This window comes from Liquorilactobacillus mali (assembly GCF_001437155.1).
In the GTDB taxonomy this organism is placed as follows: domain Bacteria; phylum Bacillota; class Bacilli; order Lactobacillales; family Lactobacillaceae; genus Liquorilactobacillus; species Liquorilactobacillus mali_A.
The window spans coordinates 56,621-114,291 of sequence record NZ_JQAR01000004.1 but is presented as its reverse complement, the minus strand read 5'-3'; the positions used below and the strand labels follow the sequence as shown (position 1 = coordinate 114,291).

General features: G+C 36.3%; 61 protein-coding genes, 2 tRNA genes, 1 pseudogene and 1 other annotated feature (1 of these 65 cut by a window edge). Of the genes and pseudogenes, 5 read left to right on the top strand and 59 right to left on the bottom strand.

Annotation, left to right across the window (positions count from 1 at the left end; genetic code table 11):
• Positions 1–826: the 3' portion of a hypothetical protein gene (locus IV36_RS03255; protein ID WP_056990764.1), read on the top strand. Its footprint begins 98 nt before the window's first position; only the last 826 of its 924 coding nucleotides appear in the window; its start codon lies off the left edge, out of view; its stop codon occupies positions 824–826.
• Positions 827–867: 41 nt separating this feature from the next.
• Here the strand turns inward: IV36_RS03255 and IV36_RS03250 are convergent, their stop codons facing one another.
• From IV36_RS03250 to IV36_RS03205, 9 genes are all read right to left on the bottom strand, one after another.
• Positions 868–1,656, bottom strand: coding sequence for a hypothetical protein (locus IV36_RS03250; protein ID WP_056990763.1), 789 nt, complete (start codon positions 1,654–1,656; stop codon positions 868–870).
• Positions 1,657–2,050: 394 nt separating this feature from the next.
• Positions 2,051–2,938: a BRO family protein gene (locus tag IV36_RS03240; RefSeq protein WP_420864914.1), complete on the bottom strand. Its 888-nt coding sequence runs from the start codon at positions 2,936–2,938 to the stop codon at positions 2,051–2,053.
• Positions 2,939–3,467: 529 nt separating this feature from the next.
• Positions 3,468–4,115, bottom strand: a complete 648-nt coding sequence (locus IV36_RS03235; RefSeq protein WP_056990761.1) for a hypothetical protein — start codon at positions 4,113–4,115, stop codon at positions 3,468–3,470.
• 1 nt (position 4,116) lies between these two features.
• The gene (locus tag IV36_RS03230) at positions 4,117–5,376 is read right to left on the bottom strand and encodes a hypothetical protein (protein ID WP_056990760.1); all 1,260 of its coding nucleotides are present in this window, start codon (positions 5,374–5,376) and stop codon (positions 4,117–4,119) included.
• Between the two features lie 25 nt (positions 5,377–5,401).
• Positions 5,402–5,872 (bottom strand): hypothetical protein, encoded by a 471-nt coding sequence (locus IV36_RS03225; RefSeq protein ID WP_056990759.1) that lies wholly within the window; start codon positions 5,870–5,872, stop codon positions 5,402–5,404.
• A gap of 679 nt (positions 5,873–6,551) precedes the next feature.
• The gene (locus IV36_RS03220; RefSeq protein ID WP_056990758.1) at positions 6,552–7,187 is read right to left on the bottom strand and encodes a hypothetical protein; all 636 of its coding nucleotides are present in this window, start codon (positions 7,185–7,187) and stop codon (positions 6,552–6,554) included.
• Positions 7,188–7,226: 39 nt separating this feature from the next.
• Positions 7,227–7,487, bottom strand: a complete 261-nt coding sequence (locus IV36_RS03215; RefSeq protein ID WP_056990757.1) for a hypothetical protein — start codon at positions 7,485–7,487, stop codon at positions 7,227–7,229.
• Positions 7,488–7,510: 23 nt separating this feature from the next.
• Complete coding sequence (locus IV36_RS03210) at positions 7,511–8,026, bottom strand: hypothetical protein (protein ID WP_056990756.1); 516 nt, start codon at positions 8,024–8,026, stop codon at positions 7,511–7,513.
• 91 nt (positions 8,027–8,117) lie between these two features.
• On the bottom strand, positions 8,118–8,396 hold the full coding sequence (locus IV36_RS03205; protein WP_056990755.1) for a helix-turn-helix domain-containing protein: 279 nt from the start codon (positions 8,394–8,396) through the stop codon (positions 8,118–8,120).
• Positions 8,397–8,544: 148 nt separating this feature from the next.
• Here IV36_RS03205 and IV36_RS11845 point away from each other — a divergent pair, with 148 nt between their 5' ends.
• Together IV36_RS11845 and IV36_RS03195 are read left to right on the top strand one after the other, a co-directional pair.
• Positions 8,545–9,165 (top strand): helix-turn-helix domain-containing protein, encoded by a 621-nt coding sequence (locus IV36_RS11845; protein ID WP_082623697.1) that lies wholly within the window; start codon positions 8,545–8,547, stop codon positions 9,163–9,165.
• Between the two features lie 55 nt (positions 9,166–9,220).
• Positions 9,221–10,363 carry a site-specific integrase gene (locus IV36_RS03195; protein WP_056990754.1) on the top strand — a complete coding sequence of 381 codons (1,143 nt, stop codon included), beginning with the start codon at positions 9,221–9,223 and terminating at the stop codon, positions 10,361–10,363.
• 121 nt (positions 10,364–10,484) lie between these two features.
• Here IV36_RS03195 and IV36_RS03190 read toward each other — a convergent pair.
• The 4 genes from IV36_RS03190 to IV36_RS03175 form a co-directional block, all read right to left on the bottom strand.
• Positions 10,485–10,557: transfer RNA gene (locus IV36_RS03190), tRNA-Gln, on the bottom strand.
• 152 nt (positions 10,558–10,709) lie between these two features.
• A tRNA-Glu gene (locus IV36_RS03185) sits at positions 10,710–10,782 on the bottom strand.
• A gap of 237 nt (positions 10,783–11,019) precedes the next feature.
• Entirely contained in the window at positions 11,020–11,547 is a 528-nt protein-coding gene (locus tag IV36_RS03180) for a metallophosphoesterase (RefSeq protein ID WP_056990753.1), read from the bottom strand.
• Positions 11,547–12,146 carry an XTP/dITP diphosphatase gene (locus IV36_RS03175; RefSeq protein ID WP_056990752.1) on the bottom strand — a complete coding sequence of 200 codons (600 nt, stop codon included), beginning with the start codon at positions 12,144–12,146 and terminating at the stop codon, positions 11,547–11,549. Before IV36_RS03175 ends, IV36_RS03180 begins: the two co-directional genes overlap by 1 nt.
• Positions 12,147–12,310: 164 nt before the next feature.
• On the opposite strand from IV36_RS03175, the gene IV36_RS03170 reads away from it, so the two are divergent.
• Positions 12,311–12,799: a YslB family protein gene (locus IV36_RS03170; RefSeq protein ID WP_056990751.1), complete on the top strand. Its 489-nt coding sequence runs from the start codon at positions 12,311–12,313 to the stop codon at positions 12,797–12,799.
• Between the two features lie 133 nt (positions 12,800–12,932).
• Here IV36_RS03170 and dltD read toward each other — a convergent pair whose 3' ends face one another.
• From dltD to IV36_RS03075, 19 genes are all read right to left on the bottom strand, one after another.
• Complete coding sequence (gene dltD, locus IV36_RS03165) at positions 12,933–14,180, bottom strand: D-alanyl-lipoteichoic acid biosynthesis protein DltD (RefSeq protein WP_056990750.1); 1,248 nt, start codon at positions 14,178–14,180, stop codon at positions 12,933–12,935.
• Complete coding sequence (gene dltC / locus IV36_RS03160; protein WP_056990749.1) at positions 14,177–14,410, bottom strand: D-alanine--poly(phosphoribitol) ligase subunit DltC; 234 nt, start codon at positions 14,408–14,410, stop codon at positions 14,177–14,179. The genes dltD and dltC overlap by 4 nt, the downstream gene beginning before the upstream one ends.
• 17 nt (positions 14,411–14,427) lie before the next feature.
• Positions 14,428–15,636: a D-alanyl-lipoteichoic acid biosynthesis protein DltB gene (gene dltB, locus IV36_RS03155; RefSeq protein WP_056990748.1), complete on the bottom strand. Its 1,209-nt coding sequence runs from the start codon at positions 15,634–15,636 to the stop codon at positions 14,428–14,430.
• The gene (dltA, locus tag IV36_RS03150; protein ID WP_056990747.1) at positions 15,636–17,156 is read right to left on the bottom strand and encodes a D-alanine--poly(phosphoribitol) ligase subunit DltA; all 1,521 of its coding nucleotides are present in this window, start codon (positions 17,154–17,156) and stop codon (positions 15,636–15,638) included. The genes dltB and dltA overlap by 1 nt, the downstream gene beginning before the upstream one ends.
• An 18-nt stretch (positions 17,157–17,174) precedes the next feature.
• Positions 17,175–17,324: a teichoic acid D-Ala incorporation-associated protein DltX gene (locus IV36_RS03145; protein ID WP_003688204.1), complete on the bottom strand. Its 150-nt coding sequence runs from the start codon at positions 17,322–17,324 to the stop codon at positions 17,175–17,177.
• A gap of 323 nt (positions 17,325–17,647) precedes the next feature.
• Positions 17,648–17,893, bottom strand: coding sequence for a PspC domain-containing protein (locus tag IV36_RS03140; RefSeq protein WP_003688206.1), 246 nt, complete (start codon positions 17,891–17,893; stop codon positions 17,648–17,650).
• 14 nt (positions 17,894–17,907) lie between these two features.
• Entirely contained in the window at positions 17,908–18,849 is a 942-nt protein-coding gene (locus IV36_RS03135) for a DUF4097 family beta strand repeat-containing protein (RefSeq protein WP_056990746.1), read from the bottom strand.
• Between the two features lie 2 nt (positions 18,850–18,851).
• Entirely contained in the window at positions 18,852–19,451 is a 600-nt protein-coding gene (locus IV36_RS03130; RefSeq protein ID WP_056990745.1) for a DUF1700 domain-containing protein, read from the bottom strand.
• Positions 19,444–19,773: a PadR family transcriptional regulator gene (locus tag IV36_RS03125; protein ID WP_056990744.1), complete on the bottom strand. Its 330-nt coding sequence runs from the start codon at positions 19,771–19,773 to the stop codon at positions 19,444–19,446. Before IV36_RS03125 ends, IV36_RS03130 begins: the two co-directional genes overlap by 8 nt.
• Before the next feature lie 123 nt (positions 19,774–19,896).
• On the bottom strand, positions 19,897–20,208 hold the full coding sequence (gene trxA / locus IV36_RS03120) for a thioredoxin (RefSeq protein ID WP_003688214.1): 312 nt from the start codon (positions 20,206–20,208) through the stop codon (positions 19,897–19,899).
• A gap of 74 nt (positions 20,209–20,282) precedes the next feature.
• Positions 20,283–22,643 (bottom strand): endonuclease MutS2, encoded by a 2,361-nt coding sequence (locus IV36_RS03115; protein ID WP_056990743.1) that lies wholly within the window; start codon positions 22,641–22,643, stop codon positions 20,283–20,285.
• Between the two features lie 11 nt (positions 22,644–22,654).
• Complete coding sequence (locus tag IV36_RS03110) at positions 22,655–23,200, bottom strand: CvpA family protein (protein ID WP_010077690.1); 546 nt, start codon at positions 23,198–23,200, stop codon at positions 22,655–22,657.
• 8 nt (positions 23,201–23,208) lie between these two features.
• Positions 23,209–23,466: a cell division protein ZapA gene (zapA, locus tag IV36_RS03105; RefSeq protein ID WP_003688220.1), complete on the bottom strand. Its 258-nt coding sequence runs from the start codon at positions 23,464–23,466 to the stop codon at positions 23,209–23,211.
• Between the two features lie 293 nt (positions 23,467–23,759).
• Positions 23,760–24,047, bottom strand: a complete 288-nt coding sequence (locus IV36_RS03100) for a DUF1292 domain-containing protein (RefSeq protein ID WP_082623698.1) — start codon at positions 24,045–24,047, stop codon at positions 23,760–23,762.
• A gap of 29 nt (positions 24,048–24,076) precedes the next feature.
• Positions 24,077–24,514 (bottom strand): Holliday junction resolvase RuvX, encoded by a 438-nt coding sequence (ruvX, locus tag IV36_RS03095; protein WP_003688224.1) that lies wholly within the window; start codon positions 24,512–24,514, stop codon positions 24,077–24,079.
• Entirely contained in the window at positions 24,511–24,774 is a 264-nt protein-coding gene (locus tag IV36_RS03090) for an IreB family regulatory phosphoprotein (protein ID WP_003688226.1), read from the bottom strand. Before IV36_RS03090 ends, ruvX begins: the two co-directional genes overlap by 4 nt.
• A 285-nt stretch (positions 24,775–25,059) precedes the next feature.
• Positions 25,060–25,761, bottom strand: a complete 702-nt coding sequence (locus IV36_RS03085) for a methionine ABC transporter permease (RefSeq protein ID WP_056990741.1) — start codon at positions 25,759–25,761, stop codon at positions 25,060–25,062.
• Positions 25,754–26,833, bottom strand: a complete 1,080-nt coding sequence (locus IV36_RS03080) for a methionine ABC transporter ATP-binding protein (RefSeq protein ID WP_056990740.1) — start codon at positions 26,831–26,833, stop codon at positions 25,754–25,756. The genes IV36_RS03085 and IV36_RS03080 overlap by 8 nt, the downstream gene beginning before the upstream one ends.
• Before the next feature lie 34 nt (positions 26,834–26,867).
• Positions 26,868–27,710: a MetQ/NlpA family ABC transporter substrate-binding protein gene (locus IV36_RS03075; RefSeq protein ID WP_056990739.1), complete on the bottom strand. Its 843-nt coding sequence runs from the start codon at positions 27,708–27,710 to the stop codon at positions 26,868–26,870.
• 120 nt (positions 27,711–27,830) lie between these two features.
• Positions 27,831–28,081: a binding site (T-box leader), on the bottom strand.
• A gap of 678 nt (positions 28,082–28,759) precedes the next feature.
• Between IV36_RS03075 and IV36_RS03070 the strand changes: the two genes are divergently transcribed.
• A complete protein-coding gene (locus IV36_RS03070) occupies positions 28,760–29,884 on the top strand; it encodes an alpha-hydroxy-acid oxidizing protein (RefSeq protein ID WP_056990738.1) in 1,125 nt (374 codons plus the stop codon).
• A 243-nt stretch (positions 29,885–30,127) separates the two neighbouring features.
• Here the strand turns inward: IV36_RS03070 and pepT are convergent, their stop codons facing one another.
• From pepT to IV36_RS02935, 27 genes and pseudogenes are all read right to left on the bottom strand, one after another.
• Complete coding sequence (gene pepT, locus IV36_RS03065; RefSeq protein WP_056990737.1) at positions 30,128–31,381, bottom strand: peptidase T; 1,254 nt, start codon at positions 31,379–31,381, stop codon at positions 30,128–30,130.
• Positions 31,382–31,397: 16 nt separating this feature from the next.
• Positions 31,398–33,050, bottom strand: coding sequence for a peptide ABC transporter substrate-binding protein (locus IV36_RS03060; protein ID WP_056990736.1), 1,653 nt, complete (start codon positions 33,048–33,050; stop codon positions 31,398–31,400).
• Between the two features lie 371 nt (positions 33,051–33,421).
• Positions 33,422–36,064: an alanine--tRNA ligase gene (gene alaS, locus IV36_RS03055; RefSeq protein WP_056990735.1), complete on the bottom strand. Its 2,643-nt coding sequence runs from the start codon at positions 36,062–36,064 to the stop codon at positions 33,422–33,424.
• A gap of 277 nt (positions 36,065–36,341) precedes the next feature.
• Entirely contained in the window at positions 36,342–37,682 is a 1,341-nt protein-coding gene (locus IV36_RS03050; protein ID WP_056990734.1) for a DEAD/DEAH box helicase, read from the bottom strand.
• The gene (locus IV36_RS03045) at positions 37,682–38,632 is read right to left on the bottom strand and encodes a DHH family phosphoesterase (protein ID WP_056990733.1); all 951 of its coding nucleotides are present in this window, start codon (positions 38,630–38,632) and stop codon (positions 37,682–37,684) included. Before IV36_RS03045 ends, IV36_RS03050 begins: the two co-directional genes overlap by 1 nt.
• Positions 38,633–38,643: 11 nt before the next feature.
• Positions 38,644–39,327: a metal-dependent hydrolase gene (locus IV36_RS03040; protein ID WP_056990732.1), complete on the bottom strand. Its 684-nt coding sequence runs from the start codon at positions 39,325–39,327 to the stop codon at positions 38,644–38,646.
• Between the two features lie 74 nt (positions 39,328–39,401).
• Complete coding sequence (dinB, locus tag IV36_RS03035; protein WP_056990731.1) at positions 39,402–40,487, bottom strand: DNA polymerase IV; 1,086 nt, start codon at positions 40,485–40,487, stop codon at positions 39,402–39,404.
• Positions 40,488–40,810: 323 nt separating this feature from the next.
• Positions 40,811–42,265 carry a glucose-6-phosphate dehydrogenase gene (gene zwf / locus IV36_RS03030; RefSeq protein ID WP_056990730.1) on the bottom strand — a complete coding sequence of 485 codons (1,455 nt, stop codon included), beginning with the start codon at positions 42,263–42,265 and terminating at the stop codon, positions 40,811–40,813.
• A 101-nt stretch (positions 42,266–42,366) separates the two neighbouring features.
• Complete coding sequence (gene fabI / locus IV36_RS03025) at positions 42,367–43,125, bottom strand: enoyl-ACP reductase FabI (protein WP_082623696.1); 759 nt, start codon at positions 43,123–43,125, stop codon at positions 42,367–42,369.
• A gap of 22 nt (positions 43,126–43,147) precedes the next feature.
• Positions 43,148–43,936, bottom strand: a complete 789-nt coding sequence (accA, locus tag IV36_RS03020; RefSeq protein WP_056990729.1) for an acetyl-CoA carboxylase carboxyltransferase subunit alpha — start codon at positions 43,934–43,936, stop codon at positions 43,148–43,150.
• A complete protein-coding gene (gene accD, locus IV36_RS03015; protein ID WP_056990728.1) occupies positions 43,929–44,786 on the bottom strand; it encodes an acetyl-CoA carboxylase, carboxyltransferase subunit beta in 858 nt (285 codons plus the stop codon). The genes accA and accD overlap by 8 nt, the downstream gene beginning before the upstream one ends.
• 3 nt (positions 44,787–44,789) lie before the next feature.
• On the bottom strand, positions 44,790–46,154 hold the full coding sequence (accC, locus tag IV36_RS03010) for an acetyl-CoA carboxylase biotin carboxylase subunit (protein WP_056990727.1): 1,365 nt from the start codon (positions 46,152–46,154) through the stop codon (positions 44,790–44,792).
• 14 nt (positions 46,155–46,168) lie between these two features.
• Positions 46,169–46,594: a 3-hydroxyacyl-ACP dehydratase FabZ gene (gene fabZ, locus IV36_RS03005; protein ID WP_003688271.1), complete on the bottom strand. Its 426-nt coding sequence runs from the start codon at positions 46,592–46,594 to the stop codon at positions 46,169–46,171.
• A gap of 2 nt (positions 46,595–46,596) precedes the next feature.
• The gene (accB, locus tag IV36_RS03000) at positions 46,597–47,058 is read right to left on the bottom strand and encodes an acetyl-CoA carboxylase biotin carboxyl carrier protein (RefSeq protein WP_056990726.1); all 462 of its coding nucleotides are present in this window, start codon (positions 47,056–47,058) and stop codon (positions 46,597–46,599) included.
• Between the two features lie 2 nt (positions 47,059–47,060).
• Complete coding sequence (gene fabF, locus IV36_RS02995) at positions 47,061–48,296, bottom strand: beta-ketoacyl-ACP synthase II (protein WP_056990725.1); 1,236 nt, start codon at positions 48,294–48,296, stop codon at positions 47,061–47,063.
• An 11-nt stretch (positions 48,297–48,307) separates the two neighbouring features.
• Entirely contained in the window at positions 48,308–49,039 is a 732-nt protein-coding gene (fabG, locus tag IV36_RS02990; RefSeq protein ID WP_056990724.1) for a 3-oxoacyl-[acyl-carrier-protein] reductase, read from the bottom strand.
• Between the two features lie 12 nt (positions 49,040–49,051).
• Complete coding sequence (locus tag IV36_RS02985) at positions 49,052–49,990, bottom strand: ACP S-malonyltransferase (RefSeq protein ID WP_056990723.1); 939 nt, start codon at positions 49,988–49,990, stop codon at positions 49,052–49,054.
• Between the two features lie 15 nt (positions 49,991–50,005).
• Positions 50,006–50,248 (bottom strand): acyl carrier protein, encoded by a 243-nt coding sequence (locus IV36_RS02980; RefSeq protein ID WP_056990722.1) that lies wholly within the window; start codon positions 50,246–50,248, stop codon positions 50,006–50,008.
• Positions 50,249–50,267: 19 nt separating this feature from the next.
• Positions 50,268–51,242 carry a beta-ketoacyl-ACP synthase III gene (locus IV36_RS02975; RefSeq protein WP_056990721.1) on the bottom strand — a complete coding sequence of 325 codons (975 nt, stop codon included), beginning with the start codon at positions 51,240–51,242 and terminating at the stop codon, positions 50,268–50,270.
• Between the two features lie 21 nt (positions 51,243–51,263).
• Positions 51,264–51,704, bottom strand: coding sequence for a MarR family winged helix-turn-helix transcriptional regulator (locus IV36_RS02970; RefSeq protein WP_056990720.1), 441 nt, complete (start codon positions 51,702–51,704; stop codon positions 51,264–51,266).
• Between the two features lie 76 nt (positions 51,705–51,780).
• Entirely contained in the window at positions 51,781–52,227 is a 447-nt protein-coding gene (fabZ, locus tag IV36_RS02965; protein ID WP_056990719.1) for a 3-hydroxyacyl-ACP dehydratase FabZ, read from the bottom strand.
• Positions 52,228–52,769: 542 nt separating this feature from the next.
• Positions 52,770–53,135, bottom strand: a complete 366-nt coding sequence (yajC, locus tag IV36_RS02960) for a preprotein translocase subunit YajC (RefSeq protein ID WP_056990718.1) — start codon at positions 53,133–53,135, stop codon at positions 52,770–52,772.
• A gap of 81 nt (positions 53,136–53,216) precedes the next feature.
• Complete coding sequence (tgt, locus tag IV36_RS02955; protein ID WP_056990717.1) at positions 53,217–54,362, bottom strand: tRNA guanosine(34) transglycosylase Tgt; 1,146 nt, start codon at positions 54,360–54,362, stop codon at positions 53,217–53,219.
• Between the two features lie 29 nt (positions 54,363–54,391).
• Positions 54,392–55,435 (bottom strand): tRNA preQ1(34) S-adenosylmethionine ribosyltransferase-isomerase QueA, encoded by a 1,044-nt coding sequence (gene queA, locus IV36_RS02950; RefSeq protein ID WP_056990716.1) that lies wholly within the window; start codon positions 55,433–55,435, stop codon positions 54,392–54,394.
• 14 nt (positions 55,436–55,449) lie between these two features.
• Positions 55,450–56,463 (bottom strand): Holliday junction branch migration DNA helicase RuvB, encoded by a 1,014-nt coding sequence (gene ruvB, locus IV36_RS02945; RefSeq protein WP_056990715.1) that lies wholly within the window; start codon positions 56,461–56,463, stop codon positions 55,450–55,452.
• Positions 56,464–56,487: 24 nt separating this feature from the next.
• Positions 56,488–57,102 (bottom strand): Holliday junction branch migration protein RuvA, encoded by a 615-nt coding sequence (gene ruvA, locus IV36_RS02940; protein WP_056990714.1) that lies wholly within the window; start codon positions 57,100–57,102, stop codon positions 56,488–56,490.
• A gap of 16 nt (positions 57,103–57,118) precedes the next feature.
• Positions 57,119–57,671 (bottom strand): annotated as a pseudogene (locus tag IV36_RS02935) (DNA mismatch repair endonuclease MutL); the annotation flags it as partial.

The following is a 57,671-nucleotide window of genomic DNA, read 5'->3' as shown; positions in this document are numbered from 1 at the left end:
TACTAATTATTCAAGAGCCATAAATGCATTATTTAGGATAGAACCACTAGAAATAGTAAACACAAACATAGATAAATTGAAAGAAAAAGGATTGATATATTTAGGTGTTGATTCACCTAAAATGAACGTCAATGATGTAAATTTTCTTGTGAATCAAATTAATTTAGCAATCGCCAAATGTCAAGGTGCTGTGGGGATTATTGAAAAACAGATCCCGCAAGAAAAGAAAGAAACGTTAGCAATGAAGCTGCCTTCATCTGATTCCTATAAATTGTTTGTATATACAAACAAGCAATTTGACAAAGCATTGACATTATTAAAATGTATACCTGAACTTGAAAAGAAACCTCAAATATCTAATTTAGATGTAGGTAGTGGATGGATCGTTTTTTGTTTTTCAGTCTATTCAGGATTAGTGATTTTTAGTAAAGCAATAGATATAGTTAATAAATATAGAAATAGCAAAGTTTCTAAGAAACTTGCAGAAATAAGATTAGAAGAAGTAGAGGTAGACTTAGAAATAAAACAAAGCTTTGAAAAAAAGTTAAATGAAGAATATGTAAGAGACTTTGGGGAATTAGCAAGGGCGTTAGTAAGTTCCTCTAAGGAAAAGAATTTCTCTCCAGAAAAAATAACGAGTATTTCTAAAGCAATGCAAATTTTTGCTGAGATAATGGATTCAGGAGCTTCTTTCCATCAAAGCGTATTGACTGATAAAGAAGATGAAAAGATATTACCCACAGAAGAAGAGCAAAGTCTTTTACCAAAGGAATATCAAAAATTAGTTCAACAACAACTATTAGAAAATAAATTAGATGACAAGTAAAAAGCCTAATTAGCCGAGTTAATTCAATTGCAATAGTTGTTTTATACATTTTCTAAATATTCAAAACGCCTATACACATAATTAACTAACTTATATTTATCACGTAACCTAGCTACTTCCCAATTCTCGGCAAGTAGTATTGGACTGTAAATCCCACTAATGTTACCAATTAAATTGTCGAAATAGTCTGCATTACTTCTAATGTATTCCCCAATCAGAGCGTCATAATTATCATTTTCACTTTCAATTAATTCAATAAACTGATTCAAAATTACTAACTCTTTTGCATCTTTATCTTTGGCAAACAGCTTCTTAATACCTAATCGATTCTTGGCACATAACAGTTCAATATCTCTAATTTTTCTACCAAACTGCTTATCAGTTAATTTAAACTTTTGCTTAGTCTCTTCCTTACCATTTTTCAAAACTGATTCAACAAATTTCCTAGTATTTAAATTAATAAATATATCTCTCAATTTCGGTAACGCTTTTTCAATCAATTCATGCTTTTCTTCTTCTGACATCCCAACTACTAGCCAACCATTAGCCAATGCCGTAGCTCTATTTTCTTTCTCTCTCTCATCTTTCCATTTTTTAAAATAACTCTGCCTTACACTTCTGGCACTATACTCTAGTTCCTTGGTGTGTTTTTTGGCATATGCAACCAGCCTATTATGTGGTACTTTCTTAGCTCGACGCTCAATCCAATCGACATACAATAAATTTGCTGCTTCATTTCTTTCTACATTCATGCTAGTCATGATTATTTTTATGCCTTTTTTAGCACTCGGCATTGTTAAAATCTCTTTAATATTTGAATCTGTTATCACTCATTGATCACTCCACTTTCTCATCTTATTTATTTTCACTTTTTCGCTAATCCATATATGTATGCCTAATTAATAGGCGCTTATTACTTCCCAATTCTCGGCAATCTCAAATTCTTTTTATTCAACTTTTTCAAATTTACATTTAGTTTATTCAATTTCTGATTAAACTCTACAATCTCATCAATACTTTCTTGCTCTTTTTTCATCACTCTGAAATCGAGCAATATAAAAAATATTAACCACAAACTTATAACCAAAATAAATATAGCCATTTAATCACTCCTATTAAAAATTTTTAATGTACTATGTATAAGTTAGAGCGACGAGAGACAGGCTAAAATTGACGAGTTGATAGCATTTTTAATGTACTATGTATAAGTTAGAGGCTATGCCTCTATTTTAATATTGCCATGTTGTTGTCAAGTTCTTCGCTATCCATAATGGTATCTCCCATTATTTTTTTATAGTTCTCTTCACGAATCTCTTTCACTTTCACCCAATCAATTTTATTGTCCTCGTCAACAAAGCCTTTCTTAGTCAATAAATAAAACATTGCCTTCCTTCCTCTTTCCGTCCAACGTGTCGAATCAAATACACGCCCGTTTCTTTCTACTGTTTCCGATTGAGTTAATCCTGCAGATTGAAATTTTGAATACAATACCCACTGGCCATTAGACTTATAGATGAATTTCAATTCATGTAGAAGGTTATTTAATTTTGAAGCACTCGTGCCATATTCCTTGGCGATCTGAGTAGCTGTGTATGTTACTCCCTGCGTTTTAAGAATCTGATCATGATAGGCTACTTTTGGAGCTTGCTTCTTAATTCTCGTATTCAATGTGATTACTTTAGTTTCAGCAATCTGTCTAGCTTCTTGTTCATCTTTTAAAGCTGTTAAGATCTGAATCATATTCTCAGGCTTAGCTAATGTTTCTTGTAATGTTTCAGGTGTCATGTATACTCCGTGGTTGCGAATGCTTGGTAATACTTCACTCGTTACCCAATGTTTAAATTTCTTTGCGCTTGGCAGTTTGCTTGAAATAATTAATGAATACAGTCCGCTTTCATTAATTGCTGTTAATTTCTGCATTCCCCCAAGGGTGTCGCAATTTGCTACCCCCTTATCTTCGATATCTACATGTTTTAGCAAAGCATCGCGAGTGTTTGAATATCCCAAAATCTCGGCTACGTCTTTCCCTACGAAGTATGGTTCATTATTAATTTGTACTGTCCTAACCTTATTTCCTTCAAAACTAAAATTCATCTGTAATTCTTTTTTCATTTTCAACACTCCCTGTTTAATTTTTTTAAATCATAACTTAATACGATTTATGTATTATAAAAATGAAACTTTTATGTATTGACCACTTAAGGTCAATGATTAGCCAACGACATAACCATATTTTTGTTTAAAAATAGGAAGCTGATGAAATACCGCCTTTAACGTTTACTAACCTCGGTATGTAACTTCTAAAATTTAGCTTGTTACAAGGCCTAAATTATGTTATTATTTTATAATAGGTGTATTAGACTAAATTTTAGAAGTATATTAAAAAAATATATATGTGATGAAAAAATAACAATTAATGGAGTTGATTTAATGAGTGTTCCCATTGAAATCAACATCATGGTAGGTTTCCCTACCAAACAGGTGTAACGCAAAGTATTTTTTTGAATCGGTCAAGAATTAATAAACTTAGCTCGTGATTTTATATCTTTCTTACCTCTTCGTATATACTGGCATCTCGTTTTAAAAAACGAACTGTTTTCGACAAAATAATTGCAATTTTTTCAAGTTTTTTCTAATTAATTTAATAACTCAATTCAATATTACTATTTCTAACTCTTTCAGCAATCTTATTACATATATTTTTAAATTGTTTTTGTACATTTCTCACTCCTGTTTCTCTAATCTCTGCAATCTCATCTAACTTCAATCCTACCATTGCCTTCGTAAATACTTCTTGCTCTTTGTATGTGCCAAACTCGAAGCAGCTATCTAAAATATTTTTTAATACAGGTTTCATCTGCAATGGTATCTCCTTCAGGTGTTCGTGCATCGAAATCACCCATCTCATTACGTCTTTACCGCCCATATTAGCGACTAATTTCTCTATATACTCATCTGTCAATGTGCCTCTCTCAACACCGTCACATAGCCAATCTAGTGTGTTCTCTTCGCTTATAAGAGTGGCCTTTGATTGGTTATATTTGCCGTATTCTCTTTCATTTTTGAAAAAGGACTTCTCAATCCTCCTATTAGACTTCACGTCTTCGGATTCCAAAAAATAATCGGCTAAATTTTCCAAATGTTGACTTAATCCAGTGTCACTAAACCTTGTGTCATTTCCTATATATCCTCTAATTTTCTCGTTTAACGACACCTCATCAATATTTTCTCGAATATGACTACCTCTTAATTTACTAGTTTTTAACCCCTTATCAAAAATATCATTCATATTAATCACCTATCCCTTTCTTATTCCGTTCATATTCTTCAATTAATTTATTTAACTTGTCTTGATTATTCAAAATCTCATTCAACTTAATTTCATATTCCTCGCAGCGTTCCTCATAGTAGGCCATATCAATTTCTACATCGTTCATCTCTTCTAAAATCGTTGCTACCGACTTAGTTAACACTCGGTCTCTGATCAGTCGATATAACATTCCATCTTTCTCATTGTCAAACTTAAATAACGTCTCACCGCCCATATTCCATAGTGTTTTTGTCTCATTGTCCAAAGTAGAAATATAAAACCTTTTAGCAAACTCGTAGGGTATTTTATTAATTTTTACATCATTGCTAATTTCTTGATTTGTCATTGATTTAATCACCATTTTGCTAACTAAAAGATTTACTTCAGCTTGATTATCAATTTCAACTTTTGTATCTGTATCAGCTTCAACCAGCTCGTATTCAGTCCAAAGAGATATAATATTCAAATCTTCCCTAATATATTGTTTAAACTCTTTCGAGTTATATAATTCAACCAAAGTTTTATATTTGTCTCTGTTTTGCTTGATGAAATACTCAACTTTGCCAGTCGCCCATTCCGTTAATTTATTTGATTTATTAATTCCCCACTTTTTATTCCCGTCTGCAGTAATTTCCTCGTGTTCAAAGTTGCCAATATAAACCTTTTTAAATTTCAGCTTGCTATGTTTGACGACTGAATCAAAAAATCTACCATAAAAGCGATCAATCACATATACTATTTTTTTCTGAGCTAGTTCACTATTCAAAACTTCATGAATATCTGGTTTAGTATAGTTGTTAATATTCACGCCTGCCTCAAACTTAGTATCAATTTCAGAACCATAGTTTGAATGGTTGTTATATTTTTTAAAAAACTCATCCTTGCTAATGAATGGTAACCTTACTCCAAACTTTGTGAGCCACCTTTTAGCTGTAAAATGTTCCCCAATCATATCTTGTGTAATACTCAGATTGGCGTTGTAAGCCACTTTTAATACGGCTGTATCAGTAGTAGCAACTTGTCTCAAATCAACAACTGCACCTTCAATTGGCGCTCCTATAAAGAATATTAACTTCTTGCCTCTGCCCGATGTTGAAACATTTTTGAATGCTTTTTTTAACTTCTCAACTACTCTTTTTTTATGATCTAATGAGCCATTTTTCTTAAAATACTCAACTTCTCTTTGTGGAATATATTTATTATATTCATTTATTAATTCATTTAAATCTAACTCTTCCATATCTCACACCTCTTTTCCACATATATTATTTTTCAACTTTTAAATTTTCATTTTTGCTATTTGTGGAGTACTCAACTTCACCACGTTTGATATTATTTTCTGCTTCTTGTTTGTTCATTACTGCTAGATTTTGGCAACCCTTAACATTAGTCATGTGTTTGTTAAACCATGCAAACTGATTTTCTGGATCGGGTACTCTCGTACGCTGAAATTTTTCAACTGTTGCATAGAATGTAACATATTGACCAACCTTCAAAAATTTATTTCTGATACGTTTATCGGCCTCCAAAACCGAATAACTTCTTATAAATTTACCAGTTTTGACACTCCTTAAATCAACTAATTCAACCCAATATTGAGGGTGTTTGAAAAATTCATCTTTTTCATCATAAGTGATACGTCCTCGTTTAATTTTGGCTTGGCATTTTATACGTTTACGGAAAACACAATCGTAAAAATCTTCATATTTATATTCCTTCTTCTTTGTATCTGTCATATTTGAATCTCTCCCTTATTTTTTAATATTAATATGTATGTGTAATAATAGTTACTAGTTCGCTATGCTCACGGCGTAACATTAGGCTGACCGCCTCTTACTGCGCTACTCTTGTAATTCAGGGCTTGTTCGTTGCTGCGCAACTTCACAATAATATTACTTTCTCAAAAACTGTAAATGTTCCCTTAGTATAATATATAGTACTGTACCAACACTTACAGTTTTATTATTTTCTAGTTTCCGCCATTTGTTCGTCTATTATAAGAAATAATATATAATTATATAATAGACGAACTTTTGGCGGAAAATCATCACTCAATTAAAAACTGTAAGTGTTCTAGTTTTTTTATAATCCTTTATTTTGTATTTACAGTTTTCGCCTTTTATATTTTTTAAAATTTAAAACTTAAATTCCTATAATTGGCGGAAAACTGATATAAGGAAAACTAACTGTTAGTGTCCCGTTATGAGCTTGCGAATAACGTGTGACACAAATGTCTTGAACTTTCACTATGAATTAGCGCAGCTAATGAATAGGCTATTACCTTCACTTATGTATGAGGTTAATACCCCTTCACTTATTATGCAGTGTTACATAGGCAAAGTTCACCGTTTTTATCAATTAATTTAATCAATATAGTAAAAAACTCCTCAAATTAAGGAGTTTATTTTTTTTATTTTAATTGATTTTTACATCACGTCTCTCTGGAGTACTAATATCATCAATTGACCACCAATTATAAGTCCATAGTGTTTCAATGTCACATAGATAGGCTAAATTTTCATCAATCATGACGCAAAGGACATTATTTTTATCTCCAGCTCCATATTTTCTAACGAAGTCTTTATATTGATTATTTTTATATGGTAATCCTTTTGTTTCTTCATTTAACCATTTGATATCTGAATCTTGTTCTAAATATCTTATTAACTTGTTCCAGCCCGAATAGTTAGAAGTCATGAAAACACCATGTATTGGTATATTCTTATTAATATCTATTTGGGACATAGAAAACGTCTCTCTCTCGTCTTCTATGATTTTATCAATTTCTTTAACTATTTTAATCTCGAACCCATTATAATGATCACTTTGATAAGTTCCTTCATATTCTTCAATTTGCTTTTTTCCATATTTCTTAATTGAATTTTTGATCACTACTTCAAAAATATTTTCTTGCCAAGGCGAAGAGGTGAATTCTATACCGCCGCGATATGTCATAATAAAATTATAAATGTTTTTAGCAATATTTTTATATGGTGTCTTAGCCTCTTTCAACTGCTTCTCTAATTGTTCCTTTAATGGTGATTTCCTCATTTTAAATTTCCCCTTTTTATTTAATTTTGAATTAATTGATTAACCGACTAGAATCACATTGTCATCTGTAAATTTCAAGGTTGGATAAGCTAAGTTTTCAACTCGGCCATAGGTTAGTTTGCTATCTTTAATTGTAATAACAGTATCTTCTTCAAAATCATTCCAATTATTAATCTCTGTTGGACGATATTTTCCGCCCCAAGTAACATTTCGGTTTTCAAGATTCTCCATCAATAAATTCCATTGCTGTTGATTTTTGATTAAGATATTAAACGACGATGATTGATTTAAATTTGTCATAGTTAATTTCCCTCCCTATACTTTTAAATTAAGTCTTTAGCATCAATGCTTGGATAAGCTGAATTTTCAGTGTTTCCATAAGTTACTATAGTGTCATCAAGTACAATTACTGTATCTTTCCTATAGTCATTCCAGCGATTAATACTTGATGGGTTCTGAATACCGTCCCATGAAATATTGAATTTATCTAGTTGCTTCATGAGCATATCCCATTCATATTTACTCTTGACCAAAAAGTTGATATCGTCCAATTCAACTACAGATTTTTCTATTTTATCTAGTTCTTTTAAAAAGAAATACATCGGTGTTTCAGCGATTACAGACTCACGAATATTATTTCCGTGATAACTTTTTAAAAAGTTATTGTAATCAGAAAGATCGTTATTAAATCTTTTTAGTATTGTTGAAAAAATTGTCATAACTGTATTCGGTATTACATCTGTGACAAGTTGTTCTTTTCCTATTGAATTGAGGGATACTCTTAAATTTTTAACATCTTGTTTAATTAAGTCTAAAATCTTACTATATTCATTTTCCATATTTATTGTCTTCTTTCATATTTATTTTTCATCAATTCAATCATTTCTTGATTATTTCTTTATACACACACACCGCCAGCTGTGCTATTTTTTATTTTTGCTTTTCTACCATGAATTTATCAATCTCACTTCTTTTGAACCTGTACGATCCATTGATAAGTACAAATGGTATATCTTGCGTTTTAAGCCACTTATCAAAAGTACTGCGACTGATATTCAAATATTCTGCACACTGTTTTTTGTCCATATATTCTGGGAAACTTGAATCATGCTTAATTGTGCCAATTGTATTTTTCACAATTTCTATAATTCTATTTCTTAACTCATTTTCAATTTCAATTGGTAATTCTAAATTAAAATTTGCTTGCATTTTTATTCCTCCTTCTTTTTTGTACAATAGTTTGAACGTTTATAGACTTATTAAAACATATTCAGAAAGATATTGCAACAGTATTAACTCCTTTCTATATACTTATTGTTCAACATACTGTACAATAAATGTAGAAAGGAGTTAAATCATGATTATTTGTAATCTAGCCGTACTTTTAGCTGAGAGACAGTTAAAAATCACAAGAATTTCTAATGACACTGGCATATCACGAACGACATTAACTTCTTTGAAGCAAAATGATGCAAAAGGTATTCAGTTTGATACCATCAATACGCTATGCAATTATTTATTAGTTGAACCCAAAGATTTTTTTGATTATTCGCCTCTGGATTTTAGTGTTAAATTTTCTTTTTCAGAGAATGCTATTGAGTTTGATTATGATTACGCCGTCGATTCGGAACAGACAAAAGGAATACCTTTGGGGGTAAATATAGATGGATTCTTATTATGTATTTCGCCAAAAGGAAATGAAACGATTGAACTATCAATAAATCTTTCAACTAAAGGGAATATTTTCCGTAGCAATCAATTCCTAATTAACTGTGAATTAGCTAGTAAGAATGACAAAATTAGCTTTTCCAAGCTTAGTTCACAACTTTCAATACCTTTAAAAACAGAACTTAGGAATCAAATTGAAAATAGCTTGAAAAACTTTTTACATGAAAAAGAAAACAGCGAATATATTTCGGAATATTTCAATTGGAAAAAAGAAAATATAACCGAGCAATACAATATAGATTTATTTTAGTATCTCCATACATAATTCACTTGCCGCCAGCTGTGCGTTATGGAGGAAAAATATAATGGCTTCAATTAAACAATATAAAAATAAAAAAGGTACATTTTGGAGATTTCAGGTTTTTGAGGGTCGAGATTCTTCAGGAAAACAAAAAGTTATTAAGCGCCAGGGTTTTAGCACAAAAAAAGAAGCCAAAATTGCAGCTGCTCAATTAGAGGAAAAAATTCGCAATAATGGCTTTAGTGATAGTAGTAAAATTACATTTAAAGAAGTTTATGAGGCTTGGTTTAAACTTTATAAAAATACAGTAAGGGAATCGACTTGGACTAAAACAAGAGAAATATTTACATTACACATCCTTCCTGTTTTTGGTAATATTGCACTTTCAAAAATAACTACGATGCAATGCCAACAAGCTGTAGATAAGTGGTTTGCCGATGGCTTTACGAAATATAAAGTGTTCATCAATAATGTGTCACGAATATTTAAGTATGCTAAAAGGATGAAACTAATCATCGAAAATCCCGTTGACAATGTGATTAAACCACGTAATAAAGCTAAACCAGTCACAACAATGAAAAATAATTTCTATGATCGTGGTGAGTTGCAACACTTTCTAAAATGTTTATATGACGAGGACAATATGGAGGCATATACCTTCTTTAGATTACTAGCTTTCAGTGGACTACGAAAGTCTGAGGCATTGGCGCTAACTTATAATGATATCAATTTCGAGAAAAATACTGTGACTGTGAATAAAACTCAGTCACGTGGTGAGAATGGCTTAATCATCAACTCACCCAAAACGTTCGAAAGTAACCGTACTGTATTCATTGATCCAAAAACAATCGTCATTATTAAAAAATGGCGGTTCCAGCAACAACAAGAATTAATGCATCTTGGTTTCAATTCTCTACAGCCTAATCAACTGGTCTTTAATTCAGTAAAAAATACAATGTTGCAACCTGTCAAACCCACTCTGTGGCTTCAACACTGCATCCAAAAGTATGACTTAAAGCATATTACTACTCACGGTTTTAGGCATACCTACGCTACTCTAGCTATTGAATCAGGGCTATCTATAAAGCAAGTACAACAGCAGCTCGGGCATCGTGATTTTAAGACTACAATGGATGTCTATGCAGCGCTAACTAATCAAAAGAAAAATGAGATTGCGGCCAAGTTTACCAGCTATGTAGACTTCTAAAAAGGGCTAACAAAGGGCTAACAAAAGTTATAATTAGTTGATTTCCGTTGAACATGGATAACAAAAAAACACCGTTATACTAGGCTTTTAAACTTAGATAACGGTGTTTATACACTTACAATTGGGCATACTGGACTCGAACCAGTACATTGCGGATTCAGAGTCCGCTGCCTTACCAATTTGGCGAATGCCCAATGAATTAAAAATAACTATTTAATAGTAATACTTATTCATTTACTTGTCAATATATACATAATGTCATTGAAGGACAAGAAAACTGGTTCTGCTTCCGCAAAATAAAAGTCCATCCTAATTAAATGATGGACACGTATTTTGCTTCAACATATCGCCCGTACGGGGATCGAACCCGTAACTCCGCCTTGAGAGGGCGACGTCTTAACCAATTTGACCAACGGGCAAAATACTCTTATTATTATACATTCATTTTGAGTAATGTCAACACTATTTTTTACCGAAAAATTGAAGATAGCAACAGAACATAAAAATAATGATGCAATAACAGACACAGAAAATTATAACAATGTCAAATATCTGACTATTGACAAATTGACGTGAAACCATGAAGAAAACTGTAGTTACGCTCCATTTCAATAATCTAATATACAATTTTCTCAAATCTGTATTCATTTCTCAACCTAACATCTTTTATAATCAACTGCTAAGTCAGGAACAGGTTCAAAAGCGCGGTTATAGAATTGTACATGCAGCTTTTGAGCATCAGCATCAATCAGCGCATAGGTTCCGCCTATGTAGCTGTATTTCCCCCTTGGGAAACTAATACTGCCTGGGTTAAGGAATAAACAGCCATTGTTCATCTCTGCACCTAAGAGGTGTGTATGGCCGAATAATGCAATTGTTGCTCCGTTTTCCTGTGCCAAGAGATTCAAGCTATTCAAGCCACTATTTACACCATATAGATGTCCATGGGTCAGCAAAACAGTTTCTGAACCAACTTTTACAATTATTTTCTTTGCAAATCTAGTATCATAATCACAATTTCCAATTACCACATGAAAATCATTGAACAACTCATCGTCTGGTTCGAGCTCTGAGTCACCACAATGAAACATTGCACTGACATGTCCCTTATACTTTTCCAAGAGCTTTACTAAAATATCACGATCTCCATGACTATCACTAACTACTAGTATTTTCTCACCCATTATTCTTTAACCCACCAATCATCAAATTTTTCACTTAATTTCTTGATTGCTCGCCCGCGATGACTAACCTTGTTCTTTTCAGCAGGTGTTAGTTCTGCGAAAGTCTTGTCAAGTTCGGGTAAATAAAATAATGGATCATACCCAAAACCATCATTGCCCTGTAATTTTTTCAGAATTTTTCCTTTAACATCTCCATTAACCACAAGTGGTTTCTTCCCAATACGGGTAACGACTAATGAAGTATGAAATGTTGCAGTCCTCTTTTCATCAGGAACATCCTTCAACTTCTCAAGTAACTTCTTGTTATTAGCACTATCGTCATGATCACCTGCATAGCGTGCAGAATAAATGCCTGGCTCACCGCCAAGTGCATCTACCATCAATCCAGAATCATCAGCCACCACAACAGTCTGCAGCACATCTGTCAGTGACTGTGCCTTAATCAAGGCATTTTCTTCAAAGGTTTGTCCATCTTCAATAATCTCTGGTATTTCCTTTAATTCATTTAGAGTCTCAACCCTGAAACCTTTTGGTTCAAAAAAAGCCCTGAATTCACGAGCCTTTCCTTCATTTTTTGTTGCTATCAATATTTTTTTCATAACAAACCCCACAATTAAATAATGTTGTTTTCTTCATTAATTATACAGATAAACCTTGTTAGTAGCAAAAGTCTTCACTATTATTTAAATTTTAAATTAGTTACAACTTTCTTAGGCATTTCAATGTATAATTAGATGGTAGATTGAATTAAAGGAGAGTCGTCATGGACGTAAATAAGTATTTAGAACTGTCACAAAAAAAGGAGTTAGCAAATACCCTTGGTTATGAAGTTATGCGTGACATCTTAGTTCCCGAACTAATTGGGGATAATCATAATATTCTTTATTGGGCAGGAAAGCGATTAGCACGTGAAATATACCTTGCTAAAGATGATGATTTGACGGTCTTCTTTGCTAAAGCTGGCTGGGGAAACTTAAAACGAGTTAAGAGTAATAAAAAGCAACAACTCTTTGAATTATCGGGTGAAGTTGTTCAGTTGCGCAATGAAGTTAGCAAACAAGCTGACTTCTTATTGGAAACCGGCTTTCTTGCAGAAACAATTCAACTGCAAAGTGGTTTCGTGTGTGAAGCTATTATTAAAGATATCAAAAAAAGGAGCAGCATTGTTTCGCTTTTAGTTCAATTAGATCCTGATGATCCAATTGATATCGCGTTGATTCCTGAAAAGAATCCACTTCATTTTTCTGAATAATTTGCACTTAGGTTTTTATTATTTATAGAAAAACTGTTCTTCACTTTAAAAATCATTCCAAAAAAGAGACTTTCGCAAAATCATTATTTTGCAAAAGTCTCTTTTTTACTTGGTAAAAAGGATCCAATTAAAATTAGTAATCCAAATTTTGCCATTTCTTTGTATAAAAATAATTATTCATTTTATATTGCGGCTTCGCCTGTTTCTTCGTCAAGAAAGGATTTACATATTGGTCGACAGCTAGCCATCCTCTCCATCCAAGATGAATTGTGTCTTGCATAAAGTAAGGTTTTGTCCCAGAGTTAGTTAAATTTGCAATATGTGTGAATCCTTGAGACTTCAGTTGATACGTAATTTTGTCATCAAATGCTTGAATCATCGACATTGATAAACCAGTATAATTTGCCCACTTCTCATTTATTGGTGGGATAATAAACAAAACATTTATATGATGCTTTGCAAATTCGTTTAATACAAGCTGAAAATCTGAATATTCGACAGATTTGATATAACTAAAGTTTTTTTGTTCTCCCGCCAACTTTTTGTAGACCGGTTTTAATTTGTGTTTCCAAAAATTATTATCAATATCCAATGAGTTGTTGGTTGTATTTGCCTTACCAAGTGCATACCCTATCCTGTCAAGTTTAGCTTTATTATAAACTTTAGGCAGTTCTTTTTCTCTTTTCCTAATCAACGCTTCTCTGTTATTTAGCGAAACTGTTGAAAATAATTGATCTTCATGATCTAATTCATTTTTTACTAAGTGCAGATATGTTTTCTGAAAATTAGTTAACCGTTGACCAGCGGCAATCCTTAAGACACTATCATCAATTTCATCCGTAGAATCTTTAGGATTAAGCGCCAATAATCTTTCAGCTGCATATCTGTTCTCAGTTGTTGGTTTTGCCTTCAGCAACCAATTCACAATTTCCGGACGAGGATAAAAATAATTGAATGCTGCAGCATTAATTCCCCCTTTAACAAACCATTGCGGTGAAATAATAAACACAGCTTTTTTATTATTTAATTCGTTACCAAAGCCCTGCATCTGCCAAAACTGAGTTATCGATTGAGTTCCTGCAGTCCCCAACAAAAAAGGACGATAACTGCGATGATACTTTTGTGCCAGTACTGATGGATGAAGTGCATCTATTCTTGAAAGCTCTGATGATCCAAAAAAAGGAACGTAGTTTTCCTTAAAAGCCGCACGTTTAACAGCCATCCCCTTAAAAACTTGTGGTGACTGAGAAAGAGCAGCCTTTTGAATCGTACTCTGTGAGATTTTATCTGGCCTGAATGGGGAGAATAAGAAACCGAGAACGATTATGGCTGCACACACAACTGGTCCAAAAATCAAGAATAATCTTTTGAACATGCTCATGCCTTTAATGATTCAACTTTCGCAATAATCTTGTTAGGTGTCTCCCATTCACTGCGCTCAAATTCTGAGACTGGTACATCGACCCCACATTGTGTTTGCAATTCAAGTAATAGTTGAACTGTTGCCATTGAATCGATCAGTCCTGTATCAAAGAGATTGAGGTCAAGATTAGTAGCAACTTCTTCACTTCCGGTCAAGTCTTGCAAAATTTCAATAATTTTTTCTTTCATTTAAAAAACTCCCCTTTTTATTTCATAATATGATGAAACATCATTGTGTTCAAGAAACCTGAGAAAATCAAGAAACTAAAACAAACTGTGTTGAATGTCAGAAAGATAGCAAAAGCTTTCGTAAAACGATTGCTTGGAATTTGTTGCCGATGTTTCTTCTTAAAGCGCAACCATGCATCACAAGTAATGATTGCACACGCATGGAACAGGCCATAGACTATGTAGTACCAAGTTATCCCATGCCAGAATCCCATTATCAGAAATAATGTTAAGTAGCCTAGGTTCGCGATTGTTATGCGGCTCTTTATTAATTTATTCTTCATTATGAAAAATACTAACCGCATATAAATGTAATCTCTAAACCAAAATGATAATGACATGTGCCATCTATTCCAGAATTCCTTAATGTTTGCGGCAGCAAATGGCCTGTTGAAGTTCATTGGAGTAGCGATTCCCATAATATAACTTGTCCCAACTGCAAACAAACTATACCCTGCAAAATCAAAAAACAAATCCATTGAATAGACATACATGTAAGCAACAAGCCACCAAGATATTCCCCCACGAGTCAGTGCATTTTGAGCAACCTGCGGCATCAAAAGTGTGCCAAAAAAGTATGCTATAAAGAATTTATAGAGGAAACCCAGAAAAATATACCAAACTCCCTTTTCAAGTAAATCCAAATATTTTTCGCGCGAAAGCTGGTTATCGTAATCCCCAACAAATCGACGATATCGGTCGATTGGTCCTGAAGAAATAGTTGGAAAGAACAGCAAAAATTGAATCGTTTGCCCCAATTTAAATTCCTTAATTGCCCCATCACGAATCTCCATAATCATTCCGACAATCTTGAAAGTAATATAACTTATTCCCAAAAAACCGATAATTGAGACTTGTCCACCATAAATTGCAGGTGTAACTTTAACAATTATCAAGGGGATAATAGCTACAAAAACAGTCAAATAAAATATCCACGAATTGTTAGACTTTGACCTGTAATTGAAATACAGCTTAATTAGAAATATTTCAAAAATGACATAGACAATCAAGGCAATTCCTTGATGCCACTTTATTCCTCCAAAGGATAACAACAGGAAACCAAAAGAAATAAGTGTTTGATACCAATAAATCTTCTTTTCATATAGATTTGCAATAACTATTGGTAATAACGTCAATGCTATCAACATAAAATATGTTGGATTTTGATACGGCTGCATATTAATCATTAGCTATTGACCTCATTCAGAATCTTCTTACGATCAACTTTGCCATTATTGGTAAGTGGTAGCGACTCCACGTAAACATATTTTTGTGGAATCATGTACGGCATCATCAAAGTCGTTAGTTCTTTTTTGATTGCCTTTGTCAACGCAAATTCTGATTTATAATCATTTGGCTCTGGTACTACATAGGCAACAATCTGCGTAGCCTTATGATTTGCGTCATACTTAGTTGCACATGTAGCCTGCTTAACCAATGAAACTTGATTCAAGTGTTGATCGACTTCCTCAAGTTCGATCCTGAAACCGTGGAGCTTCACCTGAAAATCAATTCTGCCGTGATATAACAATTGACCCTGATTATCAACTTCGGCTAAATCACCAGTCCGGTAAGCATGTCTTCCTTTATAATTGATAAATGCTTGCCGTGTTTTTTCAGGATTATTCAAATAACCTATGGAAACACTTGGACCGATGATCAGCAGTTCACCTGATGTCCCGTTTGGTACTTCATGCAAATCCTCATCCACAATCAATAATTCAGTGTCTTCCTTAGCAACTCCAATTGGTAGTCTTGGATAATCTGCAAGAATATTCTCGTCAATTAGAACTTGACTGACAGCAACTGTGGCCTCGGTCGGGCCATACGTATTATAAATACTTGCATTTGGAAAGCGCTCATTCAACTTCTTTGCTGCTTCATGTGTTAATTCTTCCCCACAAAATAAGAAGTGTGTTATTGTGGGATAATTATCTTCATTGAAATGCTTATCAAGCAAGCAAATATCCATGAATGAAGGTGTTGAGACCCAAATATTTAGTTTAAGTTTTGGCAGCAGTTCAAACAGATCTTTAAAGTTAGCAGTTACCTTCTTTGGTAATACTGTCAATTTTCCGCCTTGTGTTAATGCAGGATAAATAGACATCACTGATAGATCAAATGAGTATGCTGGCTGTGCCAAAAATGTCTTTCCAGCTGTAATTCCAAAATCGCTCTTCATCCAATTCAAGAAACTTTGTAGATTATTAGCACTTATTTGTACTCCCTTTGGTACACCAGTAGTCCCTGAAGTAAAGATCGTGTAGAAGATATCATCACCACTAACCTGATATTCAGTGGCATCAAACTCTCTTTCCTCCCCAGCAAAGACCTCTGCCAGTTCTTCGCTATCCAATATAGTGAGACCGTCTATTTTTACTGGTAGCTTTTCAACAGCAATACATGCAGCAGGTTTTGCTATTTCGGCAATTTGTATAATTCTTTCATTTGGCGATTCACAATCTAACGGTACATATGAGTGACCCGCTTTTACTATGGCTAAAAAAGAAACCAGCATCTCAAAAGTTTGTCCCCCAAATACCAAAATGGGTGCTTTTTTGGGTAATTCTAAATCTATTAATTTCTGAGCTAAAGAATCCGACATCTTTCTCAACTCTGAATATGTTCTCCTATCACCCAGATAATCATAAACAGTTGCACCTGGTATTATTTCGGACCATTTGTCGATTTGTTGAATAATATTCACGATTTAAACCATCCCCCTTTAAAACTCGTTATAAATAAAGTGCGGACCAGTCATGCCGCTATAACTAAATAAGTACACTAAGCCCATTATAATAACTGCATAAAAAACAGTTTTAAAAAGAAATTTTGTAACTTCGTTTTTAATCAGCATATTACTAAACTCTTTCAAACAAAATCCCCCCAAATCCCTTGATTATTAATAATTTTAGACTCATATAAAATTCACAATTAATTCGCAATTAATTCACATTTATATAACTACAATGATTACATTTCTTGTAAGTTGTTACAAGTGATTTTCGCATAAGATTTCTTAAAGAATTTGTAAAATCAGTTTAATTTTGTAATATTTCTGTAAAAAAATAAACTAATACCTGTCTAAAGTACAAAATGTTCACGCCTAGCTCCACAAAAAAGAAGCGGTGCAAAAATGCAAACTTTGTCACGCTCCTTTTTTATTTTTTAGATACACTGTATCATGCCTACTAAACTTTATTTGTCTCGAAACTCGCCCTCAACAACATTGTCATCCGAATGATTACTGCCATCATCTTCTGGCATAACCACTGCTGCAATAATATAAATAACTATTCCAATAATCAATTGACCCGGAAAAATTATTAGAATTGCACCAATAATCCGCACGAGTGCTTTATCTAAATCTAAATATTCTGCAACCCCGCCTAGCACTCCTGAAAGCACCTTATCTTTTGACTTCATTAATTTCTTATTTTTCATCATTTATCCCCACCTTAATTTATTTCGTTATCTCCAGATTCATTCGTTAACTCGATTTGATTCACTAGATTAGTTTTTTCTGTCACTTGACTCCCAACATCTTTTCCAAATAAAGTATTATCTCCATCACTAGTACTCATCAAATATCCTATGTTACTGCTATTTGAGAGTGATATCGTATTATCGCCATCTCTATTAGTAACACTGAATTTGCCGGTTACACCAAGCTTTTTACCCTCAAAATCACCTTCAGTAAGTTTGACTTGTCCACCATTAACAGTTGAATTAAGAAGTTCAATATCACCGTATGAGTTAGTCATATTAGCATTGCTGAAACTACTCTCATGCGCGGTTAGGTCGCCATTTACTAATGAGAATGACCCCTCAGTAATCTTACTTTGTGCCCCTATCTCAATATCCCCATTTTCATTATATATCTTAAGGCTATCTGCAGTCATGTTTATGATACTAATATCACCATCAATACTTTTAACTTCTATTTTTTGAGTCTTAATATTTTGAATATCCATATCCCCTTCAGTGACGTTTGCGCTAATGTCTTGTAACGTAACTGTTTTGGGAATTGTAATTATCACTTTTTGACCACCTTCGTTTATGTTTGAAATACTAATGAGGTTATTCAAACTCTTTTTTTGCCGAATATTTAAACTTCCATTGGAAAGCGAAACACTTGGTTGAAATCCTTTAATCCCTTGATAGCTGACTTGATAATGTGAACCTCTAGTAATCACAATATCATCTGTGGTATCTTTAATATTTATTTTTTTAAAACTAACATTTTTCGATAAGACTTTCTTGCTTGCTACTTTTGTTAATACTTTGGGCTTCCAATCATCAATGTATAATGGGTTAGCACCTTTCTTCATATACCCATACCCAGTAAAGAGGATTCCAATCATCAAAATAAAAAATCCCGCAATTATTGTTTTCTTCATTTTTATTTGCCACCATCCTGTTTACTTCTGAATTTTTTGTACAAGTATCGTGCAAAATCAGCTATACATTGCAAGATAACACGACAGATCCAATAAGTAATCGGTAATAACACCAGCAAGAGTCCCAAAAACATCAGGAAAATGCCAATGTAAAAAAGTCCGGTATTTAGACTCTGAAACAGCAATGAAATACCAACATAAAGCGTAACGGCCATTCCAACGATCAAACCAGCAAATATGACAACAACCATAAGTATTACTGAGAAAATAACTGCTACTAATGCGATCAAAAGGCCTCCACCAAGCCCAAGTGTCATTGGCGATGACAATATTACTAAAACTATCAACCAAATCATTTTTGAGTTTATACGTGCGGGTTTAACCTTTTCTTCATTTTCATCATCCATTCTAACTGAATGATCAGCCATTATCTTACGTGCCAACTGTTTTGGTGTTCCTAATCGTGTTTCAATTTCACTCCTTGTCGTAAGCCCCGCATCAGAAATAAATTCAGAATAAAAGTCCACTGCTGCTTCAACCTCATCTTTTGATAAACTACTTAACAGCTTACTCAATTCCTCCAGATATCTTTGACTATCCATTCATATTTCCTCCCTTTCCCCCAAAAAAGATTTGATCCAAACTTAACTTATAACTTTCCCACATCTTCTTAACATCCTGAAGATGCTCAATTCCCTTATCTGTAATTTGATAATAACGCCGATTTCTTCCCTGATAAGGTTGATCATAAGTTGTTAAAAAACCATCTTTTTGCAGGCGGCGTAGAACTGGATACATCGTTGATTCCGAAATAGCAATCGCAGCTTGCATATCTTGCGTTAATGCATAACCGTAATAATCCTTTTGGGCCAGTAATGCCAGAACCATTCCATCCAGCAAATCTGCTGATATTTTTATTTTCATAGTTTGACCTCCACTAGCTTTACATCTAACAATATTATATGACGTATAATATTGTTTATATAATTATTATATAAAAAAAATACAAAAAGTCAAATGACTTCTTGCATTTCTTATTAACGTCTATTAAATATATTGTTCTAGCTTAGCCTGTAATCTTTCCTTTGGATGATAACCAACCAAAGTATCAACGACTTGGCCATCTTTCTTAATCAATAGCGTAGGGATACTCATAATTCCAAATTCACTTGCTGTTGCCTGATTTTGATCAACATCAACCTTGGCGAAAGTTACTTTATCTCCCATTTCTTCCGCTAACTGTTCTACAACTGGTGACTGCATCCGACAAGGACCACACCATGTTGCCCAAAAATCGGTCAATGTAACACCTGTACTAGTTTCCTTTTCAAATGTTGAATCTGTTAATTCTTTAATCAATTAAACCGCCTCCTACTATCCTTTCGTAAGTAAATGATACCAGATTATACAAAAAAATCAATATTTCTGCTCTACTATTTAAAATATACCACAGTTGCACCATTTCCACCCGCGTTGGGTGCAGCAAATTTAAAACTCTTCACTGCTCGACTTTGCGACAGAAAATCAGTAATACCTTGTCTTAGTGCTCCAGTACCCTTACCATGGACAATTGTTACAGTTGAATAGCCTGCCAAAACGGCGGCATCTAAGTATCGATCGACTTTCACCAGTGCCTCTTCATAGCGTTCCCCCCGTAAATCCAAGGTCGGGGATACATGTGTTGCATTAGCTGATTTAACACTTGTTCTAATTGCCGTTCTCTTATTTTCTTCAACCTTGACTTTCTCCAAGTCACCCTCTGCGACCTTCATCTTGAGAATACCTAGCTGGACTTCCCATTCATGATTGCCAGCCTTTCGTAGCAATACGCCACGTTGTCCATATGATTTCACAAGTACGTCATCATTTGGCTTCAAGATTTGTTTCTTCTTTGCGCGACGCAAAACCCTATTCTTCTTTAAATTAGTAGGTTGCTCAAGTGCATTCAAACGCGCTTTCGCAGAGATCAGCTTATCTTCTTTGATAGTCGTTCCCGCATTCAACCTCATTTTACGTAATTCCGCGATAATTTCTTCGGACTTTTTGGCTGCTTGTTCGACAATTTCATTACCTTTTCTTCTTGCATTATCAAGCAAGTTCTCACGTTGATTTACAAATTCATCATATTTTTTTTCCAAGTCATCGTGAAGTTTCCGTGATTCTTCCAGATTTTTGTGTAATTCTATTGACTCTTCTTCAACCTGATGCCTTTTGGCAACCAAATCTTGGATCATGTCATTTAAATCTTGATTTTGTCCTGCAGTTAATTGTTTTGCCTGCATTATGATGACATCATCCAGCCCTAACTTCTTAGAAATATCTAATGCATTGCTGCGGCCCGGGATTCCTAATAACAAATGATAAGTCGGTTTCAAGCTTTCTATATCAAATTCCATGCTGGCATTGATGGTCTGTGGACGCTCATATCCATAGGCCTTAAGTTCTGGATAATGAGTTGTCGCCATTACATAACTACTCTTAGAACCAACATAATCAAGAATTGAAATCGCAAGTGCTGCACCCTCTTGTGGATCTGTACCGGCTCCCAATTCATCAAATAAAATCAGTGATTTATCATCAATTTCGGACAAAATTGAAACGATGTTAGTCATATGCGATGAAAAAGTACTTAGACTTTGTTCAATTGACTGTTCATCCCCAATATCCGCGAAAATATTGTCAAAAATTCCAATACGACTTTCTTCAAAGGCTGGGATAAAAAGACCCGCTTGTCCCATAAGCTGAACTAACCCGAGTGTTTTCAATGTAATTGTTTTCCCACCCGTGTTCGGCCCTGTGACGACAATTGCTCTGTAGTCATCGCCTAACATAATGTCGTTTCTCACTGCTGCTTTCATATCAAGCAATGGATGCCACACTTGCCGTAAATAAACCTTATTTTCAGTTGAAAGTAATGGTTCCGTTGCTTTAATTTGTGCAGCATACTGTGCCTTGGCATTTACAAAATCAAAAACACCCAAAAGATATACATTTTGGCGAATTTCTGTTGTATAAGGTGCAATCAATTGCGAAAGTTCCCGTAATATTCGTGCAACTTCTTCTTTTTCATTTGACTGCTGTTGTTTCAAACGATTATTCAATTCTACAATTTGTTTAGGTTCAACAAAAACCGTTTGACCTGAAGCACTTTGGTCATGCACGACACCACCAAAGTGACTGCGATATTCCTGCTTAACTGGAATTACATATCTGTCATTTCTAATAGTAATAACTGCATCACTTAAATACTTGGATGAGTTGCCGTGAACCAGCACATTTAATTGATCTCTCAACTGACCCTCAATCGCTGCAATTGAACGTCTAATACCAGCCAGAGCAGTTGAAGCTTCATCTGTTACGTGACCATCGCCCTCAATTGAGGTTAATAAACGCTTATTGACTTCGGGCAAAACTTGTAAATCCGCAGCTAGTTCATCCAGCGAAGCTAATTCGATTGCCTCATCATCGAGTTTCACAAAAAATCTTCTAACTTCGTTTGTTGCACGCAAAACTTTACTGACGGCTGCTAATTCTTTACCATTTAAACTGGCATCAATGTCTAGTCGCTTTAATGACTGTGAAATATCCAGCAACTTGGGGACAGGAATTGCACCCTTCATTCTCAGAATATCTGCACCGTCTCTCGTTTGTGCAATTCGTTGTTTAATTTCTGCTATATCACTACTCGGTTCAAGTGTTGCTACTTGTTTCTCCCCCATTGGAGTACTTATAAAAGGCAATAGATTGTTTTTGACTTTTGCAAACTCTAGTGTCTTCAAAGTTTTACTGTTCACAAAACTTCCCCCTATACACTACTATCATTTTCCTGCAGCCAATCCTTTAGATTCTGTGACATTACAGGTGTCTTTTCCAAAATAAATTGAGCCACACCTGATTCGGAAACTGTCTCTCTAACACTTGTAGTTGGCCAGGACTGCATTACAATCAAAGCTGCAAACATAATCAAATAAGTTAATATAATTGAAACTGCTCCACCTGCTAAAGCATTAAGCTGTCCAATTACAGGAATCTTCTTCACCAAATTAAAGGTTCTGATTATTCGATAAATTACAAAACCACCTATGAGCATAATCAACCAATATGCTAACCCATAGTAAAAGGTTGAACTGCCACTTAGTGTTCCTTGATCTGCGCTCCACGTTGCAGAACTCTGATTGAAAGATTCTACCAATTGCTGCAGCCAACCACCGACTGTTCCTGCAAAACTATGCGCAATGAAAAACAATAATACTAATCCAACTAAATTCAGCAGCATTAATATTAATCCTCGGTGCATTCCATGGATGAAAGCAAAAAATAATATCACAATAAGGACTACAGATAATATCATCAAATCACCTACTTTCCTCTTGAGTCTAGCAACGCTTGCAACTTTTCAATCTCTTCTTCTTTATATAATTGATCTGAAACGGCATTAATTGCCAATAAAACAGCAGCACGTTCCTTACTTAGGCCTGGCATCAGCCTTTGAATCTCTTCGAATTGTTCTTCAACAAGGCTCACTACTGTATCCATATGTTCGTCTGTACTATTTCCGATAATAGTATAGTCATCACCGGCAATTTTTGCCCTAAACCGGCGCTTTTCATCAGACATTCTTATAACCCCTCCCATATTGGATTATCTGACGTTAATTTTAGCATACTATCACTAAAAATCTGTGTCATTGTCAATTATCTTAGTAAAAAACAAAATCTTTATTGCGGTAATCTCTTAAAAAGCCAACATAGGTTAATAATTGAAGTTGATACTCAAACTTTTTACCAACTAATACCTCATTAATTTGAATAGTACAAGGCTAAAACATGGGGAATGAGTCAAAATATATCTTTCGACCCAGCCCCCAAGAATTCAACTAACAACATAATGTCAAAATAAATCTACATTGACTATTGCATATTTTCATCGTTCAAAAATGTATCGAGTACACCTTCAACCATATCCCACTCATCATCATTTTCAATATCATGTAACTCTGCATCGACAGCTTCCCCGTCTTCATTTGGATCAAATGAGAATGCCAAAACGTCAACTTGTTCCTCTGGCTGTGCCCCAGCAGGGATTAACAAGATATATGACTTGCCGTAATCATCCGACTCAAAGGTAAACAATACCTCGTACAATGTTTCATTTCCATGTTCATCAACTAAAGTCATTAGGTTGTCATTATCATTCATCATGTAATACCTCATATTCATAATTTTTATTAATTCTGTAGAAGAGGACCCTTTTTGTCTAAATAGTTTTGCAAAATCAGACCCGCTGCTAACTTATCAATTACTTTTTTCCTCTTCTTGCGCGATGTATCTGCTTGTTCAACTAACATTCTTTCTGCAGCGACAGTCGTAAGTCGCTCATCTTGAAAATCAATTGGTAATCCAAACGTTTCTTTGAGTAACTCACCGTATTTTTTCGATGCCTCAACTCTTGGTCCAGAAGTATTATTCATATTTTTTGGCAATCCTACCACAAAACCGCTGATTTCATATTGTTGAACCAGTTCTTTCACACGTTCAATTCCAAATTCTTCATTATCTTCATCTATAGGAATAATCTCAATTCCTTGCGCTGTCCATCCAAGCAAGTCGCTGATTGCAATACCAACGGTCTTAGAACCAACGTCAAGTCCCATTAATCTCGTCACTTCTTGTCCTCCTTGTGCAGATAGGAACGAACTAATTCCTCAACGATCTCATCACGTTCATGTTTTCTAATCAGATTACGTGCATCATTAAGTCTTGGAATATATGCAGGATCCCCCGAAAGAAGATATCCTACTATTTGATTAATTGGATTATAACCCTTTTCTTCTAAAGCTTTGTATACAGTCACTAAAGTTTCATGTACATCCTTCTGGTGGTTATCACCAAAGTCAAAATACATTGTTTTATCTAACGAACTCATCGCAAGCACCTCCGCATGCATAACCTATTATCATTTTACTAAAGAAAAAAGATTGTCACAATCAAAACACGTGCTTGTAATGATACCGTAATATAATTGTCAAATTTTTAATTTTTACTAACATTCATCATCACAAGCTATTCTGTTTCACTTGAGTATAAAAAAGAGCTGGACCAAATATCAGTCTGGTCACAACTCTTTTTATTTTTATTACAATTCATAGTATATGAAGTATTTAGTTACACTAAATTTATAACTCCTAAAAGTGAACCATTTATTCCAAAACTAGACTGCCTTATGGTTGAATATTTTGGCTAAGAAGTCACCAAGCAGCTGGATAACCAGCACAATAACTAACACCAAAAAGGTAGCTACAAACGTGATGTCATTTGCAAAGCGTCCATAGCCATAGGCAATCGCCATATTACCAAGACCACCTGCACCAACTGCACCAGCCATCGCGGTTAACCCAACTAAACTAATCATTGTTACAGTAGTAACTCGGATCAATTCTGAACGTGCCTCTCTCAGATAGACATCAAAGACCAAATCCCAAAAGGTTGCCCCTATTGATTGTGCAGCTTCGATAATTCCGTGATCGACACTCTTCAAAGCAACCTGAACCTGACGTGCATAGAAAGGGAATAGTCCTAATGAAAGTGGCACCAAGGCACCAAGCGTACCAATCTGTGTTCCAACCAAGAAATTAGTAACAGGAGCTATGAAAGCCAACAGAATGATAAAAGGAATAGCTCTAAAGAAGGATACAATCTTATCAAATATTCCAAAAAATGTTTTATTCGGTAAAATTCCATCTGTATCTGTCAGAACCAATCCGATTCCAAAGAACAATCCTAGTAATCCACCAAAAATTGCTGGCCAAAAAATCATATAAAAGGTCTCGCCAATGGCAGTCAACCAGCCTCCATCACCACTCCAGCCTTGGGAAATAACATTAGGAAAATACTTTGCAAATAGTTCAGCCATTCTTCTTCACATCCTGTTCTTTAACATCCTTTATAATAACTCCTTGCTCCTTCAAGTAAGCAATTGCTTTGACACGACTGTCCTCTGTTCCCTTAAGAACAACGAAAAGCGTGCCAATTGGGGTCTCACGTAAAACTTCGATATTACTATAGATAATATTAGCCTCAACATTAAAGTCACGATAAAGTTTAATCAGAATCGGTTCACTAACTTTTGACCCCATATAAATGAGCTGCACCAAATGTTCATCTTCTGCTAATTTTCCAAGTTCATATTCTTGTAAAGTAGCAATTGCTTTTGCAGAACCGCCGCCCAAAAATTCACGCGTCAATTTTTCTTTAGCATTAGTGAAAATAGAAATCAAATCACCACGTTCGATAATTCGTCCATCTTCCATCACAGCTACCTTATTAGCAATTCGCTTAACGGCATCCATCTCATGGGTAATTAAAACGACTGTTAATCCCAATTTTTCATTAATTTCTTTTAATAAATCAAGAATTTGAACTGTATTTTTGGGGTCAAGTGCTGAAGTACCCTCATCTGAAATCAAAATATCTGGATCATTTGCCAATGCTCTTGCAATAGCAACACGTTGCTGTTGCCCCCCTGAAAGCTGTGCCGGATATACATCTGCTTTATCACTCAGGCCGACAAGATCTAATAATTTATTTGACTTTTCCAAAATATGTTTTTCTTTCAAATTACTGTGTTTCAATGCAAAAGCAACATTTTGTATTACAGTTTGTTCATTAAGCAGATTGAAGTGTTGAAAAATCATTCCTATTTTCCGTCTTCTCGCACGCAACTTCTTATCACTGATAATCTTCTCACCAGAAGCATCTTTCTCATACAAGATCTCGCCATTTACTTCGACCTTTCCAGAAGTGGGACGCTGTAACAAGTTGATTACTCGAACCAATGTTGACTTACCTGCACCTGAATAGCCCACAATTCCATATATATCTCCTTTTTCAACATGCAGAGTCACATCCTTCACGGCATCAACTTTCTCATTTTTTTGCGTGAATGTAACATTTACTTTTTCTAATTTAATCGCTTCAACAGCCATATACTCTTAGCCTCCTGCCTATGAACAAATGTACTTATTTTAATTTAATATCCCATGCAGGGATTTCAGCTGTACCATATTGAGCCTTGATTGCTTTCTTTACCTCTGCTGTTTGGAAAGATTTAACAACTTCTTTGTATTCCTTGTTGTTCTTGTCCTTTTTGTTTGCTGCAATAACATTAATCCATTGTTCTGAGTCCTTGTTAACTGGTTCTACATAAATTGCAGATTTGTAATCAATTTTTGCTGCCTGTGCATAGTTGGTATTGATAACTGCTGCAGTTACATCTGATAATGAACGTGCTGTCTGACTAGCATCTAATTCTTTGATCTGCAAATGCTTTGGGTTCTTAGCAATTGTCTTAATTGTTGCCAAGTCAGTATCATTCTTTAAGGTGATCAAACCTGCATTCTTTAAGAGATACAAAGCTCTTGACTCATTTGTTGCATCGTTAGGTACTGCAATTGTTGCACCATCTGGAATATCCTTAACATTTTTTACCTTGTTAGAGTATAAACGAATTGGTGTAATGAACGTTTTACCGATTGCTACGATATTCGTTTTGTTAGCCTTGTTCCAAGCATTTAAGAATGCATAATGTTGGAAGGCATTGAGGTCAACATCACCATTTGTCAAAGCCTTGTTAGGCTGTGAGTAATCAGTGAATTTCTTGAATTTCAAAGTAATGTTGTATTTTGACTTAGCCGTTTTAGCAACTGTCTTCCAAATTGCATCATCCTGTTTAACACCTGACATGATTCCAATGGTAACTGTCTTGCTAGAAGCTTTCTTTTGTCCTCCACCAAAACTAAAGTATCCCGCAATAATAATTATAATTGCTACGATTGCCCAAATAATAATATTTTTCTTTTTCATAATTGAATACACTCCTCATTTTTTAAACTTTTTTATTATGCAGTCTTTCTTTACCTTTTACTTTTTGTTTTCTATCCCCCACAATAATTTTTTAATCGAAATAAAAAAAACCCGTCCTATAAAAAGGACGAGCTAGTCGTGGTACCACCTTAGTTTGTGATAATAGATTATCACCTCAGCGAACCGCTGCACAGCCTCTAGAAAACTATGCAACAATCCTGCAATTGTAACGTCTGCAACCACGTCAACGGCTCAATACTCACCGTCACCATTCCGAGTCCATCTTCCAAAATATCTTGTTTCACTTCTTCACACCAACCAGAAGCTCTCTTAGAAACTCAATTCTGTACTCTACTCTTCAAGATGTTTTCATTCGATTATTAACACTATAGGTATCATTCTAATCGAATCTTTACTTTTGTCAAGAAAAAAATTAAAAAAAATAGCAACAGACACTTTTACAAGTTTTTATCCTTAGAATCCAGCATGAAATAGTTACACCCTTCATCTTTGTTTCACTAATTCAACGCTCATAAAACTCATTGTTCTTATTTTAATGATTTAGATTTAGTTGACATTTCTTTTTATATAATATAAGCTCAGAATAAATTAGTAGTTTTAATATTTTAGACGCAAATGGAAAGAGTAGACTGTTCTAGTAAATTTAAGCGACTGTCGTATAGTGAAAGGACAGATTAAACGAACTTTTGAAGATGAATCCGGAGTCATATTGAGAGTGCAAGCTCAAAATACGTTGAGATACGTTACAATCTCGGGCATTTTTGTGCCTTGAGGTAGTATATTTATTACGAATATGGGTGGTACCACGGTAGAACGTCCCTTGCATAAGCAAGAGGCGTTTTTGTGTCTTACCAGAATCTATATTATATAGAGAGATTATGGGTGTTAATATTGAGTTTTCAAAACATACATAACGATTGGCTATGCGTCACTTAACTCCCATAGTCTTGTCATTTACCTCCATTTTTCTTAAGCACCTTATCTTTAATAGTACAATTACTAATTAAAATCAAAAAGGAGTTGTCAATATGTCATACAATACAGGATCAGCCGAAAAGAAGCTTGAGATTATTAATATTCCAGATTTAGAAAGAGAATTCGAAAAGTCAATGGCAGCTGCTGCGCATGAAAAAGAAGCTGATTTTATTGTCGGTGGTGCCGGTGCTGAGCATACACTTCATCATAATATCAGTGATTTTGATAACTGGGAAATTGTACCAAGTGTTATACATGGACTTGATGAAAGCAAAGGTAATACCACCTCAGAAATTCTGGGCATAAAATTAAAGACTCCAATTATTGTTTCACCAAGTGCTGCACATGGTCTGGTACACGCTTCGGCAGAATCAGGAACGCTTAAAGGTACGTATAATGCCGGTAGTTTAATGACCATTTCAACTTTCAGTAATCAGCTACTCAAAACAATTCATGGATCAACTCCAGCGGCTCCCTGGTTTTATCAATTCAGTTTTGACCAGAATCAACATCTGAACGACTTTCTGCTGAATGAAGCTGTTCAACAAGGGGCAAAAGCTATTGTTGTCGGTGTTTTTGGAGCAAGCTTTGGACGTCGTGAACGTGATATTCGCAATCATTTTGATTTTGATCCTGATTTGCCTTTCCGTCAGCTTGCTGCATTTCCTGAATACCCCACTGGCCTTGATATTTTAAAAGTCAACAACCGTAAACGAGATATCAAACCAGAAGAAATCACTAAGATCAAAAAACAAACTGGCTTACCTGTTCTAATTAAAGGAATCCAATCTGGTGAAGATGCAATTCGTGCAATTGAGAATGGAGCAGATGGCATCTGGATTTCAAATACGGGAGGACGTCAACTGGATGGAATTCGTTCAACCATCAAGGCTCTTCCAGAAATCGCCGAGGCTGTAAACAAACGCGTTCCTATCGTATTTGATAGTGGTATTAGGCGTGGACAACAGGTTTTCAAAGCTCTTGCACTTGGGGCTGATCTAGTAGCAATTGGACGTGCACCTCTTTATGGGCTCCATTTTGGCGGCTCTAAAGGAGTAACTTCGGTTTTGGAACAGCTTCGTACAGAACTGCTAAATACAATGCTTCTTGCTGGCGTAACTAATATCAAGGAACTTAAGAATAACGCTCGCTTAGAGTATGCTTATCCAGGAATTTAATTTTTTATCAACTGCTTAAAAGATCTTAAAGATTCATATAAACTTACATTCATCGTATTAGACACAATAATCTTGATATTTGAAATCTCTATTGTTGTGCGTTAATTTATACGATAATACAAATATAATAGACCAAGTCAAAAAGTTAACATTTGGCTTGGTCTATTATATATATTCTATTAATCAAAATTTCTCACAAGTGTTCAAATTTTACTGACTTATATCATACCATTCTTTTTTAAATTATTCATTGGAATAAATTACGTGTTCTTTTATTATCTCAACCACCATGTTCGCTGTTAATTTCATAGCCTCAACTGTGATAAATTCATACTGTCCATGGAAATTTTCGCCTCCATTAAACAAATTTGGGGTAGGAATGCCTTTTTCAGTAATTGCATTTCCATCAGTTCCTCCCCTGAAAGGATGAACAGTTGTCTTTAACCCCAACTTCGTATATGCTCTTTTCACCAAATCAATTATATAAGGTGTTTTATTAATATCAGTTTTAATATTGTGATATTGATCCTGCATCTCTAAAGTAACACGTTCATAATCAAATTTTTGATTAATTTTATCCACAATGTCTTTTAAAAGTACCTTTTTCATTAGAAACTTTTTATCATCGAAATCTCTAATAATTATATTCAAATATGCCTCACTCACCGTTGTATTACTTTCAGTGACCAAAAAGAATCCATCTCTGCCTTTACTTTTTTCTGGAACTTCATTTTCAGGTAAGGCTGTAATTATTTTATTCGCGATCGTAGTTGCATTGATCATTGTTCCAAAAGCATCACCTGGATGCACTGATGTTCCCTTAACCCTAATTTTAGCTTGCGCGGCGTTGAAAGTTTCATCTTCAATTTGTCCTGGAAGTCCATTATCCAATGTGTAAGCAAAACTTGCTTTAAATTTACGAATGTCAAATCTTTTCGCACCATATCCGATTTCCTCATCTGGACCAAAGGCTGCAAAAATCTCACCATGTTTAATATCTGGATGAGCTATCAGATATTTAAATGCCGTGATAATCTCAATAATACCAGCCTTATCATCAACTCCTAACAGAGTTGTTCCATCACTGGTAATTAATGTTTGACCCGTATAATTCTTTAGATTTGGGAACTCATCGAGGCTCATTGTAATCTTCTTCCCAGCGTTTAAAACTACATCATTTCCATCATAATTTCTATGAACAATCGGCTTTATGTTTTCTGACTTAAAATTTGCTGTATCTAAATGTGCAATAAATCCAATTGTATCAATATTTTCCTTAATATTAGCTGACAGCGAAGCAACTACATAACCATCATTTTGATCATAAACAATATTAGCAACACCAATTCTTTTTAAATCATTGACAATAATTTTAGCAAGTTTAACCTGACCACTTGTTGTTGGAATTTTCTTACTTTCTTCATCAGAGCGCGTATTTACTTTAGCATACTCAATGAATTTTTTTTCAATAAAATCATTATATTCATCTTCGATCATAATAAACTACCTTTCATTATCTTGCTATATATGCAGATTTCCAATCATATGGCACACCAGCAGGATTATAAACCACATTTTTTACATTTGAACGTAGTAACTGAGATTTAGCAACTTGATACAAAGGAATTGTTCCTTGTTCTTCCATTAATAACTTCTCCGCTTCAACTAATTTGTTCCAACGTTTCATCGGTGAATTTCCATATACATTTTCTGCTTCATCAAGTAATTTATCATACTTTTCATTCTCCCAACCTGAATTATTGTAAGAGGAATTACTTTCATAAACGTCCAAGAAATTAATTGGATCTGCAAAAACCGATTGCCACGTTTTAATTGTTGCTTGATAATTGCCTGCCTTCTGTTTTGCTAATAACTGCACAAAAGGTATTGTGGATACTTCAACTGAAACATTTGGCAAAGCATCTAATGCACTCTGTAAATATTCCACCGCCTGTCTACTGCTATCTGTATCTGCAGTAACAATTGTAAATTTAAGATTTTTAGTCCCCGTTTCTTTATAGCCCTTTTTTAACAATGCTTTTGCTTCTTTTAAATTATAACTTACGGATTTCTTTACATACGTTTCACTACTAAATGCTTCCTTTGTTTTGGGATTATTGCCCATTCCAGATGGTACGAATCCCTTCAGCGGGACTGAACCATCTTCCAAAACTTTATTCGTTAGCGCTGTTCTATTAATTGCAAGTGAAATTGCTCTCCTAATGTTCAAATTCTTAAATGCAGCTACTTGGTTTTGATTCAAATCAAGCCTTGTAGTTGCTGTTGGTAAGCGTTTGACAAAATTTTTATTGTTTAGATTATTCTTCACCTGTTGACCGCTCAGAAGAGTTTCATCAACTTTTTTACCTTGATACAAATCATAGCTCGTCGTTGTGCTTTCAGTTACAAGTTCATTAATTTTCTTTAAATGCACATTCTTTTTGTCCCAATATTTATTATTCTTCACCAAAGTCCATTTCTTATTTGTACCAGTCCATTTTGTCAACTTGAAAGGTCCATCAGAAACAGTATATTTTGCCTGTGTCCCATATTTTGAACCAAATTTTTCTACTGCTTTTTGATTAGTTGGGAAGAAAAGTGGCCAAGCGAGAAGTTTTTTAAAATAACTAACTGGTTTTGTTAAAGTTACCTGAAGCTTATAGTTTCCTATCGCCTTTATCCCTAAAGTATCTAACGACTTTTTCCCACTATTTACTTCTTGGGCATTTTTCACTTGATATAGATAAAAAGCATCCTGAGAAGCCGTTTTTGGATTTACTATTCTTCTCCATGAATAAACAAAATCCTTTGCAGTAACCTTTTGACCATTAGACCACTCAGCATCTTTCCGAAGATTAAAAGTATAAACCTTTCCGTTATCTGAAATTTTAGTTTTGGTTGCTAACGCATTTCTTGGTACTCCACTCTTATCTAAACGATATAATCCTTCTTGCGTATTTAATAAGACATTAAAACTCAGCGTATCTGTGGCCTTTGCCAAATCTGCAGTTGCCAATGTTGAACTTTCAGTCCAATTTAGTATTTGACTATTTGCCAATTTCCCTCCATTTATATTACTAGTTCTTGAATCATTTTTGGTGCCACAAGACACTAAAAATACACTTGATACAGCTAAAAGAATCCCCACTTTTAGAAACTTATTCATTTTCTTCTCTCCCTTTTTAGATTTTTATAATAAAAAAGTCCCTCTTGAGCTAAATGCTCAAAAGGGACGAAATTAAATTATCATATCCGTGTTACCACCCATTTTTAATAGAATTTCACAATTCTATTCTCACAAAGTATCATCATACTCGTATGCTATAATGGGCAACCCATAACCAGCTTATCAACCACTCACCAGCTAACAGCTAAAAGACCATATTCATGTAAAATAATCTTTACCGCTCTCAGCAATATCGGTTTTCTGTAGAAGACATTTACATTACTCATCTTATCAAAGCTTAATATTATTAGAAATCACTTAGATATACTAAAACTTATTACGCATGATGTCAACTAACATTTATGCTTTTTCTACTTTAATAAATATTTTTTTGCTGCTTCCAAGGCCTTGCTAATTTCTTCTGGCTTCTTCCCACCAGCTTGTGCCATATCAGGTCGGCCGCCACCGCCACCGCCTACAAGAGGTGAGATTGATTTGATCAGATCACCTGCTTTTACACCTGCTTTAATAGCGACTGGAGAAGCTGCGGCAATCAAGTTGACTTTGTTTTCAGCAGTAGCCGTTGCCAAGACGAGAACATCGGAAATATTCTTTTCTTTCCATTGGTCTGCTAACTGACGTAATTGATCCATCCCTGACACCTTAACTTGCGACGCAATCAGTGTCAGATCACCAATTTTTTCACTTCTATTGAAGATATCAGCTGCCTGTTGATTTGCAAACTTAGCTTCTAAAGAACTTTTTTGCTGCTCTAAGTCTTTGATCTCAGATTGCAGAGCTTCAACTTTTCGTGGAACTTCCTTAAGCTGTGTTACCTTCAATTGGTTAGCAACATCTTGTAATAAGTTGCCTTTCTCTTCTAGAAATTCGAAAGCCTCTCTTGATGTTACAGCTTCAATCCGGCGGACCCCTGCGCCAACACCAGATTCAGCAACTATTTTGAATAGTCCAAGTTCACCGGTATTAGCAGCGTGATTACCTCCACAAAATTCCATTGAGTAACCACCGATTTTTACGACACGAACTACATCACCATATTTCTCAGAGAATAGTGCGATTGCACCCATTTTTTTGGCTGATTCTATGTCTGTTTCAACTGTGTTGACTTCGAGATTAGCCCAAATCTTTTCATTAACAATCTGTTCGACCTTGTGTAAATCTTCAGGAGTCACAGAACCAAGATTTGTAAAATCAAAACGTAAATACGTTGGTTCAACCAAAGAACCAGCCTGGTGAGTGTGTTCCCCTAAAACATCGCGCAATGCCTGATCCAACAGATGAGTTGCCGTATGGTTCTTGCGTACCTTGTTATGGAACTTCTCATCAACAACCAACTTGTAACCTTGATTGATCGTTAGTGGACTGAGAACTTCGACTGTATGCATGTTTTGCCCATTTGGCGCATGTTGTACATTTGTGACTTTCGCAACCACATTACCAGCTTTATCCATGATTATGCCTTGATCTGCAACTTGACCACCCATTTCAGCATAAAAAGGTGTTTCACTGAAAATCAAATCAGCAGTCCCTGCAGAAACATTATCAACTAATTGATTATCAACAATAATGTCCTTCAGTGTTCCTACAGTAACCAGTTTCTCGTAGCCGACATACTTGCTTTCCGTTTTAATATCCGTCAAAAGTCCGTTTTGAACACCCATTGATTTAGCATTACTACGAGCAGCACGTGCACGTTCCTTTTGCTGCTTCATCTGTTCATCAAACTCGGCCTCATCAACTGTAAAATTCTGTTCTTGCACGTATTCAGTCGTTAATTCAAATGGAAAACCATAAGTATCATAGAGTTTAAAAGCGAGCTTACCCGAGAGTTTGTTTGAACCTTTTTCTTTTGCATCAGCAATCATCTCATTCAATAACTGTAGACCATCTTTCAGTGTTTCATTAAAACGATCTTCTTCCATTCTCACTACCTTAGCAATGTACTCAGATTGCTCAAGAACTTCTGGATAATGCGATTTCATAATCTGCCCAACAATCGGTACCAAAAGATAGAGAAATGCTTTATCAATTCCGAGTTTCTGTCCATGCATTACTGCTCGTCTGATCAATCTTCTGATAACGTAGCCACGACCTTCATTTGAAGGCAAAGCACCATCGCCAATAGCAAAAGTTACGGCACGAATATGGTCGGCAATAACCTTAAATGAGACATCCGTTGCAGGAGAATCACCATATTTTACGCCATTCCCTAATTCTTCGGCTTTCTTAATCAATGGTAAGAATAAATCTGTTTCAAAATTAGTACGTGCATTCTGGAAAACAGAAACAACACGCTCTAACCCCATACCTGTATCAATATTCTTATGTGGTAGTGGTTCGTACGTACCGTCCGGCTTATGATTGAACTCGGAGAAAACAATGTTCCAGATTTCAAGGTAGCGTTCATTTTCACCACCAGGATAGCTTTCCGGATCGTCTTCCGAAAGATTATTAAATTCCTGTCCACGATCATAGAAGATTTCTGAATCAGGTCCACTAGGTCCTTCACCAATATCCCAAAAATTATCTTCAACTTCATAAATATGGTCCTTAGGAAGCTTAACTTCTTCTAACCAAATACGTTTTGCTTCAGTATCCTTTGGATAAACAGTAACATATAACTTTTCTGGATCCATTCCAAACCATTTTGGACTAGTCAACAATTCCCAAGCCCATGTGATTGCTTCTTCCTTAAAATAATCTCCAACCGAAAAATTGCCTAGCATTTCAAATAAAGTATGATGCCTAGCAGTATGTCCGACATTTTCAATATCATTTGTACGGATACTCTTTTGTGAACTGGTAATTCTTGGATTGTCTGGTACTACAGAACCATCGAAGAACTTCTTCATCGTAGCAACACCAGAGTTAATCCATAGTAAGGTGGGATCATCATGTGGTACAAGCGGTGCACTCTGCATTACCTCATGTCCCTTACTCTTAAAAAAATCTAAATACATTTGTCGAATTTGTGCACTTGATAATTGCTTCATTTCTTCCCTTTCCTTTCAAAAAAACAATAAAAACACCGTTGCTAGTAAGGACGCTTCTTAGCGCGGTACCACCTTACTTGCAACGATGTTTTGTCGTTTACCTCTTTAGACTCGATAACGTTGAGCTAACGTAACTATATACTGAACATACCATCAGGGAGCATCCAAATTACCAGCTGAGTCCTTCCACCTAAAACAAACCCTCTCTAAAAACTAAAATAATTATGAATATATCCTGAAACATTAAAAGTATAGCCAATCTGTGAAAAAAAGTCAATTAGTGTTTCTTACGCTCATTACGCGTTTTTTGCCTTCTGTTAATCTTACGGTCTTGCTGTTCCTGTCGTTTAATTGCTCGCTTGATCTTATTTTTATATCCTGGTTTTCTCTTCTTCTTTTCTTTCTTAACCATTCCAACAAGTTTACCATCAAGTCGTTCCCTTTTAACATGACGTTTTTCACGACGATCTCGATCGTAGGAATCAACAATCTCATCATTCTTAATTGCTTTAGGTTTGAACTTTATACCCATCTCTTCGAGTTCAGCAATCTTTTCATCATCACTCGGAGCGTACAAGGTAATCGCGATTCCACTCATTCCATTTCGTCCGGTTCTTCCGACACGATGAATAAAGAATTCCAGATCATCAGGGAGATCATCATTAATAATATGTGATACTCCTTCAATATCAATTCCGCGCGATGCAAGATCGGTTGCAACGACATACTGATAATCAAGATTCTGTACGTCTCTCATCACACGTTTTCTCTCACGCGGTTCGATTCCGCCATGAATCTTAGCTACCTTTAAACCTTGGGCTCTTAAATAAGCAGTTAATTCATCGGCTCTTGTTTTAGTGTTGGTAAAAATCAAAGCCAGATAAGGTTGTCCCATCGTCAATAACTTGTAGATCAGTCCGTTACGATCCCGACCTTTCGTCGACAACAACCAATTATCAATTGTCGGGCTGATTATGTTTTTGTTTTCGACAACTTCTACAACAGGCGACTGCATATATTTTTTCAAGAATGGTTTTAATTTTTCCGGAATAGTTGCTGAAAAGACCAGCATCTGTAAATCATTGGGCAGTGTTGAAGCAATTGCATCAACTTCTTTTAAAAAGCCTAAATCAAGTGTCATATCAGCTTCATCCACTACAAGAAAATGTGCCTTATGAATGTCTAACGCACCACTTTTTACTAAATCAAGTACGCGTCCTGGTGTTCCAATTACAATTTGCGGCTGACGGTGTTTCAACTTGTCAATCTGACGTTGTTTATCAGTTCCACCAACATAATTAGCTGCAGTTAACTCTTGTGCAGGATATTCTTCCACAATTTGCCTTGCTGCCTCATATATTTGATAAGCCAGCTCACGACTTGGTGTCGTAATTACAGCCTGAACTTCTTCAACAGAAGGATCAATTGCATTAATAATTGGTAACAGAAAAGTGTGTGTTTTCCCACTCCCAGTCTGCGATTGTCCTACCACGCTCCTACCATCTTTGATCACTGGTATTAAACGTCGCTGGACCTCTGTTGGGGTATCAAAATTTATTTTTTTCAAGGCTTTGTTGATATAATCATTAAAACCAAATTGTTCAAATGTTTCTGTCATTAATCTTCTCCTGTGTAACTTGCTGCAATTGCATCAAGCTTCTTTATATAATCAGGAATTTGCTGGTCATCATGCATAAATGCTCCGCTCGCAAGCGGATGACCGCCACCACCATATTCTTTTGCTAATTCGTTGATAACAGGTGCCTTAGAGCGAATCCGCAGTCTGAACGAGCCATCCTTTTGCTGCACAAATATCGTCCAACACTTTACACCAACAACTTTACCAATCAACGGAACGATTGGTGCAGTACTTGCATCCTTCAGATTAAACTGTTTCATAACTTCACTAGTCAAAATAATATAAGCGGCTCCGTTTTCAGTAAACTCCATATGTTCATAAACATAAGCTGCTAATCTGGCAACAGGTAGCTCAATACTATCAAGTCTGCGATTGATCAGTGCAGCATCAAAATCGTGCTCAATCAATTGAGCTGCAACATTCAGCGTATGCGCAGTTGTTGCCTCATACATAAACCGTCCGGTATCGCCAATTATTCCTGCATAGAGCATCCGCGCCGCGTCATCTGGAATTACCAAGTCATTTGCGTTTGCAAAATCGACAATAATTTCTGAACAGCTTGAAGCATCCGTCTTAACCCAACATGGTTCCCCATAAGGATCCTCATTAGGATGATGGTCAATCTTGACTAAAGCTTTTCCATTCAAATAACGCTGATCATCAACTCTTGGCTGATTTGCAGTATCAGTAACAATTACCAATGCATCTCGGTATAGTTCGTCAGCTACCTTTTCCGGTTCAGCAATCCATGCCAAACCATGGACTTTCTCTCCAACTTGGTAAACCTTCTTTTGTGGAAAGTTTGCTCTTAAAATAGCTGCCAAACCACATTGTGATCCATATGCATCTGGATCGGGTCTTTGATGTCGATGAATAATAATCGTATCAAATTCCTTGATTTTTGCTAATATTTTCTGTTCTACTGCCATTCTAATTCTCCTTAAATTTCAAAACTTTCGCCAATTGTAACAGAGATCCCAACACCTTCTTTTAATTGCTCAAGATACGCTATTGGATCTTGCTTAATAGCAGGAAATGTATTGAAATGAATTGGTAAAACATGCTTTGCTTGTACAAAATCTGCAGCAACCACAGCATCCTCGATCCCCATCGTGAAATGATCACCAATTGGGAGGAAGGCTAAGTCTACCCCTTTGCTATGATTAATCAGCTTCATATCTGAAAATAACGCTGTATCACCAGCATCGTATAAAACCTTACCATCTATATGCATCTCAAAACCTGCAGCTACCCCTAATGTCCGTGGGGCTGAACCTTCAATTGGAAGTGCAGCGGTATGCCAAGCGGGCACTAACTTGAATTTTCCAAAATCAGTCTGATAAGATCCGCCAAAATTTAATCCTTCTGCGGCAACTCCTTGCTCATTCAAATAAGCTGCTAAGTCTGTGATCGCAATCACCTTGGCGTTAGTTTTTTTAGCGATCTCAACTGTATCGCCAACATGATCATAGTGTGCATGTGTCACAAGAATATAATCAGGATGACAATCGGCAATTTTCAAGTCCGTCAAGTTGTTTCCAGTAATAAAAGGATCAATTAAAATGTTTGTTTTGTCTGCTGTAACTATCTCAATAATAGAATGCCCATGCCATACAATCTGCATACATTATTTCCCCTTATCAAAAAATATTTTAATACCTCTAGTATACCGATAAAATAAGATAAATACAAAGCGAGTCACCCTTGCCACAATGGTAATTCAATATTCTCAAACTGAAGTGATGCTAAGTTTGTCATCGTCAAGCCTAGTAGGCGAACATCAATTTTACTTTGAACCTCGTCAAACAATTGTAATGCATGAAAAACAAGGGTCTCTTGGTTATTTTGATAAAAATTATCCAGTGTCCGTCTCTTAGTGACTGTTTCAAAATTACTATTTCGAACTTTTATTACAATTGTCTTACCATGCAGTTGGCGTTTAATCAGTTGCCCAATTAGGAGATCTGCCAAATAATTAAACATTTCTTCAACCTCGGTAATGCTTTTTAATGCTTGGGCAAAGGTTCTTTCATTGCCCATTGACTTTCGCTCCCTCTTCCATTCAACTGGGCGTTCATCTATTCCGCGTACATGTTGATAAAACATTTCACCCATCTTGCCAAAACTAGCAATTAATTCAAGTTCGCTTTTCTTCAACAAATCCAAACCGGTATTAATACTCAATTCGTGCATCTTTTCAGCTGTCTTAACTCCAACACCACGAAACTTTTCAATGGGTAGAGGTGCTAAAAATGACAATACATCTTCTTCTCTAATTAAGGTCGTTCCGACAGGTTTGTGGTAATCCGAGGCCATTTTTGCAAGGAATTTATTGTACGAAATACCCGTGGACGATGTTAATCCCGTCTTTGAAAAAATCTCTTGTTGCAGCATTCTCGCAATAATCAAAGGATTATGAATTTCTTTTTTGTTTTGTGTTACATCAAGATAGGCTTCATCAAATGCAATAGGCTCAATTATATCTGTATATTCATGAAATATCTCATGGATTTGAGCCGAAACTGCTCGATATTTTTTAAAATCAGGTGTTACAAATACAGCATCAGGACATAATTCCATTGCCTTTTGTGCACTCATTGCCGAATGTATCCCCTTGCTTCTTGCAATATAATTAGCGGTTGCAACAACACCTTTTCCACCCGTATGTCTGGGATTTTTGGCAATAACAACAGCTTTTTCTTTGATTTTGGGATTATCTCTCATCTCGATAGATGCATAAAAGGCATCCATATCAACATGAATTATTTTTCGTTTCTCAGCCATAAATCAAGCCAGCTTTCCTTCATCATCTCACTATAAGATAATACAGGAACAGGCGTTCGATTTCAAATAAAACAATGTACTATCCAACAATCAGTTCTTGCATGATTAAAATTAAGCTTCACCTTAGATTTTCCAAATAAAAAAGGGACCGAATCATAGTTTTGATCCAGTTCCCTTATCGATTTCGTATAAACATACTCCATAAGCTGAAATTCACTAACCGACTTCCAACTATAAACTACAAAAAATGTGCTGTATTCATAAATAGACATTAGCGTTCAAAGTTCTAATTTCAACATTATCTCATACTCTTCTTAACCTTTTCATTCACCGGTAAACACCCAGTGGTTTCCATCACGTTCTAGTAAAGCTTCCGACTCTTTTGGCCCCATCGAACCACATTTATATTCTGATAGATCTCCGTTACCAGCGTCCCAGGCTTCCCGAATAGAATCAACGAACTTCCACGCAAAAGCAACTTCTTCCCAATGAGCAAAGTTAGTTGCATCTCCAAGTAATGCATCCAATAATAGCTTTTCATACGCTTCTGGAACAACCTCATGCTCATTGTTAAGTTGTAGATCCATCCGGCTAGGTTCTAAATCAAAACCCTGACCAATTTTTTTAATATTAGTCTGCAAGAAAACCTGCCCCTCTGGTTCGACATTGATCGTCAAAATATTTCGACCAAGTTTTTTAGAATCAAAGAAACTTGTCTCCATCTCTTTGAAGGAAATATCAATTCTGGTCGTCTTCCGAGTAAGCCTCTTACCAGTTCTAATGTAAATAGGAACACCCGAGAAATTTTCATTGTTGACGAACAACTTGCCAGCAACAAATGTTTCCGTGGTTGAATCGTCGGCAATCTCATTTTCTTGTAAATATCCAACTTGCCCTTCATTCGCAACATACTGAGCCCTCACAAAGTTTTCAGCAACCTTTGCTGGAGAATACTTCTTTAGTGATTTAAGGGCATATATCTTTTCACGTCGAATATCTGACTCTGAATAAGATGCAGGCATATTCATAGTGAGCAAAGAAATAATTTGAAGAATATGGTTTTGCACCATATCCCTCAATGCTCCAGCAGTTTCGTAATATCCGGCACGTTCTTCGACACCTAAAGCTTCACTTAACGTAATTTGAATATTATCTATATAACGATTATTCCATACGGCTCTGAATAAATTATTGCTAAAGCGAAGCGCCATTATGTTCTGAATCATTTCCTTGCCTAAATAATGATCTATTCTAAAGAATGATTCTTCAGGAAAATACTTACTAATTGAATCATTTAACTCTTTTGCAGACTCAAAATCGCGTCCAAACGGTTTTTCAACTATTACACGATTATATCCTTCATCTGTCACAATGTTCTGTGATTTTAGGTGCTTTGCAATTGTCCCAAAAAAACGTGGTGACATTGCCAAATAAAATAAGCGATTGCCCTTAATTTGATACTTCGAATCAAGTTTTTCTGCCAACTTACGTAAGGTCACATAATGCTCTGTATCATTAACATTATGTGATTGATAATAGAAATGCCCTGCAAATTCATCTATTTGATCCTGTGGTGCACCATCATTTATAATCGAATCCTTGACAACTTCCTGTAAATGTTCATCAGTCCATGGTCGTCTAGCAGTACCAATCACTGCAAAGTTATCCTTCAATATTCCTTTTTTATATAATTGAAAAAGAGAAGGATAGAGCTTGCGTTTGGCAAGATCACCTGTTCCACCAAAAATAATAAAGAGCGCCTTTTGTTCCGTTTCCATAATAGCTAGCACCACTTTCATCTATACTTGTTGAATTCCCTTATTAGTGTACTTGCATTTTTTTGATAAAACAAGTGTTCAGCAACTTTTAGATTAGTAAATTAAATGAGATGTACTCCCTTATCCACGTAAATAATGTCTCCAACTACCCCCGTTGAAAGGTCACTGACCAAAAATGCTGCAGCCCCTCCAACTTCATTAGTAGTTACAGACTTGCCATCAACAGTTCTTTCTTCGGAAATGCGTAACAAATCACCATGATCCTTTACCCCAGTAACAGCAAGTGTCTTGATTGCACCTGCTGAAATTGCGTTGACACGTACACCGTACTTGGCCATATCACGTGCAAGATAACGTACATTAGCTTCAAGAGCTGCCTTGGCAACACCCATCACGTTATAATTAGGAATAGCACGTTCTGAACCAAAGTATGTCAATGTAACAATACTTGCAGGATCATTAAGGATTTCAATTCCATATTTTGCTACAGCAATCAATGAAAATGCTGAAATATCTTGTGCGAGTGCATAACCTTCACGGCTAGAATTCATGATATCGCCAGCAAGCTCATCCTTGTTTGCATATGCAATGGCATGAACGATTCCATCAATTTTACCAAATTTCTCTTTGATTTCCGCAAAAGCATTCTTGATACTATCATCACTTGAAACATCACACTCAACCAAGCGTTCTTCATCCGGTACAAGTCGCAAAATGCTCTTCTTAAGGCGTGCATTCTGATATGTAAATATCAATTCTGCTCCATTGTCAAGCATTGCTTGAGCACATCCCCACGCAATACTGCGTTTGTTTGCTACTCCCATTATTAATATTTTTTTCCCACTAAGTAACTTTTCCAATTTTATGCCTCCAACTCACCATCTAAAATTTTCTAAATCTCTTATATCTTCTCATAAGCAATTCATCTGACGACAGTTTCATTAATTCTTTCATTTCTTGTTCAATTGTTTTCTTAATGGCCCGACACACTCTTTTGTGTGAATGAGACTCTGGAATGATTCCCTCAATAACTTTTTGTGCCAACAGTTTTTCAGGAGTAAGTTGCATAACTTCTGCCGCCTCATCAGCACGCTTGCTGTCTTTCCATAAAATTGCAGCAAATCCTTCTGGGGACAACACTGAATACATGCTATTTTCGACCATCCATACTGAATCTCCACATGCTAATGCAAGAGCACCACCACTGCCACCTTCACCATAAATCACTGAAACGATCGGCACTTTTACATCACTAATTTCTAACAAGTTGCGTGCAAGTGCCTCACCCTGACCATTTTCTTCAGCTGATTTTCCAGGATATGCACCGGCTGTATTCACAAAAATAAAAACAGGTCGTCCAAATTTCTCAGCTTGTTTTATCAAGCGTAACGCCTTTCGATATCCAGATGGTTGAGGACAACCAAAATGTGTCAGCATTCGTTCCTGCGCACTCTCACCCTTATTGGTTGAAATAACTGTAACAGGTTTACCGGCCAACGTGGCGATTCCACCGACAATTGCAGCATCGTCACCTGAAAGACGATCGCCATGTAATTCAAAGAAGTCCTCAAAAATACCATTGATTAACTCATATGCAGACATTTTTTCCTGATTGCGTGCACCTGCAACTATTTGTGCGGCAGTCTTTTTCCTGTCCAAAATATTAACCATTAACCAATCCCCCTTTAGTGTGGGAACCCAGTAACCATTCTAATTTTTGCTTCAAGTCTTTTCTTTGGACAATTGCATCAATAAATCCTCGTTCCAAAACCGTTTCTGCATCCTGCAGATTATTTGGAACTTTCTGATGAATTGTCTGCTCAATTACCCTTTTTCCAGCAAAACCAATCAAAGCCCTTGGCTCAGACAAAATTATATCACCTTGCATCGCAAAACTAGCAGTTACACCACCAGTCGTTGGATCAGTCAGCACAGTAATATAAAGCAGTCCAGCCTTAGAATGCCGCTTCACAGCAGCAGAAATCTTTGCCATTTGCATCAATGAAAGAATTCCCTCCTGCATCCTTGCACCACCTGAAGCAGTAAATAAGACAACAGGTAACTCCTTTTCCAATGCATATTCAAACAGACGCGTGATCTTCTCACCAGTAACAGTTCCCATAGATCCCATTATAAAGTTAGGATCCATAATTCCTAGTGCAAACTCTTCTGCTTGAATTTTTGCAATTCCTGTCAAGATAGAATCATTTAGTCCCGTATTTTTGCGACTTTTTTCTAGTTTTTTATCGTAATCAGGGAAATTCAGCGGATCAGTAGTTTTCATATCCGCATCGAGTTCCTCAAAATCATCAACCAGCCAAGCAACTCTTTCTCTTGCTGTAATTCTAAAACCATATTCACAATTCGGACAAACTTGAAATATTCCAAGATCTTTGTGATACAAGGACTGGTGACACTTAGGGCATGCTATCCATAGCCCAGAAGGAACACGTTCATTGGCCTTTTTATCCGCCTTGATATGCTTCTGACCCAGTGTTTTTAATTCATTGAACAGTTGCATAGCTTACATGCCCTCCTTCCATACAGTCATAAACTCTTTCTCCAAATATTCCGTTGTAAATTGGTTTTGCACAAAGCTTTTATCTGACAGAACCGCCAAGTGAAACTGCTGGTTTGTCTTAATTCCATCTAGAACCAATTCATTTAACAAACGTTTCATCTTAGCGATTGCTTCATTTCGATCTTTACCATGTGCAATAACCTTGGCAATCATTGAATCATAAAAAGGAGAAATCATCGCTCCAGCATAAAGAGCAGAGTCAATTCTCATCCCAAGATTTCCAACTGGAAAATACAAATACGTAACTTTACCAACTGAAGGTGCAAATCCATTTGCTGGATCCTCAGCATTAATACGACATTCAATCGCATGTCCAAGACACTTAATATCGCTCTGTTTAAATGGCAACTTTTCTCCAGCAGCAACCTGTAGTTGAACCTTAACCAAGTCTACACCCGTTACCATCTCAGTCACAGTATGTTCAACCTGGATACGTGTATTCATTTCCATAAAGTAAAAGTTGTGATCTTTGTCCATTAAGTATTCCAAGGTACCCGTATTGATATAATCAATCGCATTGGCGGCTTTAATCGAGATTTCTCCCAAAAACTGTCTTTGCTCTGCAGAAACCAAATCACAAGGGCTCTCTTCAATCATCTTTTGCTTATTTCTCTGCAATGAACAGTCTCTTTCTGGAAAGAAAACTGCGTTACCATGTTGATCACGGAAAATCTGAACCTCAATATGCTTGACATTTTCCATAATCTTCTCCAAGTACATCCGATTATCGCCAAATGAGCCAAGAGCCTCTTGTTGTGCTTCTACAAAGGCCTTGCCAAGTTCACTGGGACCCGCAACTCGTCTAATTCCCTTACCGCCGCCACCTGCTGCTGCCTTTAACATCACAGGATATCCGACCTTTGAAGCAACTTCTTGGGCTTCTTCTACATTCGATATAAAACCTTCACTACCTGGAATAACCGGAACTCCACTTAATCTCATCTGTTCACGTGCGTTCGCCTTATTGCCCATCAAATCGATTGTCTCGGATTTTGGTCCAATAAACACGATGCCACATGCCTCACACATTTCAACAAATTTACTATTTTCCGATAAGAAACCAAAGCCTGGATGAATTGCCTCGGCCCCAGTTCCCACAGCAGCGCTCAAAATATTTTTCATATTCAAATATGAATTTTGAGCCTTTGCAGTTCCAACACAAACTGCTTCATCCGCCAATTGGACATGTAAACTTTCACGATCAACATCTGAATAAATCGCAACCGATTTTATTCCCATTTCCTTCAATGAACGGATTATTCGTACCGCTATTTCGCCACGGTTAGCAACCAAGACTTTTTTAAACATCAAATCACCTTACCTTAACCAATCATAAAAGTCAGCTCAGCCGAACAGACTTTTTGACCGTCAACCGTTGCTATTGCTTTGCCAAGACCGACATTATTTCGAATCTTGTCCAGTGTAACTTTGAGAATCATCGTGTCTCCAGGACGAACCACTTTTCTGAACTTAGCATTCTTGATTCCTCCAAAATAAGCAGTCTTACCCTTGAATTCAGGTAATGACAGCAGAGCAACTGCTCCAGTTTGTGCAAGAGCTTCGACAATTAATACTCCAGGCATAACTGGATTTCCGGGAAAATGACCATTAAAAACTTCTTCGTGCGCCGTAACATTCCGTCGTGCTGTTGCAGATTCGCCAGGAACCAGCTCATCAACACGATCAATTAGAAGCATTGGGTAGCGATGTGGAATAATCTTTTGAATCTCAGTAATATCTAGTACCATTTTTAATTCTCCTCGATTCTAAAAAGTGGTTGTCCAAATTCAACAAGTTCTTCATTCTTAACAAGAACTTCTTTAACGATTCCAGTGACATCACTCTTTATTTCTGTCATCATCTTCATTGCCTCGATGACACAAACAACATCACCTTTTTTGACTGCTGAACCCACCTTGACAAAAGTTGGCTTTGAAGGCTCTGGCTGCAAATAAACACTCCCAACCATAGGAGCATCAATTGTTAATCCTGGGGTTGGAACTGTTGTATTTTGAGATATCTGCTTGGAATCTTTCTCTGTTTTTTTAGATTCTTGTTGAGGTTTTGCATCGGTTTGTAACTGCTGAACCATCTGTGTAGATAGTTCATTCTTGCTTAATTTCAGTTTTAAGCCTTCTGTTTCAATCTCTAGTTCACGCATTGGTGAATCATTAAAATCAGATATTAGTTTTTGTATTTCAATAAAATCCAAACTTACTCACTCCATTTTCTAAATGCCAAAACAGCATTATGGCCGCCAAAACCTAGTGAATTACTGATTGCATATTCAAGTTCTGGTGCCTCTTGTTGATTTTTAGTAACCACGTTAACATGGCATTCGGGATCTTGTGTCTTCATTCCAACGTTCACTGGTAACTGGCCCTTTTCAAGTGCTGCCAAAGTTATTACTGCTTCAAGTGCGCCTGCAGCTCCTAGCAGATGTCCTGTCATACTCTTAGTACTACTTACTTTGACCTTGCTGTCTTCACCAAAGACGCGGTTAATTGCAACAGACTCTCCTACATCATTTGCATGCGTTGCAGTCCCATGAGCATTGATATAGCCAACATCATCAGGTGTGACGCCTGCCTCAGTAATTGCTTGTTGCATTGCTCTAGCTGCTCCTTCACCAGTTGGATCTGGAGAGGTCATATGGAAGGCATCACATGTACTTCCATAACCAACAATCTCGCCGTATATTTTAGCTCCGCGTGCCTGTGCATGTTCCAAGCTCTCTAACACTAAGGTAGCTGCTCCTTCCCCCATCACAAAACCAGAACGATCAACATCAAAAGGAATTGAAGCACGAGTTGGATCCGTCTCTTTTGACAATGCTGTTAACGCAGCAAAACCAGCAATTCCGATTTCATTAACTGAAGCTTCGGAACCACCTGCTAGCATCACCTTTGCACGACCCTCGCGAATCTGTCGGAATGCTTCCCCAATTGCATTTGTTCCAGAAGAGCAAGCAGTCACAACAGCAGTACAAATATTCTTAGCCTTAAAACGCAATGCAATATTGCCAGCTGCCATGTTGACGATTGCCGTTGGGACAAAAAGTGGTGACACTCTTTGGGGGCCCTTCTTATTCATCTTGGTTACCTGTTCTTGAATAGTTGTCAATCCGCCAATACCAGAGCCATAGATAACACCCATGTCAAATGAATCAGTATTTGTCTCATCAATTCCAGCTTGCTCAACTGCAGCAACAGCGCTATCAACAGCGTATTGAGAAAACAAGTCCATTCGCTTAGAAGGCTTTTTGCCAACTCTCAATGTAGGATCAAAGCCCTTTACCTCGGCAGCAATTGTTATTCCTGTTTCAGATGCATCAAACTTTGTAATTTTATCAAATCCAATTTTGCCAGAAAAAATATTTGCAATAAATGTTTCAACATCATTTCCAACAGGTGTCACTGCACCCATACCTGTGATTACAACTCTACTCATCAAACAACCTCCTAAATAGTCATTCCACCGTCAACTGTAATTACTTGACCAGTTACGTATTCGTTTTGTGCAAGGAAAACAGCTGTTTGTGCTATTTCCTGTGTTTCTCCAAAACGTCCCAATGGAATTTCTGTTAAAACCTGATCTTTCACTTTTTGGTCCAAAACATCTGTCATATCACTCTTAATCATTCCAGGAGCAATCGCGTTACATCTAATATGTCTGATTGCACCTTCACGAGCAATTGTTTTTGTCAGACCAATAATTGCTGCTTTACTAGCTGCATAATTTGCTTGTCCCATATTACCATGCAAACCAACTACACTAGCCATATTGATGATTACACCACTACGCTTGCGCAACATTTTTCTAAAAAGCGGTTGTGTTAAGTTGAATGTACCCATCAGATTGGTTTCAATAACACTGCGAAAATCTTCTTGCTTCATGCCAATCAATAATTTGTCATTTGTAATTCCAGCATTATTAATCAAGACATCCAGTTGTTCATTTTCTTGAAAAATTTCCTCTTGTATTCGTTTAACATCATCGAGCTTTGAAACATCACCCAACACGATCTGATATTCGCTACCTAAATCATTTATTTCAGAAAGCAGTTCTTCCGGAATAGCTTTTCTTGCATTCAAAATAACCTTGCTGCCCTCTTTGGCAAAAGCCAATGCAGTTGCAGCTCCAATTCCGCGAGAGCTTCCAGTAATAAACACTGTTTTTCCTTTTAAATTCATTTTATTAACCTCTTAATCATGATTTGCTGTAACAAACTTAGTATAGGTTGCCATATTTTCGATATTAAAATTATTAATTTTTCTATCAATTTGCTTAGTGAATTTGCATAAAGTTTTGCCTGGTCCAAGTTCCACAACCGTATCAATACCATCTGTTGCAATCATATTTTGCAAGCATTCGCCAAAATGTGTAGGCAAGATGACTTGCTGTGCAAGTACTTGTTTAATATTATCGGCAGTAAACTGCTCACCAGTAGTGTTACTGTACACTGGAACAGTTAATTTATGAATCGTAACATCTGCCAAACGTCTTTCCATTTGAAAGCTTGTCTTTTGAAAAAGCGGGGTATGAAACGCCCCGCTAACATTCAATGGAATGACTTTCTTTATATTTTTCTCTCTAAATAAATCAAGGGCACGTTCTACCGCTTTTCTATGGCCGCCAATCACAACTTGACTTGGTGAATTATAGTTTGCAAACGTAACAACTTCATCAGAAGTACTTGCCTGCTCGCATATCTCAGCAATGATATCATGCTCAGTCTTTATTACAGCAAGCATTGCGCCGTCTGTTTCATCGGCATCTGCCTGCATATAGGCCGCACGATCTCTCAAAACGCTGAATCCTTCTGCAACATCAAAAGCACCAGATGCAATTAGTGCAGAATATTCTCCAAGACTCAAGCCAAGCATTCCTCTAACATCCAAATTTGGCAAATCTCTTTGCAACATCCGATATATTCCGAGGCTCATTGCTACGATTGCTGGTTGAACAAACTTGGTCTGTGCCAGTTGATCATCTTGGTTCTTAAAAACTGTAGGTAAATCAATCCCAATACTTGAACTCACTTCATCAATCAACGAACGAAAAAGCTCATCGTTTTGATAAAAGTCCATTCCCATCTCAGAATATTGTGCTCCTTGACCACTAAATAAAAAGCCAATTCTCATAATCGAATCTCCAAACTATTTTGCGGCAACTTCTTTTTTGACATAATCAACAACATCTTTGATTGTTTTCACATTCTCATCTGCTTCAAGCTTGATATCCAAGTCGTCTTCAAGTTCATTCATGATTTCAAAAACATCTAAACTATCTGCCTCAAGATCTTCTTTAATATCAGAATCCATCTTTACATCTGCTGCGTCTACATCCAATTGTTCAACTACGATACCTTGTACTTTTTCAAAAATTTCTTGTTCTGTCATTTTATAACACTCCTATTTATTAGTATTTTATAATTTGTGTGCCAACCGTCAAGCCTCCGCCAAATCCGCTTAAAGCAACTATTTGGCCTCGCTTGATTTTACCTTTTTGCACTAATTCATCCAGCAGCAATGGCACACTTGCTGCCGAAGTATTTCCATATTCAGCGATATTCATTGGAAACTTTTCAATGGGTTGCTGTAATTTCTTAGAAATCTGCGTAACTATTCGTGAATTGGCTTGATGCATAACAAACCAGTCAATCTGTTCAAGCTCTATTCCAGCTTTTGCAGCCGCACTTTGAATTGATTGTGGTACCTTATGCGTTGCAAAGGTATATACATCTCTGCCAGACATTGAGAAAGCTGAAATTTCATGCTTGCCCATTCTGGGGAACTCTGCAATTGCATCTGTCTTTCCAGCTTCTAGCTTGTCACCTAATTCACCATAAGTTTTTAGGTCTCTCGCCAAAATTCCAGAATCACTCTCAGATTTCTCAAGCAAAACCCCAGCTGCTCCATCGCCAAACAAAACGGCACTTGTTCGGTCTGACCAGTTAATCACCTTTGAAAGGACTTCTCCACCAATCAGCATTACTCTTTTGATATCTTCTTGCAGCAAAAAGCCCTCAGCAACTGACATTCCATATACAAATCCTGAGCATGCTGCACTGACATCAAAGGCAATCGCATTAACAGCCTTAATTTTCCCTTGAACCAATGCAGCTGTCGCTGGCGTATAACTGTCGGGTGACATAGTTGCAACGATAATTAGGTCAATTGATTCAGGACTCCACGAACTGGCTTGCAGAAGTTTTGTTGCAACTTTACTGCAAAGCCCCGCCGTATTTTCATTAAGACTGATATGCCTTTGCTTAATACCTGTACGACTGCTAATCCACTCATCAGATGTATCCATTATTTTCCCTAAGTCGTCATTTGTAACTACTTTTGCAGGAACATAACTAGCAACTTCATTGATTCTTATTTTTTCCAACGTAACTTTTACTCCTTGACTCTATGAATGTTCTCGTAAAAAGTTTTCAAGATTTCGTAGAGCTTTTTCAATTGTTTTAATTTCATCGGGTTCAACATCTTTTAGAAAACTATCGATCATCATGCGATGAAAAGCATCATGTGCACGATACATTAGGCGTCCTTTTTTCGTTAGCCCTAATCGTATTACTCTTCTATCATTGCTACTACGAATTCTCTTAACATAGTCTTTCTTTTCTAACCTATTAATTGTCGAAGTCAAAGTTCCCGGAGTTAAATGCAACTCCTTAGCAACTTGCGACGCCTTTTTTTTATCATACATTGTAATCGCGTTTATCGCATGCATATCCTTAATTGTCAAATCCTTGAAGCGACTCTGCCGTAACTCATTTTCCTCAATCCACAAGATATCTCCATATATTCTAACTAGGGAATCATTAATTGTTTTAACTTGCTTTTTCATTCATTATGCTTCCATTTCCTTGTATATTTCATACTTTGATTATCAAAATAAATGAGTAAAAAAACAACATTTTTGCTTATATTTTTTCATTTCTTTCAGCTACGACAAACATTAATTCTGCAACACATGCACTTTCGCCATTCACAACAGCTTCTGTTTCAACAATTCCCATGTTTTCCTTTTTCTTCGTCAAAGTAATGTGTAATTTTAAAACATCACCCGGTCTAACAACACGACGGAACTTAGCTTTATGAATTGCTCCAAGATACGCCGTTTTTCCGAAAAATTCTGGTGATTTCAAAATAAGAATTGATGCTGCTTGGGCTAATGTCTCAATGATTAATACCCCAGGCATGACTGGATTGCCCGGAAAATGTCCACGAAAGAAGGATTCATTAATCGTAACATTTTTTGTTGCTACAATACTTTCACCTGCAACCAATTCATCAACATAATCAATATAGATTATTGGGAATCGATTAGGTATCAAATCCATTATTTCTTGTGTATCCATTAATGCCACATTCGTCACCTCACTAAAAATAATATTTCGAACATCAAACTATTCGATGATTGAATAATATTACAATCGCTAAAAATTGTCAAACAGCACTCTCCCTAAGAGAAATATATATTTATTTTGCTTAAATATAAAAATCTAAATACTGGGTTTAACCAAGACTTATTTTTTTACTATCCTACTTGAACTTCAAATTAAAGGTAGTTATCTCAGATACTCAATTAACTTTTATATTATGATACTATAATTTTTACAATAAAGAAAAGCAAACTACTTTTTACTATTTTCTCTATTATTAGAACTATATATATATATTTCTAATCTAAAATTAATAATTTGAAATGAACTTTTGTCACATTTTGAAACACTACGGAAAACTTGTTACAGATTCATAATGAAAAGAGAGAGTTATTGCAAAACAATTGTCCTGCAGTAACTCCCCCTAATCATAAATACCATAATTTTTTGTTAACTCTTTGTACTCTCACGTAGAAAAACATAGGCTCTCCTATTATTCACGAATCGACCAGTTAGTTTGAAGCTGATTACTTTGTTTCATCTTCAGAATTGTCTTCTGTTTTTTCTATCGTTTTTGGCTTTTCGACGACTGTTGTCGACTTGGTAGCTGTTTTTTCTGTAGTACTTTCAGCTGGAATAACACGACCAATGGCTGTCCGATCAAATGTTAAAAAAATCCCATCACAATCAAGAGTCACTGTTTGGTCAGCATCGTTGATGCTGTCAACAACACCATGCAAGCGGCCAATCGTAATTACATGATCACCTTTCTTTAATTGATTCATCATTTCTTTACGTTTTTGCTGTTGCTTCTTTTGTGGACGAATCATCATGAAATACATCAAAGCCATGATTGCAACAAACATTATAATAGTTGAAACTGAACTATTCATTTTATATTCACTCCTATTAACATTTACTAAGTTTAACTTTAGCAAAGATTCATGTTAGTTACTAGCTTTTTCGAAAAAAAATTAAAAATTGCGAGCATTTTTTTCATTGAAGCCATATTCTTCAAAGAAAGATTCTCTAAACTCTAGCAGATTATCATCCATAATTGCCTGGCGCACATTCTTCATTAGGTTCAACAAGAAGTAAAGATTATGATAACTTGCCAAACGTAACCCAAAAATCTCGTCTGCCTTTATCAAGTGACGGATATAAGCCCTTGTAAAATTACGACAAGTATAGCAGTCGCAATTATCATCAAGAGGCCTGAAATCATGAGCATAAGCCGCATTCTTTACCACTAAACGCCCATGAGAAGTCATACACGTACCATTGCGTGCAATTCGTGTCGGTAAAACACAATCAAACATATCGACTCCACGAATCACCCCATCAATCAATGCATCAGCAGATCCTACTCCCATTAGATAGCGCGGCTTATTTTCCGGTAGAAGCGGTGTCGTGAAATCCAAAACATGATTCATCTCTGCCTTGCTTTCACCAACAGAGAGTCCTCCGATCGAATATCCAGGAAAATCTAATGAGGTCAGTTGCCTAGCACTCAACTCACGTAGTTCCTTGTGTCCACCACCTTGAACAATGCCAAACAATCCTTGGCGATCAGGATGCAAGTGCGCATTCAGACCTCGTTCGGCCCAACGACTTGTGCGTTCAACTGATTTTTTAATATAATCATAGGTTTCAAAAAAAGGAGGACATTCATCAAAACTCATCATGATGTCTGACCCGAGTGCATTCTGAATATGAATTGCCTTTTCGGGAGACAAGAAGAGTTTCTCACCACTTAGGTGACTCTTAAAATGCACTCCCCGTTCAGTAATATCACGCATCTTAGCAAGTGAAAATACTTGAAATCCGCCTGAGTCCGTCAAGATTCCTTTTTTCCAGTTCATAAATTGATGCAGCCCACCAGCTTCTTCTACAATGTCTTCCCCTGGCCTTAGCCAAAGATGATACGTATTAGAAAGAATTATATTAGCACCCATTTTATCAAGTTCTTCGGGAGCTAAAGATTTTACAGATGCTTGTGTTCCAACAGGCATGAACATCGGTGTAGGAAAAGTTCCATGTGGGGTTATGATTTCTCCCAAACGCGCCCCAGTATGCTTTTCTTTTTTGATTAAACGATACTTTATCGCCGGTTCAGTCATTTAAATTCTCCATTTCTAAAAACATTTAATTATTTAATAAACATCGCATCACCAAAGCTAAAGAAACGATACTTTTCTTCAACAGCGTGCTTGTATGCATTCAAGATGTTCTCTCGCCCTGTAAATGCAGATACAAGCATTACAAGTGTTGATTTTGGCAAATGGAAATTCGTGATGAACGCTTGAACTACTTTCCATTCATAGCCAGGTCTGATAAAGATATCGGTCCAGCCACTATCAGGCTTAATTTCCCCGTTAAATTTGGACCCAATCGTCTCAAGTGTTCTGATAGAAGTAGTTCCTGTTGCAACAATTTTTCCACCATTTTTACGGACATCATTCAATACCTTTGCAGCGTCCGCATCCAAGCGATAAAATTCACTGTGCATTTTATGATCTTCGATGTTGTCAACACTAACGGGTCTAAATGTTCCCAACCCGACATGAAGCGTCAAGTAAACCAAATGAACTCCCTTATCCTCAATCTTTTGCAGCAATTCCTTTGTAAAGTGAAGCCCTGCAGTTGGAGCTGCGGCTGAACCAACCTCTCGTGAGTAAACAGTTTGATACATTTCAGGATCATCTAATTTTTCCTTAATGTATGGTGGCAATGGCATCTCACCCAGTTTGTCCAAGATCTCCATAAAAATCCCCTCATACTCAAATCGTATCATGCGCCCACCATGTTCTAGTTCTTCTGTAACCACCGCACTAAGCTGGCCGTCACCAAAGTTGATTCTGGTACCGACTTTTGCTCTTCTTGCAGGTTTTACCAATGTTTCCCAGTTATCTCCTTCGGTATTGTTAAGTAAAAGCACTTCCAGATGTCCTTCTGTATCAGGCTTTGTACCATAAATACGCGCAGGCATAACTCGTGAATCATTCATTACAAGTGCATCACCAGGATTCAATTGATCAATCACATTATAGAAAATATCATCCTTGTACTCACCTGACTTACTGTCCAAAATCAACATTCTCGAATGATCACGCTGTTTCAATGGAGTTTGTGCAATCAATTCTTGTGGTAAATCATAATCAAAATCCTCTGTTGTTAGATGCTTCTCTGACAAAATAGCCACCCTTTTCAATAATTATTTTTTTCTATTGCAATTCCAAGATGCTTATATGCCGCTGCCGTTGCAACACGTCCTCTTGGAGTTCTTTTAATAAAACCAATTTGGAGAAGATAAGGCTCTATCATATCAATGATTGTCTCAACATCTTCTCCTACATTTGCTGCGATTGTATTCACACCGACCGGACCACCGCCATAAAAGTTAATCATTGTTTCCAAAATCTTGCGATCCGTGGCATCAAGCCCCTTGTCATCCACTCGCAACAAATCTAGTGAAGAACTGACGATACCTTCTTCAATAACCTTCTTTTGCGCCACCTGTGCAAAATCCCTGACGCGTTTCAGTAAACGGTTAGCAATTCGCGGTGTCCCCCGTGAACGCAATGCAATTTTCTTTGCACCTTCAGTTGTGATCTTTGAATCAAATATTCCTGCGGAACGGACAATAATCTGCGCTAGTTCCGTTTCTGAGTAATAATTCATGTGTGCAATTATCCCAAAACGATCTCTTAATGGTGCCGAGAGTAAGCCTGCCCGAGTCGTTGCCCCAATCAGTGTGAACGGCGGCAATGTAAAATGAACCGGATGTGCTGTCGGCCCCTGTCCTATCACAATGTCTACAAAATAATCTTCCATCGCTGAATAGAGAACTTCTTCAACCACCTTAGGAAGCCGATGAATCTCATCAATAAATAATACATCTCCAGCTTCAAGTTCATTCAAAAGTGCAACCAAATCGCCCGGGCGTTCAATCGCTGGTCCACTTGTCGTTTTAATCTGAACCTGCATCTCATTTGCAATCACCATCGCGAGTGTTGTTTTACCAAGACCTGGAGGACCATACAAAAGTACATGATCAAGTGCTTCATCTCTGGTTTTGGCTGCTTCAATATATACTGCCAATTCATTTTTTAAGTCCTGTTGCCCTATATATTGCGCAAAGAAGCGTGGTCGCAAGGATAATTCATTCTCATCATCTTCGAATTGCGAATTTCCTGAAACAACACGATCTTTATCAACCATTAAAAGTCCTCCTTTCTTCTAATTTTAATTGTGCATCAGCAATTTGAGTGCTGCCCGTAAATAATCATCAGTTGAATTAGCATTAATTTGTTTTAATTGCTTCGTTATCTTTCTAGTTTCCGTTTTAGTATACCCTAAAGCATCAAGTGCCGCGAGTGCTTCAGTCAGATTCCCATTAGAAACACCATCATCCTTGAATTCAAGGCTCTGCTGTCCAGCAAAATCACTTTGTTCGCTAAGATCGTCTAATTTTCCTTTTAAATCTAATACGATCTGTTGTGCGGTTTTCTTGCCCACTCCTGGAAACTTGGTCAGATATACAACATTTTCGCCATTGATTGCTTCAACTAATCCTAAATGATTATCATTTGCCAAGATGGCTAATGCACTTTTTGGACCAATTCCAGAAACATTTAACAGCTTCAAAAAAAGATTCTTCTCGGCAAGGCTCCAAAAGCCATACAAAGTAATTGCGTTTTCACGCACAGCCTGATAAATAAATACCTTTTTTTGTTTTTTTAAATCGACATGATACCTGAATGGATTTGCAACATAAACTTGATAACCCACTCCTTGAATTTCAACAACGATATAGTACGGAGTAACATTTGTAATCAATCCATCGAAATATTCGTACATGATTTTCGTTCCTTCCTTAATCCAGCGAACGCTGACTCTGATGTGAATCCTGAATTCGCTTAAACATATGCTCCATATCTGAATTGCTGAAATGCACTAGTACCGGCCGTCCATGAGGACAGTTAAATGGATTCTCACAATTTTTCAATTCTTCTAACAAAGCTTTTGCCTGCAAGTCGTCCAGGTGATGATTTGCCTTTATCGATCTCTTGCAACTCATCATAATCGCTGTTTTTTCACGATAGGCTGCAATATCAATCTTACCGTCTTTCAAGATATAATCAATCAATTCGCGCAAAATTGATTCCTCTTGCCCTGCTTTAAACCAGGTTGGATGCTGATGAACAATATAACTATTTCTGCCAAATTCTTCAAGATTAATCCCTACCGCGGCAAGTTTGTCAAGATTTTGATTTATCAGCAGTACATCGCTTGTAGAATAATCTAATACAATTGGAACCAACAAACTTTGCTGACTAGTCCCAACTTCGCCAATTTTTTTACGATAATATTCATATTTACAACGTTCCTGTGCCGCATGCTGATCAACAATGTATAGTCCATCGTCA

Bases quoted from the DNA above. Each gene is read 5' to 3' on its own strand.
- IV36_RS03100 (WP_082623698.1), bottom strand. From the start codon at position 24,047: ATGAATGATAATGACAACCTAATGACTTTAGTTGATGAACATGGAAAT.
- fabG (WP_056990724.1), bottom strand. From the start codon at position 49,039: ATGAATTTAAAAGGAAAAACAGTGTTTATTACTGGAAGCTCTCGCGGA.
- IV36_RS03060 (WP_056990736.1), bottom strand. From the start codon at position 33,050: ATGAATAAGTTTCTAAAAGTGGGGATTCTTTTAGCTGTATCAAGTGTA.
- IV36_RS03235 (WP_056990761.1), bottom strand. From the start codon at position 4,115: ATGAATGATATTTTTGATAAGGGGTTAAAAACTAGTAAATTAAGAGGT.
- IV36_RS03220 (WP_056990758.1), bottom strand. From the start codon at position 7,187: ATGAGGAAATCACCATTAAAGGAACAATTAGAGAAGCAGTTGAAAGAG.
- IV36_RS03140 (WP_003688206.1), bottom strand. From the start codon at position 17,893: ATGAAAAATAAGAAATTAATGAAGTCAAAAGATAAGGTGCTTTCAGGA.
- IV36_RS03175 (WP_056990752.1), bottom strand. From the start codon at position 12,146: ATGAAAAAAATATTGATAGCAACAAAAAATGAAGGAAAGGCTCGTGAA.
- pepT (WP_056990737.1), bottom strand. From the start codon at position 31,381: ATGATCGAAGATGAATATAATGATTTTATTGAAAAAAAATTCATTGAG.
- accC (WP_056990727.1), bottom strand. From the start codon at position 46,154: ATGTTTAAAAAAGTCTTGGTTGCTAACCGTGGCGAAATAGCGGTACGA.
- IV36_RS03040 (WP_056990732.1), bottom strand. From the start codon at position 39,327: ATGCAGATTGTATGGCATGGGCATTCTATTATTGAGATAGTTACAGCA.
- accA (WP_056990729.1), bottom strand. From the start codon at position 43,936: ATGGTTAATATTTTGGACAGGAAAAAGACTGCCGCACAAATAGTTGCA.
- dltD (WP_056990750.1), bottom strand. From the start codon at position 14,180: ATGAGCATGTTCAAAAGATTATTCTTGATTTTTGGACCAGTTGTGTGT.
- IV36_RS03070 (WP_056990738.1), top strand. From the start codon at position 28,760: ATGTCATACAATACAGGATCAGCCGAAAAGAAGCTTGAGATTATTAAT.
- IV36_RS03230 (WP_056990760.1), bottom strand. From the start codon at position 5,376: ATGGAAGAGTTAGATTTAAATGAATTAATAAATGAATATAATAAATAT.
- dltC (WP_056990749.1), bottom strand. From the start codon at position 14,410: ATGAAAGAAAAAATTATTGAAATTTTGCAAGACTTGACCGGAAGTGAA.
- IV36_RS03180 (WP_056990753.1), bottom strand. From the start codon at position 11,547: ATGGGTGAGAAAATACTAGTAGTTAGTGATAGTCATGGAGATCGTGAT.
- zapA (WP_003688220.1), bottom strand. From the start codon at position 23,466: ATGTCTGATGAAAAGCGCCGGTTTAGGGCAAAAATTGCCGGTGATGAC.
- fabZ (WP_003688271.1), bottom strand. From the start codon at position 46,594: ATGGTACTAGATATTACTGAGATTCAAAAGATTATTCCACATCGCTAC.
- IV36_RS03110 (WP_010077690.1), bottom strand. From the start codon at position 23,200: ATGATATTATCTGTAGTCCTTATTGTGATATTATTTTTTGCTTTCATC.
- yajC (WP_056990718.1), bottom strand. From the start codon at position 53,135: ATGAATAGTTCAGTTTCAACTATTATAATGTTTGTTGCAATCATGGCT.
- accD (WP_056990728.1), bottom strand. From the start codon at position 44,786: ATGCAACTGTTCAATGAATTAAAAACACTGGGTCAGAAGCATATCAAG.
- IV36_RS03130 (WP_056990745.1), bottom strand. From the start codon at position 19,451: ATGGATAGTCAAAGATATCTGGAGGAATTGAGTAAGCTGTTAAGTAGT.
- IV36_RS03045 (WP_056990733.1), bottom strand. From the start codon at position 38,632: ATGGCAGTAGAACAGAAAATATTAGCAAAAATCAAGGAATTTGATACG.
- ruvA (WP_056990714.1), bottom strand. From the start codon at position 57,102: ATGTACGAATATTTCGATGGATTGATTACAAATGTTACTCCGTACTAT.
- IV36_RS03050 (WP_056990734.1), bottom strand. From the start codon at position 37,682: ATGACAGAAACATTTGAACAATTTGGTTTTAATGATTATATCAACAAA.
- IV36_RS02980 (WP_056990722.1), bottom strand. From the start codon at position 50,248: ATGACAGAACAAGAAATTTTTGAAAAAGTACAAGGTATCGTAGTTGAA.
- IV36_RS03210 (WP_056990756.1), bottom strand. From the start codon at position 8,026: ATGGAAAATGAATATAGTAAGATTTTAGACTTAATTAAACAAGATGTT.
- IV36_RS03125 (WP_056990744.1), bottom strand. From the start codon at position 19,773: ATGAAAATAAAAATATCAGCAGATTTGCTGGATGGAATGGTTCTGGCA.
- IV36_RS03215 (WP_056990757.1), bottom strand. From the start codon at position 7,487: ATGACAAATTTAAATCAATCATCGTCGTTTAATATCTTAATCAAAAAT.
- IV36_RS03090 (WP_003688226.1), bottom strand. From the start codon at position 24,774: ATGAGTTCGTTAGATAAAACAATGTATTTTGACTTTGGTGATAACCAC.
- IV36_RS02970 (WP_056990720.1), bottom strand. From the start codon at position 51,704: ATGAAAAAGCAAGTTAAAACAATTAATGATTCCCTAGTTAGAATATAT.
- IV36_RS03135 (WP_056990746.1), bottom strand. From the start codon at position 18,849: ATGAAGAAAACAATAATTGCGGGATTTTTTATTTTGATGATTGGAATC.
- IV36_RS03170 (WP_056990751.1), top strand. From the start codon at position 12,311: ATGGACGTAAATAAGTATTTAGAACTGTCACAAAAAAAGGAGTTAGCA.
- IV36_RS02985 (WP_056990723.1), bottom strand. From the start codon at position 49,990: ATGAGAATTGGCTTTTTATTTAGTGGTCAAGGAGCACAATATTCTGAG.
- IV36_RS03205 (WP_056990755.1), bottom strand. From the start codon at position 8,396: ATGCAAGCAAATTTTAATTTAGAATTACCAATTGAAATTGAAAATGAG.
- IV36_RS03080 (WP_056990740.1), bottom strand. From the start codon at position 26,833: ATGGCTGTTGAAGCGATTAAATTAGAAAAAGTAAATGTTACATTCACG.
- zwf (WP_056990730.1), bottom strand. From the start codon at position 42,265: ATGGAAACGGAACAAAAGGCGCTCTTTATTATTTTTGGTGGAACAGGT.
- alaS (WP_056990735.1), bottom strand. From the start codon at position 36,064: ATGAAGCAATTATCAAGTGCACAAATTCGACAAATGTATTTAGATTTT.
- IV36_RS03240 (WP_420864914.1), bottom strand. From the start codon at position 2,938: ATGAAAAAAGAATTACAGATGAATTTTAGTTTTGAAGGAAATAAGGTT.
- fabF (WP_056990725.1), bottom strand. From the start codon at position 48,296: ATGAGTAGAGTTGTAATCACAGGTATGGGTGCAGTGACACCTGTTGGA.
- dinB (WP_056990731.1), bottom strand. From the start codon at position 40,487: ATGGCTGAGAAACGAAAAATAATTCATGTTGATATGGATGCCTTTTAT.
- dltB (WP_056990748.1), bottom strand. From the start codon at position 15,636: ATGATTAATATGCAGCCGTATCAAAATCCAACATATTTTATGTTGATA.
- IV36_RS03075 (WP_056990739.1), bottom strand. From the start codon at position 27,710: ATGAAAAAGAAAAATATTATTATTTGGGCAATCGTAGCAATTATAATT.
- IV36_RS03195 (WP_056990754.1), top strand. From the start codon at position 9,221: ATGGCTTCAATTAAACAATATAAAAATAAAAAAGGTACATTTTGGAGA.
- IV36_RS03225 (WP_056990759.1), bottom strand. From the start codon at position 5,872: ATGACAGATACAAAGAAGAAGGAATATAAATATGAAGATTTTTACGAT.
- tgt (WP_056990717.1), bottom strand. From the start codon at position 54,362: ATGACTGAACCGGCGATAAAGTATCGTTTAATCAAAAAAGAAAAGCAT.
- IV36_RS11845 (WP_082623697.1), top strand. From the start codon at position 8,545: ATGATTATTTGTAATCTAGCCGTACTTTTAGCTGAGAGACAGTTAAAA.
- IV36_RS03085 (WP_056990741.1), bottom strand. From the start codon at position 25,761: ATGGCTGAACTATTTGCAAAGTATTTTCCTAATGTTATTTCCCAAGGC.
- ruvB (WP_056990715.1), bottom strand. From the start codon at position 56,463: ATGGTTGATAAAGATCGTGTTGTTTCAGGAAATTCGCAATTCGAAGAT.